39 protein-coding genes, 2 pseudogenes and 2 riboswitches (2 of these 43 running past the window's edge) are annotated in these 57,671 nt (G+C 69.7%); of the genes and pseudogenes, 12 read left to right on the top strand and 29 right to left on the bottom strand.

What is annotated here, in order from left to right:
* Nucleotides 1–601, bottom strand: the 5' portion of a protein-coding gene (cobW, locus tag WS95_RS24715) for a cobalamin biosynthesis protein CobW (RefSeq protein WP_059826641.1). The gene continues 479 nt to the left of window position 1, outside the view; the window shows 601 of its 1,080 coding nt (coding positions 1–601); it begins with the start codon at nucleotides 599–601; the stop codon falls past the left edge of the window.
* Nucleotides 602–930: 329 nt separating this feature from the next.
* Nucleotides 931–1,195, bottom strand: a riboswitch (cobalamin riboswitch).
* Between the two features lie 152 nt (nucleotides 1,196–1,347).
* Here cobW and WS95_RS24710 point away from each other — a divergent pair.
* The 5 genes and pseudogenes from WS95_RS24710 to WS95_RS24690 all read left to right on the top strand — a co-directional run bounded on the left by WS95_RS24710 (nucleotide 1,348) and on the right by WS95_RS24690 (nucleotide 7,031).
* Nucleotides 1,348–3,486, top strand: a pseudogene (locus tag WS95_RS24710) (TonB-dependent receptor).
* 68 nt (nucleotides 3,487–3,554) lie between these two features.
* Nucleotides 3,555–3,793, top strand: a riboswitch (cobalamin riboswitch).
* A 110-nt stretch (nucleotides 3,794–3,903) separates the two neighbouring features.
* On the top strand, nucleotides 3,904–4,713 hold the full coding sequence (gene cobA / locus WS95_RS24705) for a uroporphyrinogen-III C-methyltransferase (protein WP_257139940.1): 810 nt from the start codon (nucleotides 3,904–3,906) through the stop codon (nucleotides 4,711–4,713).
* Entirely contained in the window at nucleotides 4,710–5,087 is a 378-nt protein-coding gene (locus tag WS95_RS24700) for a cobalamin biosynthesis protein (RefSeq protein WP_034207297.1), read from the top strand. The genes cobA and WS95_RS24700 overlap by 4 nt, the downstream gene beginning before the upstream one ends.
* 34 nt (nucleotides 5,088–5,121) lie before the next feature.
* Nucleotides 5,122–5,724 (top strand): cob(I)yrinic acid a,c-diamide adenosyltransferase, encoded by a 603-nt coding sequence (cobO, locus tag WS95_RS24695; protein ID WP_034207296.1) that lies wholly within the window; start codon nucleotides 5,122–5,124, stop codon nucleotides 5,722–5,724.
* A 2-nt stretch (nucleotides 5,725–5,726) separates the two neighbouring features.
* Nucleotides 5,727–7,031, top strand: a complete 1,305-nt coding sequence (locus tag WS95_RS24690) for a cobyrinate a,c-diamide synthase (RefSeq protein ID WP_059826639.1) — start codon at nucleotides 5,727–5,729, stop codon at nucleotides 7,029–7,031.
* Nucleotides 7,032–7,123: 92 nt separating this feature from the next.
* On the opposite strand, the gene WS95_RS24685 is transcribed toward WS95_RS24690, so the two are convergent.
* From WS95_RS24685 to WS95_RS24680, 3 genes and pseudogenes are all read right to left on the bottom strand, one after another.
* Entirely contained in the window at nucleotides 7,124–7,423 is a 300-nt protein-coding gene (locus WS95_RS24685) for a type II toxin-antitoxin system RelE/ParE family toxin (RefSeq protein WP_059826637.1), read from the bottom strand.
* Nucleotides 7,413–7,658 (bottom strand): annotated as a pseudogene (locus WS95_RS34090) (type II toxin-antitoxin system ParD family antitoxin). Before WS95_RS34090 ends, WS95_RS24685 begins: the two are co-directional and overlap by 11 nt.
* A gap of 113 nt (nucleotides 7,659–7,771) precedes the next feature.
* A complete protein-coding gene (locus WS95_RS24680) occupies nucleotides 7,772–8,935 on the bottom strand; it encodes a M20 aminoacylase family protein (RefSeq protein WP_034207294.1) in 1,164 nt (387 codons plus the stop codon).
* A gap of 340 nt (nucleotides 8,936–9,275) precedes the next feature.
* Between WS95_RS24680 and WS95_RS24675 the strand changes: the two genes are divergently transcribed.
* Together WS95_RS24675 and WS95_RS24670 are read left to right on the top strand one after the other, a co-directional pair.
* Nucleotides 9,276–10,349 carry a type IV toxin-antitoxin system AbiEi family antitoxin gene (locus tag WS95_RS24675; protein ID WP_059826635.1) on the top strand — a complete coding sequence of 358 codons (1,074 nt, stop codon included), beginning with the start codon at nucleotides 9,276–9,278 and terminating at the stop codon, nucleotides 10,347–10,349.
* Nucleotides 10,318–11,223, top strand: a complete 906-nt coding sequence (locus WS95_RS24670; RefSeq protein WP_059785708.1) for a nucleotidyl transferase AbiEii/AbiGii toxin family protein — start codon at nucleotides 10,318–10,320, stop codon at nucleotides 11,221–11,223. Before WS95_RS24675 ends, WS95_RS24670 begins: the two co-directional genes overlap by 32 nt.
* Before the next feature lie 42 nt (nucleotides 11,224–11,265).
* Here the strand turns inward: WS95_RS24670 and WS95_RS24665 are convergent, their stop codons facing one another.
* The 9 genes from WS95_RS24665 to WS95_RS24625 form a co-directional block, all read right to left on the bottom strand.
* Nucleotides 11,266–11,688, bottom strand: a complete 423-nt coding sequence (locus WS95_RS24665) for a PIN domain-containing protein (RefSeq protein ID WP_034207291.1) — start codon at nucleotides 11,686–11,688, stop codon at nucleotides 11,266–11,268.
* Nucleotides 11,685–11,948: a type II toxin-antitoxin system VapB family antitoxin gene (gene vapB, locus WS95_RS24660; RefSeq protein WP_052100282.1), complete on the bottom strand. Its 264-nt coding sequence runs from the start codon at nucleotides 11,946–11,948 to the stop codon at nucleotides 11,685–11,687. The genes WS95_RS24665 and vapB overlap by 4 nt, the downstream gene beginning before the upstream one ends.
* 250 nt (nucleotides 11,949–12,198) lie before the next feature.
* The gene (locus tag WS95_RS24655; RefSeq protein WP_059785705.1) at nucleotides 12,199–13,215 is read right to left on the bottom strand and encodes a GNAT family N-acetyltransferase; all 1,017 of its coding nucleotides are present in this window, start codon (nucleotides 13,213–13,215) and stop codon (nucleotides 12,199–12,201) included.
* Nucleotides 13,215–14,054, bottom strand: a complete 840-nt coding sequence (locus WS95_RS24650; RefSeq protein WP_034207289.1) for a N(5)-hydroxyornithine transformylase PvdF — start codon at nucleotides 14,052–14,054, stop codon at nucleotides 13,215–13,217. The genes WS95_RS24655 and WS95_RS24650 overlap by 1 nt, the downstream gene beginning before the upstream one ends.
* Before the next feature lie 88 nt (nucleotides 14,055–14,142).
* Entirely contained in the window at nucleotides 14,143–16,386 is a 2,244-nt protein-coding gene (locus WS95_RS24645; RefSeq protein ID WP_059826777.1) for a TonB-dependent siderophore receptor, read from the bottom strand.
* A 45-nt stretch (nucleotides 16,387–16,431) separates the two neighbouring features.
* Nucleotides 16,432–17,808, bottom strand: coding sequence for a lysine N(6)-hydroxylase/L-ornithine N(5)-oxygenase family protein (locus WS95_RS24640; protein WP_059826634.1), 1,377 nt, complete (start codon nucleotides 17,806–17,808; stop codon nucleotides 16,432–16,434).
* Between the two features lie 32 nt (nucleotides 17,809–17,840).
* Nucleotides 17,841–18,872 carry a GNAT family N-acetyltransferase gene (locus tag WS95_RS24635; protein ID WP_059826633.1) on the bottom strand — a complete coding sequence of 344 codons (1,032 nt, stop codon included), beginning with the start codon at nucleotides 18,870–18,872 and terminating at the stop codon, nucleotides 17,841–17,843.
* Nucleotides 18,862–23,847, bottom strand: a complete 4,986-nt coding sequence (locus WS95_RS24630; RefSeq protein WP_059826631.1) for a non-ribosomal peptide synthetase — start codon at nucleotides 23,845–23,847, stop codon at nucleotides 18,862–18,864. Before WS95_RS24630 ends, WS95_RS24635 begins: the two co-directional genes overlap by 11 nt.
* 9 nt (nucleotides 23,848–23,856) lie before the next feature.
* Complete coding sequence (locus WS95_RS24625) at nucleotides 23,857–33,531, bottom strand: non-ribosomal peptide synthetase (protein ID WP_059826776.1); 9,675 nt, start codon at nucleotides 33,529–33,531, stop codon at nucleotides 23,857–23,859.
* A gap of 270 nt (nucleotides 33,532–33,801) precedes the next feature.
* On the opposite strand from WS95_RS24625, the gene WS95_RS24620 reads away from it, so the two are divergent.
* A complete protein-coding gene (locus WS95_RS24620) occupies nucleotides 33,802–35,547 on the top strand; it encodes a cyclic peptide export ABC transporter (RefSeq protein ID WP_059785696.1) in 1,746 nt (581 codons plus the stop codon).
* Between the two features lie 191 nt (nucleotides 35,548–35,738).
* On the opposite strand, the gene WS95_RS24615 is transcribed toward WS95_RS24620, so the two are convergent.
* The 7 genes from WS95_RS24615 to WS95_RS24585 form a co-directional block, all read right to left on the bottom strand.
* Nucleotides 35,739–36,761, bottom strand: a complete 1,023-nt coding sequence (locus WS95_RS24615; RefSeq protein ID WP_059826627.1) for an ABC transporter substrate-binding protein — start codon at nucleotides 36,759–36,761, stop codon at nucleotides 35,739–35,741.
* Nucleotides 36,758–37,558 carry a siderophore-iron reductase FhuF gene (gene fhuF / locus WS95_RS24610; protein WP_059826625.1) on the bottom strand — a complete coding sequence of 267 codons (801 nt, stop codon included), beginning with the start codon at nucleotides 37,556–37,558 and terminating at the stop codon, nucleotides 36,758–36,760. The genes WS95_RS24615 and fhuF overlap by 4 nt, the downstream gene beginning before the upstream one ends.
* Complete coding sequence (gene fhuB, locus WS95_RS24605) at nucleotides 37,555–39,645, bottom strand: Fe(3+)-hydroxamate ABC transporter permease FhuB (RefSeq protein WP_059826622.1); 2,091 nt, start codon at nucleotides 39,643–39,645, stop codon at nucleotides 37,555–37,557. Before fhuB ends, fhuF begins: the two co-directional genes overlap by 4 nt.
* Nucleotides 39,642–40,490, bottom strand: a complete 849-nt coding sequence (locus WS95_RS24600) for an ABC transporter ATP-binding protein (RefSeq protein ID WP_034207281.1) — start codon at nucleotides 40,488–40,490, stop codon at nucleotides 39,642–39,644. The genes fhuB and WS95_RS24600 overlap by 4 nt, the downstream gene beginning before the upstream one ends.
* Nucleotides 40,487–41,497: a TauD/TfdA family dioxygenase gene (locus WS95_RS24595; protein ID WP_059826619.1), complete on the bottom strand. Its 1,011-nt coding sequence runs from the start codon at nucleotides 41,495–41,497 to the stop codon at nucleotides 40,487–40,489. The genes WS95_RS24600 and WS95_RS24595 overlap by 4 nt, the downstream gene beginning before the upstream one ends.
* Before the next feature lie 46 nt (nucleotides 41,498–41,543).
* Nucleotides 41,544–41,786, bottom strand: a complete 243-nt coding sequence (locus tag WS95_RS24590) for an MbtH family protein (RefSeq protein WP_059826617.1) — start codon at nucleotides 41,784–41,786, stop codon at nucleotides 41,544–41,546.
* 85 nt (nucleotides 41,787–41,871) lie between these two features.
* Nucleotides 41,872–42,540, bottom strand: coding sequence for an RNA polymerase factor sigma-70 (locus tag WS95_RS24585; protein WP_059785676.1), 669 nt, complete (start codon nucleotides 42,538–42,540; stop codon nucleotides 41,872–41,874).
* A gap of 293 nt (nucleotides 42,541–42,833) precedes the next feature.
* On the opposite strand from WS95_RS24585, the gene WS95_RS24580 reads away from it, so the two are divergent.
* Both WS95_RS24580 and WS95_RS35400 read left to right on the top strand, forming a co-directional pair.
* Nucleotides 42,834–43,082 carry a hypothetical protein gene (locus tag WS95_RS24580; RefSeq protein WP_059826616.1) on the top strand — a complete coding sequence of 83 codons (249 nt, stop codon included), beginning with the start codon at nucleotides 42,834–42,836 and terminating at the stop codon, nucleotides 43,080–43,082.
* 43 nt (nucleotides 43,083–43,125) lie between these two features.
* Nucleotides 43,126–43,263, top strand: a complete 138-nt coding sequence (locus WS95_RS35400; RefSeq protein ID WP_014897078.1) for an HHHH-motif protein — start codon at nucleotides 43,126–43,128, stop codon at nucleotides 43,261–43,263.
* Nucleotides 43,264–43,337: 74 nt separating this feature from the next.
* On the opposite strand, the gene WS95_RS24575 is transcribed toward WS95_RS35400, so the two are convergent.
* Nucleotides 43,338–44,717 (bottom strand): ATP-binding protein, encoded by a 1,380-nt coding sequence (locus WS95_RS24575; protein ID WP_059826615.1) that lies wholly within the window; start codon nucleotides 44,715–44,717, stop codon nucleotides 43,338–43,340.
* A complete protein-coding gene (locus WS95_RS24570) occupies nucleotides 44,714–45,379 on the bottom strand; it encodes a response regulator transcription factor (RefSeq protein ID WP_059785671.1) in 666 nt (221 codons plus the stop codon). The genes WS95_RS24575 and WS95_RS24570 overlap by 4 nt, the downstream gene beginning before the upstream one ends.
* Before the next feature lie 212 nt (nucleotides 45,380–45,591).
* Here WS95_RS24570 and WS95_RS24565 point away from each other — a divergent pair, with 212 nt between their 5' ends.
* A complete protein-coding gene (locus WS95_RS24565) occupies nucleotides 45,592–46,218 on the top strand; it encodes a DedA family protein (protein ID WP_257139939.1) in 627 nt (208 codons plus the stop codon).
* A 42-nt stretch (nucleotides 46,219–46,260) separates the two neighbouring features.
* A complete protein-coding gene (locus WS95_RS24560) occupies nucleotides 46,261–46,905 on the top strand; it encodes a class I SAM-dependent methyltransferase (protein ID WP_156444574.1) in 645 nt (214 codons plus the stop codon).
* Between the two features lie 295 nt (nucleotides 46,906–47,200).
* Here the strand turns inward: WS95_RS24560 and WS95_RS24555 are convergent, their stop codons facing one another.
* From WS95_RS24555 to WS95_RS24525, 7 genes are all read right to left on the bottom strand, one after another.
* Complete coding sequence (locus WS95_RS24555; protein ID WP_059826613.1) at nucleotides 47,201–48,550, bottom strand: hypothetical protein; 1,350 nt, start codon at nucleotides 48,548–48,550, stop codon at nucleotides 47,201–47,203.
* An 85-nt stretch (nucleotides 48,551–48,635) separates the two neighbouring features.
* A complete protein-coding gene (locus tag WS95_RS24550) occupies nucleotides 48,636–49,664 on the bottom strand; it encodes a fimbrial protein (protein ID WP_059826612.1) in 1,029 nt (342 codons plus the stop codon).
* Nucleotides 49,661–50,407, bottom strand: coding sequence for a fimbrial biogenesis chaperone (locus WS95_RS24545; RefSeq protein ID WP_059826610.1), 747 nt, complete (start codon nucleotides 50,405–50,407; stop codon nucleotides 49,661–49,663). The genes WS95_RS24550 and WS95_RS24545 overlap by 4 nt, the downstream gene beginning before the upstream one ends.
* A gap of 17 nt (nucleotides 50,408–50,424) precedes the next feature.
* On the bottom strand, nucleotides 50,425–52,875 hold the full coding sequence (locus WS95_RS24540) for a fimbria/pilus outer membrane usher protein (protein WP_059826608.1): 2,451 nt from the start codon (nucleotides 52,873–52,875) through the stop codon (nucleotides 50,425–50,427).
* A gap of 122 nt (nucleotides 52,876–52,997) precedes the next feature.
* A complete protein-coding gene (locus WS95_RS24535) occupies nucleotides 52,998–53,510 on the bottom strand; it encodes a fimbrial protein (protein ID WP_059826606.1) in 513 nt (170 codons plus the stop codon).
* A gap of 849 nt (nucleotides 53,511–54,359) precedes the next feature.
* Complete coding sequence (locus WS95_RS24530) at nucleotides 54,360–55,820, bottom strand: efflux transporter outer membrane subunit (RefSeq protein WP_059826774.1); 1,461 nt, start codon at nucleotides 55,818–55,820, stop codon at nucleotides 54,360–54,362.
* A protein-coding gene (locus WS95_RS24525) for a multidrug efflux RND transporter permease subunit (RefSeq protein WP_059785658.1) crosses the window boundary here: on the bottom strand, nucleotides 55,820–57,671 show its 3' portion. 1,289 nt of this gene lie beyond the right edge of the window; only the last 1,852 of its 3,141 coding nucleotides appear in the window; its start codon lies off the right edge, out of view; the stop codon is at nucleotides 55,820–55,822. Before WS95_RS24525 ends, WS95_RS24530 begins: the two co-directional genes overlap by 1 nt.

Here is a 57,671-nt window from a genome sequence, read left to right as displayed (position 1 = left end):
TCCGCGCGAACTCGGCGTCGCCGACCAGGTCGGCCTTGTTCACGATCACGAGATCGGCGGACGACAGCTGATCGGCGAACAGTTCGTGCAGCGGCGATTCGTGGTCGAGATTCGGATCGGCGCGGCGCTGCGCGTCGACGGCCTGCGGGTTTTCCGCGAACTGGCCGCTCGCGGCGGCCGGCCCGTCGACGACGGTCACGACCGCGTCGACCGTGAAGCTGTTGCGGATCGTCGGCCAGTTGAACGCCTGCACGAGCGGCTTCGGCAGCGCGAGGCCCGACGTCTCGATCAGCACGTGGTCGATGTCCGCGCGGCGCTCGACGAGCGCTTCCATCACCGGATAGAACTCTTCCTGCACGGTGCAGCACAGGCAGCCGTTCGCGAGTTCGTACAACTGGCCCGATGCCTCGCCCCGTGCATCGTCGCAGCCGATGCCGCAGCCCTTGAGGATTTCGCCGTCGATGCCGAGCTCGCCGAATTCGTTGACGATCACCGCGATGCGGCGGCCTTCGGCGTGCTGCAGGATATGGCGCATCAGCGTCGTCTTGCCGCTGCCGAGAAAGCCCGTGACGATCGTGACGGGAAGCTTGCGTAGGGTCATGGTAGGTCCTGTGACGGGAATGGAATCAGGCCGGGGGCGTCGCGTCGGTGGCGGCGCGGCCATTCACGGGACGGGACGCGGGAAGATCGCCGCGCGGTCCGGCCGGACAGCCGCAGGACGGGCGGAACAACGAATCGGGCATGGTGCTTCCTTGCGAACGGTCGACATCGTGAATGCCAACACGGCTGCCGCCGGCCCCGCCCCGCGCCGCCTGCCGTTCGCCGCGGCGGCCGCTCGCGTGCGCGCGGCGGCAGATGGACGAAGGAAGCGTCGAACACCGGGCGTCGGGCCTGCTGCGGCCGTGGACGATGCGCCGCCTCCCCGCGGCGCTGAACCCCAACGTTTAGGCCGGTATCCGGGCTGACGAACACGCCGCTTCGCCTTCCCGGATACGCGCGGCATCCAGTGGCGGTCGTCCGCATGCGCGGGGCATGCGGCGAAGCGGCGCTGCATCGCGCTGCGCGCGACACGTTCGCTTACCGTTGCGGGGGCAGCACAGGTTGGCTCGACTGCGGCGCAGGCAGGCTCCCTGTTTCCCGTTTAACTGCGTGCGCCGGAGCGGCGCGCGCGAGCACCAAAACGCGTGCGAGTGTAGGCGGCGGTGCGGGGAGCGTCAAGGCGAGCGGTCGGCGGCAAACACGAATGATTGTCGTTTTCAACTTCGTAAGATAAACTTCGCCCGATAACGAAGCCAACCATCACGCAACGGCCATGTGAGGCAATCACTCAGTCATCCTTGAATTTCCATGTCGAAACGACAGATATCCGGGCGGCGGTTTCCTGTGCTGGCCCTGTCGCTGTGCTCGATCGCCTGCGTTGCTCCCTGCCCTGCCCCGGCGGCCGAGTTCGACGACGAGCTGCCCGCGCTCGAGGTGCGCAGCCGACGCCATCCAAACGATCCGCGCGCCGAAAGCGTGAGCACGGCGACCCGCACCGCGAGCGATCCGCGCGACGTACCGCAAACCATCGACAGCGTCCCGGTCGAGGAAACGCTGTCCTATGGCGGCCGCACGCTTGCCGACGCGCTGGCCGGCGTGCCGGGTGTTTCCAATACGTCGGATACGCGCTTCGATGCGTTCCGCATCCGCGGCTTTTCCGCCGCGGGCGACCTGCTGCTCGACGGCATGCGAGACGACGCGCAATACGTGCGCAGTCTCGGCAATATCGAACGCGTCGAAGTGCTGAAGGGACCGGCCGCGGCGCTGTACGGGCGCGGCAGCGGCGGCGGCGTCATCAACCGGATCACCAAGCAGCCGTTGCCGGAAAACTTCGGACATGTCTCGGCGGCGACCGGAAGTTACGGACGGCTCGGCGCATCGGTCGATCTCAACCGGATGCTGTCGAGCGCATGGAGCATGCGGCTCAATGCGGGCCGCGAACACGCAGGCAGCTTCCGCGACCACGTCGACGGCACGCGCCAGTACGTCGCGCCGTCGATCAAATGACAGGACGCACGGCGAAGCTGGCTGCTGCAGTTCGAATACGACACGTACCAACGCGTGCCCGATCGCGGCATGCCGGCGTCGGTCGCCGCGATCGACGCGGCCGCCAGGCCGATCGCGTTCTCGCTGCCGTCCGCGCCGCGCGCGACCTTCTTCGGCGCGGCGGACCGCGACACCGTCCGCGACAAGAACATGAACGGGCGCTCGGTCGTCACGTACGTGCTCGACGGCGACTGGACACTGCGCCATACACTGGGCGTGCTGGATTTGCACAGCACCTTCGACAATACCTACGTCACGCAAAGCTACGTCACGAAGCCGCGCGACTACCGGCGCGTGCAACGTGCGCGCTATCTGCAGGACATGACGCATCTCAACGTGCAGACCGGCGTCGAACTGAGCGGCAAAGTCGCGACCGGCCCCGGCTTGCATCACCTGCTGTTCGGCATCGAATACGGCTGGCAGAAACGCAGCCCGACGCTCTGGCAGGCCGATGCGGCGCCGGTCCCGATCACCGGACCGGATCGTCTCGCGCCGGCCGGTGGGGTGCCACGCCCGTATGCAATGAACCGCCATCGCGTCAACGACTACGCGATCTTCGCGCAGGATCGCATCGACCTCGGGCGAGCGTGGAAACTGCTCGGCGGCCTGCGCGCGGAACGCTTCGACGTCGATTCGACCAACGCGCTGAACGGGCTGCATGCGCGGCGCACGACGACGGCATGGAGCCCGCGGCTCGGCGTCGTGTGGTCGCCGGTTGGCGCGCACAGCGTGTATGCGTCGTACAGCAAGAGCTTCGCGCCGGTCGGCGGCGACCTGATCGGCATCACGCCGGACGCGCGCGGCAACGCCAACGATCTCGGCCCGCAATACAACCGCCAGTACGAGATCGGCGTGAAAAGCGACTGGCGCGATGGCGCACTGAGCACGACGCTCGCCCTGTTTCAGCTCGATCTGTACAACCGCCGCGTCGCCGATCCGGTTCGGCCCGGGTTCTTCGACCTCAACGGCCTCGAGCGCAATCGCGGCCTGGAACTGGGCGTCGCCGGCCGGCTCGCGGGCGACTGGTTCGTTCGCGGCGGCATCGGCTGGCAACACGCACGGGTGGTCGACGCCGAGCCGAAGTACGCGGGCAAGCGGTCGGCGGGTGTGTCCGGGTCGAACGGCAGCCTGTTCGTCGGCCATGCGCCGCTGCGCGGATTTTTCGCCGAACTCGGGCTGGTGTACGAAGGGGCGCGTTACGCCGATCGCGACAACCTGCTCGAACTGCCCGCATACGTCCGCTGGGACGGCAAGGCCGGATATCGCACGCGCGACCTCGAGGTGACGCTGGCGGCCGTCAACCTGACCGATCGCGACTATTACGCGAATGCGACGGGCCTCGCGCAGATCATGCCCGGTTCGCCACGCACGTTCACGCTGACGGCGGCGTACAAGTTCTGACCTCGCGGGCCGCGCCGACGCCTCGCGCGACCGGTCCGCCGGGCGGCTCGCGCTTGGCACGCCTGTGCTATCGTATGCGCCGCGTTCGGTGCTCGCATGCGCATTCCGCGCATGCAGTTAAACGGGAAACAGGAGGCGGATGTCCGCCCGGCCTGTGCTGTCCCCGCAACGGTACGCCGCCCGCGCAACGCGCTTTTTTCGCACGTGCGCCCAGGCCGCCCGCGATGCCACTGCCCTTCGACCGGGCGGGAAGGCTGCGGTCTGGCAAGCGGCCAGCCCGGATACCGGCCGACGCAAGGGGCGAGCGCGATGCTCGCCGAACGCCCGGTCCGCGGGGGACGGATGGGGTGCGCATTCCACCCGCGTTCGCGCGGGTTTCGCCCGATCCGTCATGCACTGCCTGCTCGCCGGCCGCCGATGCGCCGCCCGCCTTCCCTGTTCCACTGTGTCGACACGGTGCGCGCCGTGCCGCGCGCGATGAGCCGCGCATGGCTCGTCGGCGCGGGCCCCGGCGACGCCGATCTGCTGACGCTCCGAGCCGTGCGCGCGATCGGCGCGGCCGACGTGCTGCTCGTCGACGATCTCGTGAACCCCGACGTGCTGCGCCATGCGCGCGCCGACGCGCTGATCGAGCACGTCGGCAAGCGTGGCGGCCATGCGTCGACGCCGCAGGCGGCGATCGTCGCCGCGCTGCTCGCGCACCTGCGCGCGGGCCGCAGCGTCGCGCGGCTCAAGGGCGGCGATCCGTTCGTGTTCGGCCGCGGCGGCGAGGAGCTGATCGCGCTCGGCGCGGCGGGCTTTCCGGTGGAAGTCGTCAACGGCGTCACAGCGGGTATCGCCGCGCCGGCCGCGCTCGGCATCCCGGTCACGCACCGTGGCGACGCGCAGGGCGTGATCTTCGTCACCGGCCACGGCGCGGGAGCCGACGAGCCCGACTGGCGCGCGCTCGCGGCCACGCGCATGACGATCGTGATCTACATGGGCATCCGTCGCCTCGACGCAATTGCCACGGCGCTGCGCGACGGCGGCCTGTCCGGCGATACGCCGTGCGCGGCGATCGAGAACGCCACGCGCCCCGAACAACGCCACCTGCTCGCGACGCTCGACACGCTCGTCGAGCGTGTCGGTGCGGCCGGTATCGGTTCGCCGGCGATCGTCGTGATCGGCCGCGTCGCGGCGCTCGCCGACGATCCGGCGGTGCGTGCGGCGCTAGGCGGTTGCGCATGATGCGCGTCGCGCTCGGCATCGGCTTTCGTGCGGGCGTCACGGCCGCGCAACTCGATGCCGCGATCCGCGCCGCACTCGCGCGCTACCCGGCCGCCGAACCGGCGCTCGTCGCGACACTCGCCGACAAGGCACGCGCCCGGGCGCTGCGCACGCTGTGCGCACGCCGTGGCTGGCCGCTCGTCGCATTCGATGCGGCGCAACTCGCGAGCCGTCCGGAACTGGCCGCGAGCGGCCCGTCCGGCGCCGCGCTGGCGCGCTTCGGCATCGCGGGCGTGGCCGAGCCGTGCGCGCAGCTCGCCGCGCCGCACGGCCGGCTGCTCGGCCCCAAATCCATCCGGGACGGCGTGACGGTCGCGCTCGCCGGCCCGCTCTGAACCCGTTGTTTCGCTTTCGACAGGACGATTCCCGATGAAGACCGATTCCGAATCCCATCAGCGGATGGCCGAACGCCGCCGCGCCGGCCACGAGAAGAAGCAGGCCGCCGCCACGCAGGAAAAGGGCCTGCTGATCGTTCACACCGGCAACGGCAAGGGCAAGAGCACGGCCGCGTTCGGGATGGCCGTGCGCGTGCTCGGCCACGGCATGCGGCTCGGCGTCGTGCAGTTCATCAAGGGGGCGCTGCACACGTCCGAGCGCGACTTCCTCGGCGCGGTCGCGCAATGCGATTTCGTGACGATGGGCGACGGCTATACGTGGAACACGCAGAACCGCGACGCCGATATCGCGACCGCGCGCAAGGGCTGGGACGAGGCGCGCCGGATGATCGACAGCGGCGACTACCGGATGGTGATCCTCGACGAGCTGAACACCGTGCTGAAGTACGAATACCTGCCGCTCGACGAAGTGCTCGCGACGCTCGTCGCGCGTCCGGCGTCGGTGCACGTCGTCGTCACCGGGCGGCACGCGCCCGATGCGCTGATCGATGCGGCCGATCTCGTCACCGAAATGCGGCTCGTCAAGCATCCGTACAAGGAGCAAGGCGTGAAGGCGCAGCGCGGCGTGGAGTTCTGAGCATGCCGGCCTGCCCCGCGCTGTTCGTCAGCGCACCCGCGTCGGGCCAGGGCAAGACGTCGGTGACGGCCGGCCTCGCGCGGCTGCACCGCCGGCTCGGCCGCCGCGTGCGCGTGTTCAAGACCGGCCCCGATTTTCTCGATCCGATGCTGCTCGAACGCGCGAGCGGCGCGAGCGTGCATGCGCTCGACCTCGGAATGGTCGGCGAGGCCGGCTGCCGCGCCCTGCTCGCCGAAGCCGCGCGCGACGCGGACCTGATCCTGATCGAAGGCGTGATGGGGCTGTTCGACGGCACGCCGAGCAGTGCCGATCTCGCGGCCGCGTTCGGCGTGCCGGTCGTCGCGGTGATTTCGGCGAAGGCGATGGCGCAGACGTTCGCGGCGATCGCCTTCGGGCTCGCGCGGTTCCGGCCGGGATTGCCGTTTCACGGCGTGCTGGCCAATCGCGTCGGCTCGGCCCGGCACGCGCAATTGCTGCAACAGGCGTTGCCCGACGAGTTGCGCTGGCTCGGACACGTGCCGGCCGATGCGGGCATCGCGCTGCCGGAGCGACATCTCGGCCTGCATCGGCCGGCCGATATCGACGATCTCGACGCGCGGCTCGATCGCGCGGCCGACGTGCTCGCGCAGACGGCGCTGGCCGACTTGCCGCCGGCCGTCGCGTTCGCGGAACCGGACGCGGCCGCGCCGCTGCCGCGTGCGCTGGCCGGCAAGCGGATCGCGGTGGCGCGCGATGCGGCGTTCTCGTTCATCTATCCGGCCAATCTCGCGCTGCTGGATGCGCTCGGTGCGACGCTGCGATTCTTCTCGCCGCTCGCCGACGAACCCGTGCCCGACGATTGCGATGCGCTGTTTTTGCCGGGCGGCTATCCGGAACTGCATGCGGCGACGCTTGCCGGGAATGCCGCGACCGCGCGGACGATTCGCGCGCATGCGGGAGCCGGCCGGCCGATCGTCGCGGAATGCGGGGGAATGGTTTACCTGTGCGAATCGCTGACCGATGCGGATGGCTCGACGACGCCGATGCTCGGCCTGCTGCCGGGGCATGCGACGATGCAGCGCCGGTTCGCGGCGCTCGGCATGCAGCAGCTCGATACGCGCACGGGGCCGATGCGCGGTCATACGTTCCACTATTCGCGGCTCGCGACGCCGCTGGAACCGGTCGCGCGCGCCGCGCGCCCCGACGGCGCGCAGGGCAGCGGCGAAGCCGTCTACCGGAGCGGCGCGATCGTCGCGACGTACATGCACATGTACTGGCCGTCGAATCCGGATGCAGTCGTGGCGTTGTTCAGCGGGGGCACGTTCTAGATGGTGGGATGCGGCGCTCGGATCGAGGCCGCACAGGTCATATCGGGATGGTGGGGCCGCTTTGCGACGATCGCACCGCTCGAAGTGTGCGGCTACAGATGTCGTTCGATATCCATCCGCTGATACAGGACCCGAATCACGTCTATCGTGTCATTCGTTTCACGATAGAACACGACGTGAGCGCCAACGGCATACCGGAAATACCCATCCCGAACAAGGCAGGTCCGACCTGCCTTTTTGCCGCGCGCCAGCGCTTCCATGGTGCCAATCAGATCGCGACAGTCATGCTCCGCCTGCTGAGGAGACCGATGCTCGGCGGTATAGCGCCAAATGTCTTCAAGATCGAGTTCAGCCAACGGGGCCAGCCGAAGTTGTCTGCCTTTAACCGCCATGCGTGGCTCGCATGCGGGCCAGGAAGGTCTCGCTGTCGAAAGGCTTGGGCGTCCCGGACGCTTCACCAGCCTTCAATGCTTCCTGCAACGCACGCATTTGCGTTTCGTGTGATTCGAGGAGCCGTAACCCGGCTCGCACGACGTCACTTGCGGAACCATATCGCCCCGATCACACCTGCGCATCGACAAATTCGGCAAAGTGATCGCCAAGGGAAACGGATGTGTTTCGCGACATGAGTCATCTCCTTGGGATGCGGCCATCATGTACCAATTTTGGATACATTTCGCGTTCGCCGCGCCGAAGCGGGGCCGATGGCCGGGTCGGTGCCGCGTGCCCCGCCTCCTCCGTCACACCAGAAACGCCTCGGTCAGCTTGACCCAGTACGACGCACCGGTCGGCAGCGCCGCGTCGTTGAAGTCGTAGCCGGGGTTGTGCACCATGCAGCCGCCCTCCCCGTCGCCGTTGCCGATGATCAGATAGCAGCCCGGCCGTTTCTCGAGCAGAAACGCGAAATCCTCGCTGCCGGTGAGCGGCACCATCCCGTCGATCAAGTTGGCTTCGCCGACCCATTCGCGAGCGACGCCGCGCGCGAACGCCGTCATCTGCGCATCGTTCACGAGCACCGGGTAGCGGCGCTGGTAGTCGATCGTCGCGGTCGCGCCGAACACGGCCGCCTGCGCATGCACGACCTCGTTGATGCGCGTTTCGAGCAGGTCGCGCACCTCGGGCTTCAGCGCCCGCACCGACAGGCGCATCTGCGCGCGATCGGGAATCACGTTCGGCGCCTCGCCCGCATGGATCGCGCCGACCGTGACGATCGCCATGTCGAGCGGCGACACGTTGCGCGACACGATCGTCTGCAGCGCCAGCACGATCTGCGCGCATACGACGACCGGATCGATCGCCCGGTGCGGCACTGCGCCGTGACCGCCGCGACCCTGCACGTCAATGACGACGGTATCCGACGACGCCATGAACGCCCCCGGCAGGAAACCGAATTTGCCGGTCGGGAAGCCCGGCATGTTGTGCATCGCGAAGATCGCGTCACAGGGGAATTGCTCGAACAGCCCTTCGTCGAGCATCTTCTTCGCGCCGCCGAGCCCTTCCTCGGCCGGCTGAAAAATCAGGTTCAGCGTGCCCGAGAAGCGGCGTTCGCGCGCGAGGTGCTTCGCGGCCGCCAGCAGCATCGCCGTGTGGCCGTCGTGGCCGCATGCGTGCATCTTGCCCGCGATCGTGCTCTGGTACGGCAGGCCCGTCGCTTCGTGGATCGGCAGCGCGTCCATGTCGGCGCGCAGGCCGAGGCGTTGCTTGCCGTTGCCCACTTTCAACTGGGCGACGACGCCGGTGCCGCCGAGCCCGCGATGCACGGTGTAGCCCCACGACTGCAATTGCTCGGCGACGAGATCGCTCGTCGCGAATTCCTCGAAACCCAGTTCGGGATGGGCGTGGATGCGGTGCCGAATTTCGATCATTTCGTCGGCGAGGCCGGCGGGGATCACGCTGTGCGTCACGGTGTCGTCTCCTGATGGGCGATGGGGAACATGCAGGCAACGATAGTCGATTCGACAGCAACCGGGCAGACGGAAAGTCGTCGCGGTAGCAACTGATGGTTGCTATATGATACGGCTCACGACGCACGGTGACCGGCCATCCGGACGACTGCCGCGGCCGATCCGATCGTGCGACACTGCGCGCCCTGTCGCGAATTCTCGTGCAAGAGGGGTGGTCGTGGTCATTTATGCACCTGAAATACTCCCTTTATCTCAAAGGCTTACGAGATTATGTTCACTCTTTGACGCTTGTACATTTTTTGTGTACGCTGATAAAAAAGTGAACAAGCGATCCTCGTTGATGCCCAAGAACGCCACTCTCCCGATGTCGGAACAGCAGGTGCTCGACGAAGCGTGCGCCGCGTTCGGCCGCGTCACCCCGCGCTTCAACGCGCGGCCCGTGCGCGTGCCGGCGGCATACCGCGCGCGCGCCGACGCGATGATTCGCTTCGACGTGGCCGGACAGGTCGTGGAGATGCCGGTCGCCGTGAGCCTTCGTGTCGAATCGCTGGCGGGCGCGCTCGCGGAATTGCGTCGCCGCGGTGGGGCCGCACACGTGTCCGGCGAGCGGCCGCTGATGCTGGTCGCGCCCCACCTTTCCGGCGAACTGGCCGGGGGCCTGATCGACCAGGGCATCCCGTTTCTCGACACCGCCGGCAACGTATGCCTGATCCAGCCGGAAGCGACCGTCATGATCGCGGGCCGGCCCAAACCTGCGCGCACGCCGCGCCGGCAGGCGTCACGCGCGACGACGCCGAAGGGGCTGGCCGTGATGTTCGCGCTTGCGACGCAGCCGGGCCTGGTCGCGCAGCCGTATCGGGGGATCGCCGCCGCGTCGGGCGTCGCGCTCGGCACGGTCAATCTCGCGATGGACGATCTGATCGCGCGCGGCCTCGTCGGGCACCGCCGCAACGGCGAGCGTCTGATTCCCGACTGGCCGCGCTTCGTACAGGAATGGGTCGCACTGTACCCGAGCCGCTTGCGTGCGAAGCTGCCGAGCCGCCGGTTTGCCGGCCTCGCGCCCGACTGGTGGCGCGGCTTCGATTTCGCGGCCTTCGATGCACAACTCGGCGGCGAGCCGGCGGCCGATCTGCTCACGCACGATCTGAAGCCGGCCGCGATCACCGTCTATACGCACGGCGCCGTGCCGAACGGCCTGCTGCTGCAGGGCCGCCTGCGTCCGGACGCGCACGGCGACGTCGAAATCCTCGAAGCGTTCTGGCCGCGCTCGCCGGCACTCGACTGGCGCGAGCAAGAGGTGCCGCTCGTGCCGCCGCTTCTGATCTATGCGGATCTCGTCTCGTCCGGAGACAGCCGCAATCTTGCCGCAGCCGAACACATCCATGACCGATACCTCGCCCACCCGCCCGCTTGAAGTCGATGCGAGCCGCCCGCTCGAGCCGGCAGCGGTGGCGCTGCTGCAGTCGGTTGGCGCGGCCTGCGCGCAGCTCGACGCGGCATTCGTCGTGGCCGGCGCGACCGCACGCGACATCCTGATGTGGCATGTCCACGGCATCCGGCCGGTGCGCGCGACGCGGGACGTCGACGTCGCGGTGTGCGCGGTCAGTTGGCCGTTTCATGCACGGCTCGTCGATACGCTCGTCGCGACCGGACAATTCGCCCGCGCGCCGAAGCATCAGCAAAAACTGCTGTTCGACAGCGGGATGCAGGGTTTTCGCACGGAACTCGACCTGGTGCCGTTCGGGCCGCTCGAAGCGCCGCCCGGCGAAATCGCATGGCCGCCCGGCGGCGACTTCGTGCTGAACGTGCTGGGTTTTCAGGAGGCGGTCGATACCGCGCTGACCGTGTCGATCGGCGCCGGCATCACGGTGCCGGTGGCGAGCCTGCCGGCGCTCGCGCTGCTGAAGCTGCTGGCGTGGAAGGACCGGCGCGCGCGCCAGAACAGCGACGCGTACGACCTGCTGTTCCTGCTCACGCATTTTCACGATGCGGGCAATCGCGAGCGCATCTGGGACGTCGCGCCCGACCTGCTCGAACGACATGGCTTTCAGCCGGAGCTGGCGGCAGCGGCGCTGCTCGCGCGTGACGCGAAACGGGCTGCGTCGCCGCACACGTACGACGCGATCCGCGCGCTGTTGTCCGACGACGCGACTTACGCGACGCTCGCGCAGGATCTGCAGGCCCGCGCGTTCGCGCTGTTGCCGGGTGAATTCAATGACGACGCCGACCGGTATCTCGATGCGTTCCGCGGTGGCTTCCTCGCGGATCCGCCCGTTCGTCGGGCATGACGGGCTGCCGCGCGACCGCAATCCCATCGTGCATTCGCTGCGTCATGCCGAGGCCGCCCAGTCTTCGAGCGGCAACCCCGCGACACGACTGAATTCGCGACCGTTGTTCGTGACGAGCACCGCACCGGCTGCGATCGCGTGGCCGGCGATCGATGCGTCGTTCGCGCCGATCGGCGTGCCACGGGCGGCGAGGTCGGCGCGAATCGCGGCGGTTGCATCGATCGCCGCGGTATCCCACGCCAGCACGCCGTCCAGCCGCGCGACAAAGCTCGTCACGAGGTCGGCATGCTTCGGCGATGCCTTTCTGCCGACTGCACCGAACCGCATTTCGGCATAAGTAACGGCCGATACGACGATCCGGTGCTGCGCGTTGACGCACGACTGCAACCGCGACAGCACCGCGGGCGGCCGCTCGCGCATGATGAACGAACAGATGTTCGTATCGAGCATGTAGAGCGTGGTCACCGGTTCGACTCCGTCGGCACATCGGCGTCGCCGGACAGGTCGAAGCGACCGGTTTCGACGACGGCCGGGCGTTCGGCGAGGAAATCGGCATCGGCCAGCGGTTCGTTCGCGAACGACAGCCACGTGGGGCGTACCGGCCGCAACAGCAGCGTATCGCCCTCGCGGCGGATCTCGAGTTCGGTGACCCCCTCGAACTCCATGTCCTTCGGGATGCGGATTGCCTGGTTACGGGCGTTCTTGAAAATGGAAACGGTGCGCATGAGCCACTCCATGGGAGTACGATGCGCCCATTGTAGACATATGCTGGCATATGTCAATTTGGCGGAATGCGAATCCGCCACTGCGTCCCACGCTGTCGAGGATGTCTGATTCATGCTGCCGGCCTGTCGTCGATGAGAGGAGCGATCCATTCTTCATGACGCAGGCCACGCGGTCCATATACCGGACGGCCAATGCATGCGCATCGCAAGGTCGCGCACACCGTCGCACCGACGCTGTGCGCCGCCCCCGTCATGGCAATCGGAAAGTGTCAAAGAACGTATCGCGCTCGATCACGGTGAGCGCCGCGCGCTTGTGCGGGAAATCGAACTCCTTCAGCGTGTAGAACCCGAGCCGATGCATGTACGCGATATGCCGCACGTGGTCGACGCGCGGCTCGCCGACGAGCCGCTGCGTACGCGGTTCGTCGACGAACATGTAGTGCAGCACCCCGCTCCACCACGCATGCAGCTTGCCGGCGCTCTGGAAACGCGAGTCGCCGATCAGCAGGTGCAGCCCGCGATCGTAGTCGTGCGCATCGTAGAACGGCGCGAGGCGGTCCTCCTTCGCCCAGTAGAACTCGAAATAGCCGAACGGCGTGTCGTCGAAATAGCCGATCGTCGGGTGCATGTGCGGGTCGGCGAGCCGTTCGGCGAGATACGCCGCATGCTCGTCGCGCGTGCCGCGCTGGTCCCAGAAATGCGCGACACGATCGAGGTTCATCCACGTGCTGAACAGGTCCGCGTGCGCGTCGATGTCGACGGTGCGCAGGCTGAACGTCATGCCGACCTGCGGCATGGCGCGGGCATAAATCTCGCCGGCCGGCGACGGCGGCCGCACCGGATGCCGATGGCCGTTCGTGATCGCGTAGCGCAGCGGCATCCCGCCCGACGCGGGCGCCTTCAGCCACGGCCGCGGATTCTGCCAGAACGTCGTGCGCGACACGGTGAGCCGCAGCGTGTCGCCCGCGATCTGCGCGCCGTCGATCACGCCTTCGCGCACCGCACGCGCGACGTACGATGCCACGGCCGCCGCATCGGCGCCGCCGAGCGGCACCGAGATCGTCGCCGCATCGTGCCGCGTGTCGGTGTTGAACAGTGCGACGAAGGTCGCGAGCAGCGCGTCCGGCGCGTCGTCGGGCCGCCATGCGTCGAGCGCCTGCTCGACGACGGCCGCCGCCTGCCCGTGCGCGGCGCCGTCGAGCGCCGCGGCCACTTCACCTTCGACGGCGTCGGCCGCGCCGGCCGGTTTCGTCAGCGTGTCCTGCATCACAATGCTCCCGCGTCGTGGCGATCGGCGAGCACGTGCAGCCCGCGTTCGAGCGCCGGAAACAGGCTGCGTTGGAAGTTGTTCCAGCGCAGTTCGAGAATCGTGTCGTCCGGCGCGATCGGCGTGTCGAGCACGTCGCAGATCACCTCGCCGGAATCGATACCGTTGTCGACGTAGTGGAACGACGCGCCCGTCATCGTCACGGGTTCGACGGATGACGTCGCACCGGTCGCCCAGTCGACCCGTTCGCCGCGTGCGCCGTGCAGCGCGTCGAGCGTCGCCCACGCGCCGCGCCGCTGGTACGGCGAATCGTCGGCCGTGATGCCCGGGTGGATGTTCGCGATGCGACGGTGAAAGCGCGCGCCCGGCCGCACGAGCTCGTCGAGGATCACGAGCAGCCCGTCGAGCACGACGATGTCGGCGTCGAGTTCGAGCAGGCGCTCGAGCAGGCGGCGCTCGAATGCCTGCTTGCCGGCCACGCGCTCGCGCGCGTCGCGCGGCAGCCGCCGGTACGTCGACGCGATCGTGCAGAACAGTTCGTCGACGGGCCGGCCTTGCACCGTCAAGCCTTCCGGCAGGATCCACGGGCGGCCCGGCGTGCGTGCGAACCCGTAATCGGCCACTTTCGCGCGGTCGGACGGCGACCCGTCGTCGTCGTCGACGATCACGCCCTGCAGCGTGTAGCGTTCGCCGAGCGGCGAATCGTTCAGGCGCTCGACGAGGAATTCGAGCGGCGCCTTCATGTAGCGCGTGCCGCCCCGATAAGCGACCGGCTGGCCGGCACGATCGGCCGCGCCGTTGCGCAGCGACTGGATGTAGACGAGATTTTTCTTCGGCATGGAGGCGTCGTGGAAAAAAGCGGACGAAGGCGCCGCGGCCGGCCCGCGCCGGCCACGAAGGCCGGCCGGCGAGCCGCGGCGCGCGACGTCACCAGTTGTATTTCGCGGTCGCGATCACCGTGCGGTCGGTCCCGAAAATGCAGACGTTCGTCGACTGGCAACCGCTGATGTAATGGCGGTTGAACAGGTTCGTCCCGTTCACGGCGAAGCGCCAGTTACGCATGTCGTAATGCAGGCCCGCATCGAACAGCGTGACGCTCGATACCGTCAGCGAGTTGTCGGCCGCACCGGCCGACGCGCTCTGGTAACGAATGCCGCCACCGAGGCCGAAACCCGCGAGCGGCCCCGTGTGCCACGTCCAGTCGGTCCACAGCGACGCCATCTGGCGCGGACGCGGAATATCGACCGGCCAGTTGTTCAGCGAGGCGTCGTTGGCCTGCACGTTCTTCACGTCCTGATAGACGTACGACGCGATCACCGAGAGGTTTCGCGTGAGCTTGCCGGTCGCGCTCAGCTCGATCCCGCGCGAACGCACTTCGCCCGTCTGCACGGACTTCGTGCCGGTGTCGTCCTGGCTCGGCAACGCCGGCGTGAGCACGTTGGTCTGGTTGATCTGGTAGATCGCCGCGTTGAGCATCAGATTCTTGCCGGGCGGCTGCCAGCGCAGGCCGGCCTCGATCTGCTTGCCGCGCGTCGGCTGCGGCAGCCCACCGCCGAGCAGGTTCACGCCGATCAGCGGATTGAACGACGTCGCATAGCTGACGTACGGCGACAGCCCGTAATCGCCCTGGTACGTGAGGCCGACACGGCCGGTGAACGCCGTGACGTCCGCCTTCGTCGACGTGCCGGCCGCGCGGTCGTCCATCCGCATGTTGACCCAGTCCTCGCGGCCGCCGAGCGTCAGCGTCCAGCGGTTCCACTTGATCTGGTCCTGCGCGTACAGGCCGAACGTGTTCATCGTCGTGTACGTATTCGTGCGGAACGTGGCGTTCGGATCCGAGAACACGGCCGTCGTGACGGGCGTATAGACCGGGTTGTACAGGTTCAGCGTCGGCGCGGCGGCAACCCATTCGCTGTCGGTCGCGGTCTGTCGGTTGTACTGGAAACCGAGCAGCAGCGTGTGCTGGAGCGGGCCGGTCGCGAAGCGGCCCTCGAGGTTGTTGTCGATGTCGAAGCGGCTGTAGTTCATCTGGAACACGCCGGCCCACCGGTTGACGGTGGTCAGCGTGTCGTCCGAGAAGCCGTTGCCCCACACCGAACCGTTGTCGAGCGACAGGTGCATCAGGCGCGTGTTCTGACGGAACGTCCAGGCCGGTGTCAGGTTGCGCTCGAACTGGTAACCGACCGACCACTGCTTCTTGCGGTAGTAGTTGAAGTTGCCGTCGCCTTCGTAGATGTCCTTGTCGATCTGGCCGTTCGGGTTCGGCAGCACCGTGCCCTGCGCGGGCAGGAAGTTCGACGAGATGTCGCCCCAGTCCTGCAGGTAGGTCGCGGACAGCGTCAGCGACGTATCCGCGTCCGGACGCCAGCGGAACGACGGCGCGAGCGAGACGCGCTGGTCGTTGTTCGGGCCGGTCAGTGCGTTGCCGTCGCGCGCGACGCCGACGAACCGGTACGCATACTTGCCGTCCGGATCGAGCTTGTCGCCGACGTCGATCATGAACTGCTTGCGCGCGTAGTCGCCGATCTGCACGCCCGCTTCGCGCACGCGCTCGCCGTCGGCGAGCTTGGTGTGCACGTCGACGATCGCGCCCGGATCGCCCGCGCCGTACAGCATCGAGGTCGGTCCGCGCAGCACGCTGATGCTGTCGATCATGTACGGATCGACGCGCCAGCTCGCGAGGTTGATCGTGTTCGGCACCTGCAGCCCGTTCACGTAGGCGGTCGGCGTGAAGCCGCGCAGCGCCGCGTACCAGTCGGAGCGGTTGTCCGACCCGTACGACGAGAAGCCCGGCACGTAGCGCAGCGCCGCGTTCACGTCGGTGGCGCCGGTCATCTCGATCTGCTGCGCGGTGACGACGTTGATCGTCTGCGGGATCTCGTCGAGCGGCGTGTCGGTCTTGGTGCCGGTCGTGCTGCGCTTCGCGACGAGCCCGACCGTGCCGTCTCCCGCCGAGGCCGCGTTGACGGTGATCGCCGGCAGCGTGCCGTTTTGCGCGCCCGTCGACGGATTCGCCGTCGCGCCGTTTTGCGCACTGCTGGCCGACGCCGCGGCGCCCGCGTTCACGGCCGGCGCCGTCTGGGCGTAAGCGTGCCCTGCCGCCGCCGTACCGAACGCCACGCTTGCCGCGGCTGCGATCGCACGCAAACGCGTGCCTGTTGCCCACTCCATCTTCTTCTGCTCCACTTTTTCGTGCGGTCTCCGACCGCGCCTTTGTCAAAGAGCGAAGGCCATCCGGCCCGCGCTCACCCCGTTGTTCGGTCGTTTTTCATGCGTTGCCCGGGCCGCGCCTTCGTCATGCGCGGACGCGATCCCGTCTTCGAGCGACGCGCAGATCTCGTCCGCGCGGCGCGCCAGTACCGACAGCAGCGTGTCGGACAGCCCGTGGCTGTCTTCGCAGCAGCCTTGCAGATAGATGCGCGGCGCGAAGTGCTCGGGCGTCGCGAGCAGGTAGTCGCGCGTCACGTCCCCGCGCGCGAGCGCATCGCCCAGATGCGGCGCGAGGCCTTCGAGCAGCGCCGAATGCGTGTCGCGGCGGTAGCCGGTCGCGAGCACGAGCGCGTCGAAGCGCTCGACGCGCGTGGCGCCGCTCAACCGGTCGCGCAACGTCAATTCGATGCGGCCGTCGGCGCCGCGCACCGCGGCCTCGATCGCGCTGTTCGCGAGCAGCGCATGACGCGGCGTGCCGTCGATGCGCTGCAGGTACAGCATTTCGTAGATCTGCTCGATCAGCGGCCGGTCGACCACCGCGTAGTTCGTGTCGCGATAACGCTCGAGCAGCGCGCGGCGCGCGTCTTGCGGCTGCGCATAGACGACGTCGGTGAATTCGGGGCTGAAGATTTCGTTGACGAACGGGCTGTCGTCGGCCGGCTTCAGCGCGCCCGCACGCATCACGAGGCTCGCGTCGACGTGCGCAAAGCGGCGCGCGAGATCGATGAACACCTCGGCCGCGCTCTGCCCCGCCCCGATCACCGCGACACGGCGGCGCTCGCCGTCGGGCGACGCGACGAGCCGGTCGATGTCGGCCAGGTACGACGACGAATGGATCACGCGGTCGCGGCCGAGCGCGGCGAACGCCTCCGGAATCGCCGGCGTGCCGCCGACGCCGATCGACAGCGCACGCGTGACGCGCTGGCGCTCGTGGCCCGCCGCGTCGCGCGACAGCACGCGCAGTGCGTCGATCTTCGCCCCCTCGCCGCGCACGGGTTCGATCCCGAGCACGGTCTCGCTGTAATGGACGCGATCGTCGAACGCGTCGGCCACCCAGCTCAGGTAGTCGTGGAATTCGACGCGGGTCGGGTAGAAATTCTTCAGGTTGACGAATTCGTTCAGCCGGCCGCGTTCGAACAGGTAGTTGATGAACGTGTAGCGGCTTTTCGGATCGCGCATCGTGACGAGATCCTTCAGAAACGAGATCTGCATCCGGCAGTCGTCGAGCAGCATCCCGCGATGCCAGCCGAATTCCGGCTGGCGCTCGACGAAGCAATGGGCGAGCGTGCGCACGCCGCCGCGCTCCGCGAGGCGCACGGCCAGCGCCAGATTCGACGGCCCGAAGCCCACGCCGATCAGGTCGAATACGGTTTCTCTCTGCATGTCTCAGCTCCCTTGTCGGTGAATCCGGCCCGTCAAACGTGACGGCCGGAGAAGAACGTCTCGCGCAGCGTGCGCATCCACAGCGGCTGCGCGTCGGCCAGCGCGAGACGGCGCTGCCGCGCGAAGCCGTGCCGCGCGAGATGATCGGCAACCCGCGTGTGGCCGGCCGGAACGGCACAGCCGACCGCGTCGGTACGCAGGTCGTCGAGAAACAGGTAATGCACGACGGACGGCAGCCAGCCGGCCACGCGGTGCGGGCCGCGCCAGCGCGGCTCGCCGACCAGCATCCGCAGCCCGCGGTCGTAGTCGCGCGCCGCGACGTGCGGCGCGAGCGCGTCCTCCTTCAGCCAGAACGCCTCGAAATACGCGAACGGCTCGCCGTCGAAGCAGCCGACGAGCGGCGTGACGTGCGGATCGGCTTCCTGCGCGCCTGCCGCGCCGCATGGCGCGGGCCGTGCGCCCGGCCAGCCGTCGCGCACGCGCGGCTCGTCGAACCAGCGCGCGAGCCGTTCGGCGTCCTCCTCCGGCTGCCAGCCGCGCAGCGTGAAGCGCACGCCGAGCGCCGGCAGGTCGCGCGCGTAGACGTCGCCGCGCGGCGCGGGCGGCCGCCGCGGGTGACGCCGGCCGTCGGTCATCGTCGGCAGCATCGCGCACGGCACAAGCGCGCCGACGCGCCACAGATCGGCCTGTTGCGCCCAGCCGTCGCGCACGCAACGGCCGCCGTCGGCGAGCACGCCGCTCGCGCGCAGCGCGTCGAGCGCGACCGCCGGCCAGGCGGCCGGGTCGAGCCGGATCGCCGCGTGGCGCGCGCTGTCCGAGAACGCCGCGGCCAGCGCGGCCAGCAGCGCCCGCCGCTGGTCGGCCGGCGCCGCGCGATGGTTGTAGGCGACGAGGCGCAGCGCGCCGTCGTCGCCGAGCTGCGCGCGCAGCAACTGCGCGCCGATCCCGTCGCCATGCGCGACGCGGATCTCCACGCCGTCGCGCACGGCGAAGAGGCCGTCCGCGAACGCGAGGCGGTAGGTATCGAGCATCGTGAATCCGTCCGGACGCACCTCAGCCAGCATGGCGCGCCTCCTGTTCCGTTTCCGCTCGCGCATCGAGCCGCGCGCCGAGCGCCGCGAGCGTCGGCGCCGCGAACACGTCGGCGATCGTCAGCGCGTGACCGGCACGGCTTGCGGCGTCGACGAAGCGCACGACGTCGAACGACGTCGCGCCGGCTTCGAACAGGTCCGCATCGGGCTCGGGGGCGGCCGTCGCGAACGTGTCCGACCACAGCGCGGCGAGCGCGGCAGCGGCACGCGACGCCATCGCGTGGAGCCGTGTCGCGCCGTCGGCGCGTGGGCCGAACGCGACATGCGTGTCCGCGCGCGCATCGGGCGCGCCGAGCGCGGCTTCCGACGCGCCGGCGAAGCGCGCGACTTCGTCGTGATACAGATCGACGAGCCCGTCGACGAAATCGCGCGCGAGCAGTTCGTCCGCATACGAGAACGCGGCGCTCACGCGGCCGTCCGGATGCTCGACGACGTCGAGCTCCAGCGTAAATACGACGCGATGGCGCACGTCGTCGAATTCGGTCAGCGACAGGCCGGCCCAGTCGCGCGCGGCCGCCCCCGTCGGGCGCAGGTAGTTGAACATCACCTGGAACAGCGGATTGGCCTGCGCGGCGCGCGGCGCACGCAGCGCGGCCACGACGTCGGCGAACGGCACGTCGGCATGCGCATATGCGGCGAGCGCCGTGTCGCGCACCTGCGCGAGCACGTCCGCGCGACGGGCGGCCGGGTCGATCCGCGTACGCACGACGACCGAGTTGATGAACAGGCCGAGCGCCGCGCGGGCCGCGTCGCCCGTGAGCTCGCGCGTCGACGCGAGCACGCCGACCGGCTGGTCGGTCGCGCCCGTCGCGCGGAACAGCGCGGTATTGAGCGCCGCATGCAGCAGCATCGGCAACGTGGCGTGCGCGGCCGACGCGGCGTCGCGCGCGGCGCGAATCAGCGGCGCATCGAATTCGAACGCGATACGGGCCGCGCGCCATTGCGGTACGGCCGGCGCGTCGGCACGCTGCGGCAGCACGCGCGACGGCAGATCGGCGAGCGCATCGCGCCAGTACGCGACACGCGCCGGATCGCACGGCGCGGGCAGCACGAGCGGCAAGGTCGACCGCACGGCTTCGGCGGCCGGCTCGGCGCTGCGCCGCACGCGGGCGACATAGCGGGCGCGCACCGCATCGAGCCATAGCTCGATCGACTCGCCATCCGACACGATGTGGTGAATCGTCACCGACAGCACGTGATCGTCCGCACCGAGCCGCAGCACGCGCGCGCGCCACAGCGGCGCGTCGGCCGCGAGGTCGAACGGGGCGAGCGCATCCGCGTCGGTCAGCGCGGCCGCGCGGGAGCGCGCATCCGCGTGGGACGACAGGTCGATCACCGGCAGATCGACGGCGACGTCCGCGTCGATCCGCTGGCCCGGCAGCGCGCCGTCACGGACGACGAGCCGCGCACGCAGCGCCGGATGCACGGCCGCTGCGTCCGAGAACGCCGCGCGCAGTGCGTCGACATCGAGCGGGCCGCGCACGCGCAGCGCGACCGGAATGTTGTACGCGGCGCTGTCCGGTTGCGCGCGCCACAGGAACCACAGGCCGACCTGCGCGGGCGACAGCGGCCATACGCCGTGCGCGTCCGGTTTGACCACCGCGACGCCCGGCGCCGCGGCGAGCGCATGCCCGGCGCGTGGCGCATCGGCCACCTGCAGCGCGTATTGCGCCAGCACGGGCGCCTCGAACAGCGCACGCACCGGCACGTCGCGGCCGAGCCGTTCGGCCACGCGCGTCGCGACGCGCACGGCCGCGAGCGAATGACCGCCGAGATCGAAGAAGTGATCGCCGCGGCCGACGCGCTCCAGATTCAGCACGTCGCACCAGATCGCCGCGAGCGCGGCTTCGTCGCCGTCGTGCGGCGCCTCGTACGCCCGTTCGACACGCACGGGCGCCGGCAACCTCGCGCGGTCGACCTTGCTGTTCGCGTTGCGCGGCAGCGCGTCGAGCACGATCAGTTGCGCGGGCACCATGTAGTCGGGCAGCGTGCGGCGCAGGTGCGCGTCGAGCGTCGCGGCTTCGACCGGCTGCGCGGCTGCCTGCGCGTCGGCGGTCAGTTCGACGTACGCGACGAGTTGCGCGAGCGCGCCCTGCCCGTGCACGACCGCGCATGCTTCGCGCACCGCGTCGTGCGCGGCGAGCTGCGCTTCGATTTCGCCGAGTTCGATGCGCAGGCCGCGCAGCTTCACCTGGTGATCGACGCGGCCGATGAAATCGAATACGCCGTCCGCGCGGCGCCGTACGAGGTCGCCGGTCCGGTACAACCGCGCGCCCGGCGCGCCGTACGGATCCGGCACGAAACGCTCGGCCGTCAGCGCCGGGCGGTCGAGGTAGCCGCGTGCGACGCCGATCCCCTCGCCGCCCAGATACAGTTCGCCGATCACGCCGACCGGCAGCGGATGCAGCCGCGCGTCGAGCACGTGCGCGGTGCGCGCGCCGACCAGCGTGCCGATCGGCAGATACGCGGCGTCGCCGAGCTTCGCGAGATCGTCGCCGGGACGGAACATCCACAGCGTCGGCGTGATGACCGTTTCGGTCGGGCCGTAGCCGTTGACCACGCGCACGTTCGGCAGCGCACGGCGCAACATCGCGAACGCCTCGCGCGACGTGGCCTCGCCGCCGACGGTCAGCGAGCGCAGCGTCGGCGGCGCGCCGTGCGCGAGCGCCCATTCGGCGAGCTGTGCCGCGCAGCCGGGCGGCACGTAGGTCATCGTCACGCCGTCGCGGATCATCATCGCGCAGGTCTGCGCGGGCGGCCACAGCACGTCGGCCGTCACCGACACGGCGGCGCCCGACATGTATTGCGAAAACCAGCCTTCGTGCGCACCGTCGAAATTGACCGACTGAAACAGCAGGAACACGTCGTTCTCGCCCGCGCCGTAACGCTCGGCGATCGCCGCGCAATGCCGCGCGAACGACGCGTGGTCGACGATCACGCCTTTCGGCTTGCCGGTCGAGCCCGACGTATAGATCGCATAGGCCGCGTGGCCGGGCAGCACGTCCGGCAATGCGACGTGCGCGGCTTCGTCGAGCGCATCGATCGCGTCGGCGCGCCATACGCGCAGCGCCGGCAGTTCGGGCAGCGACGCGGCGCTCGCGGCGTCGGTCAGCACGTGCGCGATGTTCGCGTCGCCGACGATCTGCGCCAGCCGTTCGCGCGGGTGAGCCGGATCGAGCGGCACGAACGCGGCGCCCGACTTCAGCACCGCGATCAGCGCGACGAGCAGGTCGACCGAGCGCTGCAGCGCGACGCCCACGCGCATCTCGGGCCGCACGCCGGCCGCCACCAGATGGCGCGCCAGGCGCGCCGCGCGAGCATCGACTTCGCCGCGGGTCAACGCGCGATCGATATCCGCAACGCCGCGTGCGTCGGGCCGCGCGTGCGCATGCGCGGCGATGCGCGCATGCACCGGCACGAACGGCTCGGCAGCGGTCACGCCGGCCGGCGCGTTCCATGCGAAGAGCTGCGCGCGTTCGTCGGCAGGCAGCCAGTCGAGATCGCCGATCGGTATGTCGGGGCGCGCGAGCGCATCGGTCAGCAGCGTGACGAAGCGCGCGGCCAGTCGGGCGATCGCATCCGCGTCGAACAGGTCGAGCGCGTAGATGAAGGCGGCGTCGAAGGTGCCGTCCGGCGTCGCTTCGACGGACAGCGTCAGGTCGAATTTCGCGGACGGCGTGCCCGACGGCAGCAACGCGGCCGACGCCGCGCCGAATGCCGGCAGCGCGCGGCGTTCGCCGTACGCGGCCATCACCTGGAACAGCGGATGGTGGCTTGCGCTGCGCGGCACGCCGAGCGCGTCGACCACCTGCTCGAACGGCACGTCCTGGTGCATCTGCGCATCGACGAGCGCGCGCTGCGTCCGCGCGACCAGCGACGAGAAATCGCCGTGCGCGGGTACGTCGACGTCGATCGCGAGCGTGTTGACGAAGAAGCCGATCAGGCCGGCGACTTCCGCGCGCTCGCGATTCGCGGCCAGCACGCCGACGCAGATCCGTGCGTCGCCGGTCGCGCGCGCCAGCAGCGCGTCGAGCGCCGCGAGCAGCACCGCGAACGGCGTCGCGCCGGACGCGGCCGCGAACGTGCGCAACCGCGCGCCGAGGCGCGTGTCGAGCGAAAACACATGACGCGCGCCGCGCGCACTGCGTCGCGCCGGCCGCGCGGCCGCGCCGGGCAGCGTCAGCACGCCGCGCTGCGGATCGAGCCGCTCGCGCCAGAACGCGAGCTGACGGTCGCGCTCGCCGGCGTCGAGCCAGCGGCGCTGCCACAGCGCGTAGTCGGCGTACTGGATCGGCAGCGGCGCGAGCGGCACCGGCTCGCCCGACGCATACGCGCGATAGAACGCCGCGAGTTCGTCCAGCATCACGCCCGACGACCAGCCGTCCGACACGATGTGATGCACGGTGAGAGCGAGCCAGTGATGCGTCGCGTCGAAGCGAATCAGATGCGCGCGCACGAGCGGCGCCGTGCCGAGATCGAACGGCTCGGCTTCGTCGGCCGTCGCGAGCGCTTGCGCGCGCGGCACGCGCTGCGCATCCGGCAACGCGTCGAGATCGGTTTCGCGCCACGGGCAGCGCAACGGCGCGCGGATCGTTTGCGCGACGCCGTCCTGCGCTTCGTCGAAGGTCGTGCGCAGCGCCTCGTGGCGCGCAATCAGCGCATCGCAGGCGAGACGCAGCGCATGCACGTCGAGCGGGCCCGTCAGCGCCAGGCGCTCGGTGATGTGGTACGCGTGCGGCGCATCGATCAGCCGCGCGTGCAGCCACAGCCGCGTCTGCGCGAACGACGCCGGCACGCGGTCGCTGCGCGGCGTGCGCGGCGGGATCGGCAGCACGCGGAAGTCGATGCCGGCCGCGCCGAGCTTGTCGATGAAGACCGCGCGCTGCGCATCGGGCAGTTGCGCGAAACGCGTCGCGAGCGCGAGCCAGTCGGGTTGCACCTTCGTCATCCGTCGTCCTTATTGGGTTTCCAGTTCGCCGAGCAGCGCGTCGATCGCGCTTGCCGCATCGGTTGCGCCGCGTGCCGCGCAGGCCGCGTCGATCGCTTGCGCGCAGCGCGCCAGCGTGCGCGTGTCGAACAGCGTGCGCAGCGGCAGCGCGAGCCCCCAATGCAGGTTGGCCTGCGCGTGGGCCTGCGTCGCGAGCAGCGAGTGGCCGCCGAGCAGGAAGAAATCGCCGTCGCGGCCGATCGCGTCCACGTGCAACACGCGCTGCCAGATTGCCGCGAGCGCACGTTCGGTATCGGTCGCGAGTTCGACGGCTTCGGCCACTTCACGCACCGGCGCGGGCAGCGCATGGCGATCACACTTGCCGTTCGGCGTGACGGGCAATGCATCGAGTTCGATCAGCTGCGACGGCACCATGTACGCCGGCAGTTGCGCACGCAGCGCATCGAGCAACGCCGCGCGGTCGAGCGGACCCGCGTCGCCGCGGGCGACGTAGCCGATCAGCTGCTCGTCGCGCACGATCACGACCGCGTCGTTGACGCCCGGCGCCGCGCGCAGCAGCGCCTCGATCTCGCCCGGCTCGATTCGCTGGCCGCGCAGCTTCACCTGCGTATCGACGCGGCCGAGGTAGTCGAGCGCGCCGTCCGCGCGCCGGCGCGCGAGGTCGCCGGTGCGGTACATGCGGCCCCCCGGCACGAACGGGTCGGGCACGAAGCGCTCGGCGGTCAGCGCCGGACGGCCGAGATAGCCGCGTGCGAGGCCCGCGCCCGCGAGATACAGTTCGCCGGTCGCGCCGGCCGGCACCGGCTGCCACGCGGCATCGAGCACGTGCAGTTGCAGGTTCGCGATCGGATGGCCGATCGGCACCGCGACCGCATGCGCGTCGTCGGGGCCGCAGGTCCAGTGCGACACGTCGATCGCGGCTTCGGTCGGCCCGTACAGGTTCACGAGCGTCGCGTTCGGCAAGAGGCGCGCCATCTTCCCGACGAGTTCGGGCGCCAGCGCCTCCCCGCTCGCGACGATCAGGCGCACGCTGTCGCATTGCGCGGCGGCCGAGAAGTCGTCGAGATACGCGGCGAACGCCGCGAGCATCGACGGCACGAAATGCAGCACCGTCACGCCGTGCGCGTGGATCGCGGCGGCCAGACGCGCCGGATCGCGGTGGTCGCCCGGCGCCGCGATCGCGAGCTTCGCGCCGATCGCGAGCGGCCACACGAATTCCCACACCGACACGTCGAAGCCGAACGGCGTCTTGTGCAGCACGACGTCGTCGCGCGTCAGCCGGTACGCGTGCTGCATCCACGCGATCCGGTTCGCGAGCGCGCCGTGCGTGTTGCCGGCGCCCTTCGGCTTGCCGGTCGAGCCGGACGTGTAGATCAGGTACGCGAGCTGCGCGTCGTCGATCGCGGCGGCATCATCGTCGGTATCGCCCGCTTCGTCGGCCAGCAGTTCCGCGACCGTCAGCAGTTGCGTCCCGGCGCCCTCGCCCAGCGCGGCCTCGACCTGTTCGCGCAGATGCGCCTGCGTGATCGCGACGGCCGGCCGCGCGTCGCGCAGCAGGTACGCAATGCGCTCGGCCGGATAGTCGGGATCGACCGGCAGATACGCGGCGCCGGCCTTCAGCACGCCGACGAGCGCCATCACCATGTCGAACGAGCGCTCGACGCACAGCGCGACCGGCGTATCGGGCTGCACGCCCCGCCGGCGCAGCGCGGCGGCGATGCACGACGTCGCGGCGTCGAGTTCGCGATAGGTCGCGCGCTGCACATGGCCGTGAGCGTCCGCGTATTCGAGCGCGGTCGCGTCGGGCGTCGCCCGTGCCGCGTCGCCGAATTGCAGGTGCAGCGGCTGCCGTCGTTCCGTCGGCCAGGTGCGCGCGGTGTCCTGCGCACGCGTCAGCGCATCGCGGGTCGCATCGTCGGCGATCGACAGCGTGCCGAGCCGCGCGTCCGGCGTCCGGGCCAGCGCATCGAGCGCGCAGGCGAAGGCGCGGTGCCAGGTCTCGACCTGACGCGCGTCGATGCGCGCGGTGTCGTAGCCGTAGTCGATCGTCAGTTCGACGCCGGTTTCGATCACGAGCGTCAGCGCGAAATCGGTCGCTTCGATGCTGCGTACGCCGCTCAACGCCAGCCCGCGCGGATCGGCATCGCGCGCGGTGTCGTCCACCGGATAGTTCTCGAATACGACGAGCGTATCGAACAGTGCGCCGCCCGCCCCGCGCGCCCAGCGCTGGATGTCGGCGAGCGGCGTGTGCGCGTGTTCGGCAGCGGCCGCGTTCTCGCGTTGCAGCGTTTGCAGCCAGTCGGCCGCGCGTTGCTGCGGCGCCGGCGCGGTGATCACCGGCAGCGTGTTGATGAAAAGACCGAGCACCGAGTCGACGTCCGCGAGCGCATCGGGACGGCCCGCGACGGTCGCGCCGAACGCGACGGCCGGCTGGTGCGTCATCCGCTGCAGCGCGAGCGCCCATGCGCCCTGCACCAGCGTGTTGACGGTCAGTTTCAACGCGCGGGCGGTCTGCGCGACGCGCATCGTCGTGTCGGCGTCGAGCGTCGCGCGCCACGTGACCATCTCGGCATCCGCGCGGTCGGCCGTGCGTTCCGCGATCAGCGTGGGCGCATCGAGCCGCGCCAGGCGCTCGGTCCAGAAGTGCTCGTCGGCGTTGCGGTCGCGCGTGCCGAGCCACGCGATGAAGTCGCGATAGCGCAGCGCCGGACGGCTCGCGAACGGCGACACGGCGTCGGGGTCGCGGTAGTCGCGCAGCACGTCGGCGAGCAGCCGCGCGGTGCTCCAGCCGTCGAGCAGCACGTGGTGACGCGTCCATACGACGCGCCATGCGTCGTCCGTCACGCGGATCAGCGTGAGCCGCATCAGCGGCGGCTCGCGCCAGTCGAAGCCGCGTGCGCGATCGGCCGCGAGCCACGCGTCGAAATCGGCGTCGAGCGTGTCGCCCCGCGTGCGCCAGTCGAGCTGCTCGACCGGCATGCGCGCGTGACGATGCACGCACTGCAGCGGCGCGGCTTCGTCGGGCATCACGCTCGTGCGCAGGATGTCGTGACGCGCGACGGATGCGTCGAACGCGGCCGCAAGCCGGTCGGCGTCGAGCGCCGTTGCGGTCGCGACGAGCTGGTTCACGTAGCTCGCGTGGCCGGGCGCGAACAGCGCATGGAACAGGATGCCCTGCTGCATCGGCGACAGCGGATACACGTCGTCGATCGCGCGCCAGTCGAGCGGTGCGCGCTCGATCGCGGCCTGCGTGAGACCGGCCGCCTGCGCGAGCGGGAAATCGCCCGGCGTCGCGCCGGCGCCGCGATGCGCGACGCGCGACGCGCAGGCATCGACGAGTTCGCGCAGCGCGAGCGCGAAGCGTTCGGCGAACGCGTCGATCGTCGCGCGTTCGAATTGCGGCGCACCGTAGACCCAGTGAATTTTCAGCGTGCGCGCGCCGTCGCCGTCCGCGTCGAGGTACGCATGGATCGCGAGCGTATTGCCGAGCGGGCCCTGCGGGTCGCGCTCGACGCCGGTGCCGCCGAAACGCGGGACGAGCATTGCATCGCGCGGCGCGTCGAACTGGCCGAGATAGTTGAACGTGACGCGCGGGCGCGGCACGGCGGCCAGCGTCGCGCGCGTCGCCGTATCGCCATGGTGCGCGAGCACGCCGAAGCCGAGCCCCTTGTGCGGCACCGCGCGCAGCGTGTCCTTGACCGCGCACAGCGTGTCGCGGGCCGTCGCTTCGACCGGCAGCGTCACCGGGTAATGACTCGTCAGCCAGCCGATCGTGCGGCTGGCATCCGCGTCGTCGAACAGCGCTTCGCGGCCGTGCCCTTCCAGTTCGACCCGGCACGATGCGGCGCCGCGCGCGCCGGCCAGCGCCAGCGCGAGCGCCGCGCCGAGCAGCTCGATCGTCTGCGTGCGATAGGCCGCGTGCGCGTCGGTCAGCGCGGCGCGGGTCAATGCCGCGTCGATCGTCTGCACGACGACGGCCGCGTCGGCGTTCGTCGCCGCTGCATCGGGGTGATCGGGCACGATGTCGTCGCCCTGCGCCATGCCGGCCCAGTAGGCGGCTTCGGCGGCGAACGGCGACGCCGGTTCCGTTGCGGCGCGGGCGAGCCGGGCGGCCCACACGTCCGCGCGCAGGCCCGGTTGCGACAGGCGGATCGGCGTGCGCTCGCATGCGGCGCGATAAGCGGTGTCCAGGTCGTCGAGCAGAATTCGCCACGACACGCCGTCGACGATCGCATGGTGAATCGCGAGATAGAGCCGCGTCGAACCGTTCGGCAGCCGTGCCGCGCACGCGCACGCGAGCGGCCCGCTGCCGAGGTCGAGACGGCGTTGCAGCGCGTCGAAGCGCGCCAGCGCGTCGGCTTCGTCGCGCGCGGCGACTTCGACGAACGGCAGCGCGTCGTACGGCTTCGCCGCATCGCTCGCGTGCCACGTGCCATCCGCGCCGCGCGCGAAGCGCTGACGGAACGCGTCGTGATGCGTAAGCAGCGCGTCGAATGCGCGAGCGAACGCGTCCGCGTCGAACGCGCCGCGCACATCGAACGACACCGCCTGGTTCCAGTGGCCGCGGTGCGGGATATCGAGCGCGAAGAAGCGTTGCTGCGCGGGCGTCAGGATCGACGTGGCAGCCGGCAGCGCGACGGCAGTCGCGTCCGCGCTTGCTGGCCGGGCGGCGATGGCCGTATCGTCCGTTTTCGCGATGCGTGCGAGTTCGGCGACGGTCGGCCCGTCGAACAGCTGCTTCGGCGTGAAGCGCACGCCGCGCTTGCGCGCACGGGCGATCACCTGCAGCACGAGGATCGAATCGCCGCCGAGTTCGAAGAAATTGTCGTCGCGGCCGACTTTCGGCGCCTTCAGCACGGCCTGCCAGACGTCGGCGAGCACCGTTTCGACCGCGCCCTGCGGCGCATCGCCGGACGCGACCGCGACCGGCACGGCCGCCCGCTCGCGCAATGCCGCGCGATCGATCTTGCCGTTCGCCGTCACGGGCAGGCGCGCCAGCGCGACGAACTGCGCGGGCACCATGTAGTCGGGCAGCGTCGCGGCGAGCGCGGCGCGCATCGCGGCCTCGTCGAATGTCGCGCCGTCGCGCATCACGACGAACGTCGCGAGCCGCAGGCGGCCATCGTGCTCGATCGCGAGCGTTTCGGCCTGCGCGATCGGGCCGGCCGCGCGCACGGCCGCACTCACCTCGCCCGGCTCGACGCGGTAGCCGCGAATCTTCACCTGGTCGTCGATACGGCCGAGGAAGACGAGGCGGCCGTCCGCGCGCAACCGCACGCGATCGCCCGTGCGATACAGCCGCGCGCCGGGCGTGAACGGATCGGGCACGAAGCGCTCGGCGGTTTGCGCGGGGCGCCCGAGGTAGCCGCGTGCGACGCCCGGCCCGCCCAGATACAGCTCGCCCGTCGCGCCGGCCGGCACGCACGCGCCGAACGCGTCGAGCACCAGCGCGCGCGCATTCGGCAGCGGCACGCCGAGCGGTACGCCGCTCGCGGGATCGCGCGCGCCGGCGGCGATCGACGCCGTGTCGCATGCGATCGCGCCGACCGTCGCTTCGGTCGGCCCGTAATGGTTGATCACGCGGCAGGCCGGTGCGAGCGCGGCCAGCCGCGCGACCAGCGCCCACGTGAGCGCTTCGCCGCCCGTGACGAGCGCGTGGCGCGGCAGCACGTCGGCCGGCGCGCGCGCATCGAGCAGCGCCTGCAGATGGCTCGGCACGATCTTCAGCACGCCGACGTCGCGACGGCGCATTTCGTCGGCGAACAGATCCGGATCGAACGCGCACGCGGCCGGCAGCAGGTGCAGCGTGCGGCCCGCGCACAACGCGCCGAACAGCGTCGTGTGGCCGAGATCGGCCGCAACGGTCGACACCATCGCGAACGACGCGTCGGGTGCGAATGCGAATTCGTCGAGCATCCCCTGCACGTAGTCGGCCAGCGCGCCGTGCGAGACGACGACGCCCTTCGGCGCGCCGGTCGAGCCCGACGTATAGATCAGGTACGCGCCCTGTTCCGGGTGCGGCGCGACGCGCACGCCGGCCGCATGGGCGAGCGTCGCGTCCTGCACGAGCGCGTCGACGTCGAGCGGCTGCGCGTCGAGGCCCGCCGGCCACGCAGCCGGCTCCGCGACGAGCGCCCAGCGCGCGCCGCAGTCGGCCGCCGCCGCGGCGAGTCGCGCGGCCGGCTGCGCGGGATCGAGCAGCACGGCCAGCGCGCCGGCTTTCAGCGCGCCGAGCAGACCGACGACGAAACGCGCCGAGCGCTCGATGCAGACGACGACGGCCGCTTCGGCGCCCACGCCGCGTTGCGCCAACGCCCGCGCGATGCGGTTCGATGCGTCGTCGAGCTCGGCGAACGTCAGCGATGCCGACGCGTCGGAAAGCGCGATGCGATGCGGATACGCGGCCGCCTGCCGGGCGAATGCGGCGACGACGTCGGCATGCTCGACTTGCAGCGCACGGCCGTTGCGCGGCTGGCGCGCCGCTGCCGAAGCGTCGCACGGGAGCGTGGCCGTCGGGTGCTGCGGATCACGCGCGGCCGCGCCGACGAGCGCCGCATAGCTGTCGAGCCATGCACGCGCGGTATCGGCGTCGATGCAGTCGGTCGCATAGGCCGCGACCAGTTCGATCCCGTTCGCGTCGTCGGTGAAATCCAGCGCGAAGTCGAAGCGCGCGGCGAGATCGGGCCCCGGCGTCGCGACCGCCGTGGCGCCCGGCAGCACGCTGTCGTGCCGTGCGTCGAACTGCTGCGCGAACTTCACCCGCAGCCATTCGTCGCCGCGCTTGACGGGCGGTTTCACGGCGTCGACGACGCGCTCGAACGGCACGTCCTGGTGCGCGACCGCGTCGAGCGCCGCGGTGCGCGCCGCGTCGACGAGCGCGCGGAACGGCAGCGTCGGCGCCACGCGTACGCGCAGCGCGACCGTATTCAGGAAAAGCCCCAGCAACGCACGCGTTTCGGGGCGCTGGCGATGCGCGACCGGCACCGCGACGACGACGTCCGTTTCGCCGGTCAGGCGCGACAGCCACGCGTCGAGCGCGGCCAGCAGCACCGTGAAGACGGTGGCCCGTGCGTCGCGTGCGAGCTGCCGCACGTCGGCTGCGACCGCGTCGGGCAGGCGCACCGACACGCGCGCGCCGTGCAGCGTGCGTACCGCGCCCGGCTGGCGGTCGACCGGCAGCGCGAGCGGGCCCGGCACGTCGCGCAACGCGCCGCGCCAGTAGTCGAGCTGGCGCGCGCCCTCGCCGCCAGCCAGCATGTCGCGCTGCCAGGCCGCGTAGTCGGAATACTGGATCGGCAATTCGGGCAACGACGGTTCGCGGCCTTCGGCATACGCGCGGTACGCAGCCGACAGTTCGTCGAACGCGCAGCGCGAACTCCAGCCATCGGTGATCGCGTGATGCGCGGTCAGCAGCAGGCGGTGACGATCGTCGGCGAGCGCGATCAGCGTCGCGCGCAGCAGCGGGCCGCGCGCGAGGTCGAACGGCTCGGCCGCGTCGCGCTCGGCGAGTCGGGCGGCTTGCGCGTCGCGGGCGGCCGGCGGCTGGTCGCGCAGGTCGACCGCGGCGATCGGCACCGGCAGATGCGCATGAATCCGCTGCATCACGACACCGTCGTCGTTGTCGACGAGCGTCGTGCGCCAGGCTTCGTGACGGCCGATCACGTGATCGAGCGCGCGCTGCAGCGCGTCGCGGTCGAGCACGCCGTCGATCGTCCAGTGTGCGGCGATGTGATACGCGGCGCTCGCGTCGCGCGTTTGCGCGAGCACCCAGAAACGTTGCTGCGCGAGCGACGCCGCACGGTCGACGTGCGGCGCACCCTGCGCACCCGGCGCCGCCGCATCGGCCGTCGCACGGCGCGCGGCAATCGCGGCCACCGGTTCGCCGGTCTCGCGTTCCGCCCGGTCGAGCGTTGCGGCCAGTTCGGCGAGCGCCGGATCGGCGAACAGCGTATCGAGCCGCAGATTCACGCGCACGGTGGCGCGGATCGCGGCCTGCAACTGCATCGCGGCGAGCGAATCGGCGCCCAGCGCGAAGAAGCGATCGTCGCGCGACGGCGCGACGTCGAGGCCCAGCAGCGTCTGCCAGAGGCCCGCGATCTGCCGTTCGGTCGGCGTGCGCGGCGCCTCGCCCACGGCTTGCGCCGTGTCGCGCGCGGCGGCGATCCGCTCGCGCAGCGCGGCACGGTCGAGCTTGCCGTTCAGCGTGTACGGCAGCGCATCGCAACGCACGAACCGATGCGGCTGCCACGCGGCCGGCAAGTGCGCGGCCACGTGCGCCTTCAATGCGGCATCGTCGGCCGCCGCGCGCAGCGCGACGCACGCGATCAGCCGCGTCGGCCCATTGGCGGTTTCGGCCACCACGGCCGCGTCGGCCACGGCCGGGTGCGCGCGCAGGCATGCGGCGATTTCCGCCGGCTCCACGCGCACGCCGCGCACCTGAACCTGATCGTCGAGGCGCCCGAGATAGTCGAACGCGCCGTCGTCGCGCTGGCGTGCGAGGTCGCCGGTGCGATAGACGCGCGCACCGGGTTCGCCGTGCGCATCGGGAATGAAACGTTCGGCCGTGAGCGCCGCGCGACCGTGATAACCGCGTGCGACGCAGACGCCGCCGAGCAGCAACTCGCCCACGCCATCGGCTGCAGCGCCGTCGATGCGCGCCACGCGCGGGCCGATCGCGCGGCCGATCGGCAGCGACGCATACGCGTCGTCCGCGGCCAGCGCCGGCGTTTCGCCCGGCTCGACCGGCCACAGCATCGGCGAGATCACGGCCTCGGTCGGCCCGTAACCGTTGATCAGGCGGACTGCCGGGAACGTGCGGCGCACGCATTCGAACGCCTGCTGCGGCAGCGCTTCGCCGCCGAACGCGAGGACGCGCAAGGCCGGCGGCACGCCGTCGCGCGCGGCGACGGCCGCGAATTCGCGCAGGTAAGCGGGCGGAAATGCCGCGACGCTGACCGCTTCGCGCACCATCAGCGCATGCGCGGCGTCCGGCGAGAACGGCTGCGGCGGCGCGACGACGATGCCGGCGCCGACCGCGAGCGGTGCGAGCCAGCATTCGTGCGCGGCGTCGAAATTGACCGACGCGAAATGCAGCAGACGGTCGCCCGCCTCGATCGGCAGCGCGGCCGCGAGCGCGTCGCAATGCGCGGCGAGCGGCCCGTGCTCGACGACCACCGCCTTCGGCGTGCCGGTCGAGCCCGACGTATAGATCATGTACGCGGCCGAACGCGGGTGCACGGTCGTCGCGTCGTCGTCGAACGCATCGTCCTGCACGACACCCGATACGTCGGCCGTCGCGTCGAACGCGTGTTCGAACGGCGCGCCGAGCGCCGCGCGGCCGGCGGCGTCGACGATGCCGTGCCGCAGTTGCGCGTCCTGCACGATCCAGTCGAGGCGTGCGGCCGGATGGCGCGGATCGAGCGGCACGAACACGCCGCCTGCCTTGAGCACGGCCAGCAGCGCGACGAACAGTTCGCACGAACGCTCGACGCACACGCCGACCCGCACTTCGGCGCCGACGCCGGCCGCGCGCAGTTGCCGGGCGAGTTGCGATGCACGTGTGTCGAGCGCACCGCGCGACAGGCGCAGGTCGTTCTGGAAAGGCACCGCGATCGCGGGTGCGTCGGGCGCGATGCGCGCCAGTGCGCGGATTCGGTGATGCAGCGCAGTCGGGAAACTCGTCATGTGCGTGAAGTCCTTCGGTCCGGCCGCTTCGGCCAAGTCTCGGGGCCGCTTGGGGCGGCTTCACTGGTGTGACGAACGACGCGGCCGATTTTTTACCGTTTTGCCCGCAAAGTGCGCGCGACCGTTTTTTTGACGATCGGGCTAAATATTTGCGCGGCCCGTTCGTCTATCAGGCAGGAACGCCGCAACGGGGCCGGTCCCGCCCGCTGCGTTCGCGCCGGATTTGCCGTTTTTGCGTTATTGCCTGCCTTCCCTTTACCGACGTTGCCGATGACAGCCGCCCACGAGCCTTCTTCCCCGCCGTCCCTCGACGCTTCCCCCGCCCGCCCCGCGGCGCGCCTGATCCTTGCGCTGCTGCGCGAAAGCCGCGTGTCGCTCGCGCTGGCGCTCACCGCGTGCGTGCTGAACGGCGTCGCGAGCGTGCTGCTCGTCGCGACGCTGAACCGCGCGCTGTCCCAACCGGCGGCAGCCGATGCATCGCTCGCGTGGCGCTTCGCGCTGTGCGCGGTGATCGCGCTCGTCACGCGGATCGTGTCGGGCACGCTGTTTGCCCGCCTGTCGCAGGACACGATGGCGCGGCTGCGCGTGCATCTGGCGCGGCGCGTCGGCGCGGCCGAATTGCGCGACATCGAGCGAATCGGCGCCGCCCCCGTGCAGTCGGTGCTGACCGACGACGCGACCAACGTGTCGATGCTGTTCTTCGCGTTGCCGAACCTGGTCATGCACGGCTCGATCGTGTTCGGCTGCCTCGGCTATCTGGCGTGGCTGTCCTGGCCCGTGTGCGTGCTGGCGCTGGCCGCGATCGTCGCCGGCTCGCTCGGCTATCACACCGGCGACCGCCGCGCGATCGCGTCGCTCGAAGCCGCGGGCCACGCGCAGGACCGCCTGTTCGGCTATCTCGGCTCGCTGTTCTCCGGCGCGAAGGAGCTGAAGCTGCACGATGCGCGCGCCCGCCAGTTCGTCGACGGCCAGCTCGGCGCCGCGATCGGCGAGGTGCGCGACCACCGCCGCCGCGCGTTCAGCGCGTATGCGGTCGGGGTCGGTTGGATCATCTTCCTGTTCTACGTGTTCCTCGGCGTCGCGTCGTTCTGGCCGCAGCTCGGCGTGCATGCCGACCCGGCCGCGGCCGCCGGCTACGTCGTCGTGTTCCTGTTCATGCTCGTGCCGCTCGACGGCCTGCTGAACAACCTGCCGACCGTCAACGCGGCGCGCGTGTCGCTCACGCGGATCGAAGGCGTGATGGCCGAATTCGGCGCGCTGCGCACGATGCCGCCCGCGGCCGACGCACCCGACGTGCCGCCGGCCGGCGCCGTCACGCTGCGTGGCGTCACGCACGCGTATTTCCACGAGCGCGACGAACGGATGTTCAGCATCGGGCCGATCGACCTGACGATCAGGCCGGGCGAGCTCGTGTTCATCGTCGGCGGCAACGGCAGCGGCAAGACGACGCTCGCCAAGGTGCTGACGGGGCTCTACGAGCCCGAGCAAGGCACGATCGAGGTCGACGGCCGCACGATCGGCTGGCGCGAGCGCGCGGCCTACCGGCAGCGCTTCAGCGCGGTGTTCAACGATTTCCATCTGTTCGATGCGCTGCTCGGCATCGTCGACCCCGACGATCCGTCGCGCGCGCAGGCCGACGCGCGGGCGAACGCGCTCGTCGCGAAACTCGCGCTCGACCACAAGGTGAAGGTGGTCGACGGCGCGTTCTCGACGCGCGCGCTGTCGACCGGGCAGCGCAAGCGGCTCGCGCTCGTCGTCGCGTATCTGGAGGATCGTCCGTTCTACCTGTTCGACGAATGGGCGGCCGACCAGGATCCGTCGTTCAAGGCCGTGTTCTACGAGCAATTGCTGCCCGAGCTGCGCGCGCGCGGCAAGGCCGTGATCGTGATCACGCACGACGACCGCTACTTCGATCTCGCCGACCGTCTGCTGAAGCTCGACAACGGGCGCATCGTCAGCGACACGCAACCGGCGCGACTGCGTGCGCAGGATGGCGTCGATGCGCTGAGCGCGTAACGCGACGGTCGATCGAAAAATCGCCGACACGCTGCATTGGCAGTGTGTCGGCGATTGTCGTTTCGGCAGGGAATCGGCTCACGCGTGGAGAAGAGAAAAAGGCGGAAGCCACGCATCGTCAAGCGAACACGGCGACCTGCCAGTTCACGCGGCGGCCCCAGCGACTGCCCCCGGCGGCATCCTCCGCGCGCTCAGCGCACGGGCGGCAGCTTCAGCATCGTGTCGGTCATCACGTCGGCCAGCTTCAGCGCCGACATCGGGCCGCCGAATCCCCAGATGTTGCGCTCGATCAGCGCGATCCGGTGCGCCTTCAGCGCGGGCACGAAACGCCACACCGGCGAATCGAGTTTGGCCGACAACGGCACGTCCATCCCCGACGCGGTCACGAACAGCACGGCGAGATCGTGCTGCCGCAGCAGATCGGCCGACGTCACGTACAGCGTGCCTTCCCGCGTCGGCTTCTTCGGCCACGGATCGAGCCCGAGCGCCCGCGCGAGGCCCGCGGACGTACTGTTGCCCGTATAGGCCCAGTAACGATCGGGCAAGCCGAGATCCTGCAGCAGCGCGACGCGCTCGCCGGTGCGGCCCGCGGCCGCAAGCCGCGCCGCATTGCGCGCGATGCCGGCGTCGAGTTGCGCTTCGACTGCCTGCGCGCGCGCGTCGCGCCCCGTCACCGTGCCGATCGTCCGGAAGATCTGCCGCATCCAGTCAAGCTGCGTGACCGGCACGCCGCCGTCCGACACGTTCGGGCTGAACTGGAACAGGATCGTCGGCGCGATCCGGTCGAGCGCGTCGAAGATCGGCGCATGCCGGAAACCGACGCCGATGACGAGATCCGGCTTGACCGCCGCGATCGCCTCGAGCCCGGGCTCCTGCCGCGAGCCGACGTCGGTCACGCGCGCGAGCTGCTCGCTCCGGTAGCCGAGCCAGCCCGGGTAGAACGCCGTATCGGCCATCCCGACCGGCACGATGTCGAGCGCGATCACGCTTTCCGCGAACATGAAGTCGAGCGCGACCACGCGCTGCGGCCGCACGGGCATCGTCGCGCTGGCCTGCGACACGACGGGATTGCCGGCCAACGACACGGCGCCTTGCGTACCGCTTGCGCCCCCGGCCGCGGAAACGGCGGCCGCCGATGCGGACAACGCGCCGCAGCACGCGGCGCCGAGCGCGGCGAGTGCACCGAGCGCGTGCCGGCGGCCGGGGCGCGTCACCGGATCGCGTCCTGCTCGGCCAGCGCCGCGTCGTCCATCGTCAGTAGCAGGGGGCAGCTTCCACACAGTTGCGTTTCTCCAGGAATTTCGTAGCGCAGGCAGCACACGCGGCGCGCGCGAAACGGCGTCGGCAGCAGCGGCGAGCGCGGCAGCGCGTCGCGCACGGGCATGCGCAACGGATTCGGCTCGCCGTGCACGCAGGTCGAACCGAACAGCCAGCTCGCGTCGCGAACGGGATCCGCCGCGCACGGCAGCGAACGATACGTATCGAGCAGATAGTCGAGCAGATTGCCCGCGTTGCTCCACAGCACGCGCGGCGTGACGCGCCCCATCGCAGCGAGCAGGTCGATCACCGCGCCGAGATGCGCGACGAACCCCGCATAGCGCGGCTCGGGATCGTCGCACGGCGCACCGAGCGCATCGCTCGCGAAATACAGCGCGGCCGGCATCCCGTCGTCGAGCGCGACGAACGTGCGCTCGGGCGTCATGTCGAGCGGCCGGCCGAGCGTGAGCGCGGCGACGACGCCGGCCGGCGCCGCGCGGCCGAAATAGTATTTGCTCCACTGCGACATCAGCGCACGCGCATGCTGCGTCGGATCGCCGCCGTAATGGTCGACCATCGCGCCGAGCACGGCGTCGCGGTGCGCAGGCAACGCGCTGACGGGCACGACGATGCGGCCCGGCGCGTGTGCATCGTCGGGCATGCCGAGCCACACGACGTCGAGGTGTTCGGCGAACGGTTGCGGCGCGAACGCCGAAAAGCGCGTGGCACGCGCGCCGTCGAGCGACGGCGTCATCGCCCCGCGCGCCGGGCGCGGCGCCCCTCGAGAATCAGCAGCCCGAGCAGGTACGGTGCGCCGATCAGCGCAGTGAGCACGCCGGCCGGCACTTCGCGCGGCGCGACGACGATGCGCGCCGCGAGATCCGCGGCGCCGAGGATCAACGCGCCGCACGCCGCCGCGAGCCACAGCCGCGTGCGATGCCGGCGCGCGCCGAGCATCGTCGCGACGTGCGGCGCCATCAGCCCGATGAAGCCGACCGGCCCGACCGCCGCGACCGCCGCGCACGCGGCAAGCGTCGCGATCGTCAGCGCGAGCGGCCGCAGCGCCGCCACCGGCAGGCCGAGCGCAGCGGCCTGGTCGTCGCCGAGCGCGAGCATGTCGAGCGGTTTCGCGAGCCACGCGAACACCGGCACCGCGAGCGCGCACCACGGCAACAGCATCGACACCTCGCCCCAACTGCGGCCATACGTGCCGCCGACGAGCCACACGACGAAGCGCGCGGGCTGCACGCTTTCCTGCGTGATCAGCCATTGCGCGAGCGTGGTCCACAACGCGCCGATCACGATGCCCGTCAGCGCGACCGCGAGCGGCGCGTAGCGATGCCGGTGATTCAGCGCGAGCGTGATCGCGAGCGACAGCCCGCCGCCGATCAGCGCGGCGGCGGCAAGCGTCACGTGGCCCATCAGCGGCCACGTCGACAACGCGAACAGCGTGACGAGCCCCGCGCCCTGCGTGACGCCGAGCACTTCGGGGCCTGCGAGCGGATTGCGCACGACGCTCTGCATCGCGACACCGCTGACGGCAAGTAGCGCGCCGGCGAGCAGTGCGCACAGCAGGCGCGGCAGGCGCAGGTCGATCAGCATGCGTGCGAGCGCATCGTGACCGGACAGCGCGGCCAACCAGCGCGCGGGCGACAGCCACTCCGGCCCGGCCGACACGCCGATCAACACCACCAGCCCGCCCGTCGCGACGAACAGCGCGGTGCGCAGCGGCCAGTCGAGTCGTTCGAGCCAGCCGACGAGCCGCGTCGCGCCGCCGCCCGCCGCGCGTTCGGCATCCGCGTGCAGCACGCCCGACCACGCGGCGCCGCGCCGGATCATCGCGAGCATCAGCGGCGTACCGACCAGTGCGATCGCGACGCCGGTCGACAGCGTCGCGTCGAGGCCCGACGCGAGCACCGCGCTGTCGGTGACGAGCACGAGCGCGCCGCCGGCGAGCGCCGACAGCGGCACCAGCACGCCGAGCCGGGCCGCGCGCGCGCCGCGCACCTGGCGCAGCAGGTTCGGCGCGACGAGGCCGACGTACGACAGCGGGCCGGCGATGCTGACGGCCACGCTCGTGAACGCGACCGCGACGATCGTCGCGGCGAGTCGCGTCGCATCGACGCGCACGCCGGCCGCGGCCGCCGCATCGTCGCCGAGCGTGAGCGGATTCAGCGGCCGGATCACGAACGGCAGCGCGATCAGCGGCACGACGAGCCAGCGCGCGGCGAGCGCGAGGCCCGTCGCGCCCGGCTGGTACAGGCTGCCGTTGGTCCACAGCGCGGCGCCCGCGATGTTCTGCTCGAAGAACGCGAGCACGAGTGTCGACAGTGCGGCGAACAGCAGCATGCACACGCTGCCCGCGAGCACGAGCCGCAACGGCGTCGCGCGCCAGCCGCCCGCCGCGACGATCGCGCACGCGGCCGCGGCGAGCCCGCACACGAACAGCAGCGGCACCGACGCGACGCCCGCCAGCGCCGGCACGAGCATCGCCGCGAGCAGGCCGAGCTGGGCGCCGCCCGTCACGCCGAGCAGGTCGGGCGACGCGAGCGGATTGCGCGTGAGCGACTGGAACAGCGCGCCGGCGATGCCGAGGCAGCCGCCGGCGACGAGCGCGGCCGCGACGCGCGGCAGATTGAGATCGAACAGGAATACGTGCGCGAGCGACGCGGCATCGCTGCCGGGCGCCGCGCCCCACCACACGCGCAGATCGGGGGCAATCCGCAGCGCCGCGAGCAGCGCGATCAGCGCGACGAGGCAGAACGCGATCGCGCCGGCCCGCCCCGTCGTCGCTCCGTGGCCCGTCGCCGCGAGGCGCTTGCGCATCGCGAACGTCGTCATACGGCGAGATCCCGGTCGAAGACGCCGGCCGCCTGCGCCGCGCCGTCGGTCGACGGCCCGTAGGCCGGCACGCACATCGGTGCGCCCGTGCGCGGATGCGCGAGCTTCAGCATCTCGACGCCGAACGCCGCGCGCAGCCGCGCCGGGTCGAGCATCGCGTCGGGCGTGCCCTGCGCGACGAGGCGGCCCGCGCGCATCAGCACGATCTCGTCGCTGTACGCGGCCGCCTGGTTCAGGTCGTGCAGCACCCACACGATCGTCAGCCCGCGCGCGCGGTTCAGCGCACGCAGCGCATCGAGGATGTCGAGCTGGTGATGAATGTCGAGATAGGTCGTCGGTTCGTCGAGCAGCACGATCGGCGCCTGCTGCGCGAGCGCCATCGCGATCCACGCGCGCTGGCGCTCGCCGCCCGACAGCGCGCCGACGTCGCGCTGCGCATCGTCGGCGAGGCCGCTCGTCTCGAGCGCCTCGTCGATTGCCGCATGATCGATCCGCGACAGGCCGCGCAGGAAGCCGCCGTACGCATAGCGCCCGTACGCGACGAGCTCGCGCACCGTGAGGCCCGACGGAATCTGGTTGAACTGCGCGAGCATCGTCAGCTCGCGCGCGAGCGCGCGACGGCGAAACGATGCAAGGGGCTTGCCGTTCACTTCGACATGGCCGGCACGCGCGGGCTGCAGGCCCGCCAGCGTGCGCAGCAGCGTGCTCTTGCCGCAGCCGTTCGGCCCGCACAGCGCGGTGACGCGGCCGGCCGCGATCGACAGGTCGAGCCCGTCGATCACGACATGGTCGCGATATCCCACCGACAGCCCGCGCGCGGCAAGCGCGGCGGTACTACGCGTCATCGATCCTCCGTTCGGTCGCGCGGGACCGTGTAACTCTGCGCCATCGCGACGACGACCTTGCGCGGCCCCTCGAACGGGTCGCGTGCATGCGCGCTCAGCATGTTGTCGAGCATCAGCACGTCGCCGGTGCGCCACGGGAACACGATGCGCTGCTGGTCGAGCACCCCGCGGATCTGCGCGAGCGCGTCGGCCTCGAGCGGTTCGCCGTCGCCGTAGTACACGTTGCGCGGCACGTTCTCGAGCCCGACCGCGTCGACGAGCGCTTCCTGCATGTCTTCGTCGAGCGCCGACAGGTGAAACAGGTTCACCTGGTTGAACCAGACGCGCTCGCCCGTGCGCGGATGGCGCGCGACGGCCTGGCAGCGTTCGCGCGTGCGCAGCAGCAGTTCGCCGTCGTCGTCGCTGCGCCACGCGCACTCGATGCCGCGCGCCGCGCACATCCGCTCGACCTCGGCCGGCTCGTCGGTGCCGAACGACTGCTGCCACGGCAGGTCGAGCCCTTGCCCGAAATTGCGCACGTACAGCAGCTCGCGTTTCTCGAAGCGCGCGACGAGCGCCGGATCGAGCGCACGGTACACGGCGCGGCTGTCCGCGATCGGCGTCGCCCCGCCCTTCGGCGCGGCGAGCGCGCAGTGAAACCAGATGCGCAGCGGCCATTCGCGCGTGTACGACTGTTCGTTGTGCAGCGGAATCGCGCGGTGCGGCGGGTATTCGGTCGACGTGTAGACCGCGCCTTCGACCTGGCTGCGCGGCGTCGACGCGTATTCATAGCCGATCAGCGGATCGCCGAACGACGCCGCGAATTGCTGGAACGCGTCGATCGACGGCACGCGAAAGCCCGTGAACAGCACGCCGCCCGCCCGTTCGAGCGTGTCGGCCGCAATCTCGCGCGCCAGCGGCGCGACGTCGTCGATCGACATCCCGTCGTTGCCGCGCGGCGACACGACGGTGGGCAGCCCCGGCTCGATACGCAGGTCGTCGAGCGTCGGCAACGAAAGCAGGGTCATGCAAACGTCCTCTTCAGGTGAGGCGCCGCACCCGCGGCGCAGCAGATCACGACGCGCGCGTCGCGCGCTCGCCGTCCATCGCGCGGCGCAGGCTCGCCGGGCGCATGTCGGTCCAGACGGTCTCGATGTGCGCGAGACAATCGGCCTTCGGGCCGCTCACGCCCACTTCGCGCCAGCCGGCGGGCACGAGCCGGAACGTCGGCCAGATCGAATACTGTTCTTCGTCGTTGATGACGACCGTATAGACGAGATCGTCGGTGTCGGCGGAAGGCGTCGGGGCTTGCGTCATGATCGGAAATCGCTGGGCGGTTGAAGGAAGCGAAGCGGCGGATTCGGCCGCTCCTGTCTGATAGACGGTTGACCGGCGCGTATTTTTACCGCCGCCGCGCGCGGCCGCCGAGGAACACCGGGCACGCGACGCCGCGATGGCATGCGTCGAGGCATTCCGCGCAATGGCGCTCCGCGTCGCGCACCATGAAATGCACGAGCGTCTGCGACACGTTCAGCGCGCGCGCCGCGGTCTGCAGCGTCTCCTCGCGCAGCCGCACCATCTCGAAGGCCGCACGGCTGCGCGCCGGCAGGTCGTCGAGCGCGGCCCACACGCGCCGCAGCGTATCGCGCGTCATCAGCGCGGCTTCCGGCGTCGGCTCGGGCGACGGCACGTCGAAGCCGTCGTCCTCTTCCGTGTGATAGACGTTTTCCAGGCTCTGCCGGCGGCATGCGTCGATCGACGCATTGCGCACCATTCGCGTCACGTACGCGACCGGCTGGCGCACCGCGTCCTGGTTCGGGAATTCGACGAGCTTCACGAACACGTCGTGCACGACGTCTTCCGCGCGGCTCGCGCAACCGACGAAGCCGCGCGCGACGTTGACGAGCATCGCGCGATGGGCGATCAGCACGTCGAGCAACGCGCCCTGCGCACGGGGCTCGGACGCCCGGCGCGCACGCGGCGCGGCGCGCGGCGGCAAGTCCGGACAACTGCCGAGGAACGGGTTTGCCGCTGTCGCCGCCGGTCGGTCGAGTACTTCCGCCATGGCCATCGATCTGCTCCGTCAAATTCCGAGATAAGGAAATTTAACGTAAACGCAAATCATTCTCAATCCGATTACGTGATGACCCTTTGGACCATCAGGATTTGTCTGAACAATGGGTGGAATCGTCGTCGGCGCGCACGGGTGCGCATCCGCGCTGCGCGGACGGCCCGCACGCCGCGCACGCATGCTTTCACGTTCCTGACGAAACGCCTGCACGTGTCATCGGCGGTAGCAACTTCTTACCACGTGAAATTTTGGGGGCTCGTACGATCCACTTGCCGTTACCAAGGGAGAACGACATGAAATCCATCGTGTTATCCGCAGTCATGGTGGGCACGCTCTCGAGCGTGATGCTCGCCGGGCGCGTCGCCTACCCTGGCCCTGCCGAAGTCACGATCGGCTGGCATGGCGATCGTTACTGGGACGGAAATCGCTACTGGGAGCGCCGCGACTGGGAAGCCCGGCATCCCCCCGGCCCGCGCGACGACCGCGATCGCCGGGATGACCGCCGTGACGACCGTCGCGACGATCAGCGGCCGCAGTGGTGATGCCGCTGCGCACTCTTGATTCATTCAACGACAGGACCTCGACATGAAGACGCTACTGAAAACCCTCACCGCCGCCGCCGTGGCCGCCGCCGTGCTCGTGCCGGCCATCGCCGAAGCGCATCCGCACCGCGTGTGTCACTTCGAGCATCACCATCACAAGGTGTGCCGCTGGGTGCGTTGAGCGTCGCGTAGCCGATGCGAGAAAGCGCCGCTTGCCGGCGCTTTTTTTCGTTTCGACGCCTGACGGCGTCCACGCTAGCGCTGCCACCGCTCCGGCGCGAGCCAGATCGGAAACGACAGGATCACCGCGAGCCCGTGCCCGTCGATACCGGACGTCACGTCGACCGCCCCGCCATGAGACTCGGCGATGCGCGCGACCAGCGACAGGCCGATGCCGCTTCCCGGCTGCGCGGTGCCCGGCACCCGGTAGAAGCGTTCGAAGATTCGCTCGCGTTGATCGATCGGCACGCCCGGCCCGTCGTCCGCGATACGCAACCTGACCCGCCCTGCATCCGCAACGCCATCGCATGCGATCTCGACCCGTCCGCCTTCGCGGCCGTAACGCAGCGCGTTGTCGATCAGGTTGCGCACCGCGATCGCGATTTCGTCCAGGTCGCCCCACACGCATACCGGCTCGACCGCCACCCGCACTGTCTGCCCGCGCGCATGCGCGACCGCATCGAAGTCGCTCGCGATCAACGCAACCAGCCGTGCCAGGTCGACCGGCCCATGCTGCTCCGCACGCGAGCCGGCATCCAGCCGCGCCAGCTCGAGCAATTGCGCCGACAGCCGCGCGCTGCGCTCGACGCCCGTTGCCAGCCGGCGCAGCGCGGCGTCCTTGTCCGTCGGATCGTCCGCCCGCAATGCCACTTCCGCCTGCGCCGACAACGCCGCCAGCGGAATGCGCAATTCGTGCGCCGCATCGCCGATGAAACGGCGCTCGGTATCGACGGCCTGGCTCAGCCGCGCGAGCAGCCGATTGAACGATTCGACGAGCGGCCGGAGTTCGCGTGGCAGCATCGTCAACGGCAACGGCGAAAAATCGAACGCGGCCTTGTGCTGGATCGCCCGCTGAACCTCGCGCACCGGCCCGAACGACCAGCGGATCCCCCACCAGATCGCCACGCCCAGCATCGCGAGCATCACCGCCGTATTGAACAGGCCGAGCTGCACCGCATTGCTGGCCTTCTCCTGCCAGGTCGTGGCCGGCCCGCCGGTTTGCACGTGAATCCGGCCGGCCGGATCCGCGAGCGAGTAAACCCGCCAGGTCTCGTCGTGCGCGAGACCGCGTCCGGCGCTCACGCCGTATCCGTCGCGCATGTCGGCCTTGAGCGCCGGCCCCGGCGCATCCGCGCTGTGCATGACATTGCGGCCGTCGACCCAGATCTGGAACGCGACGTCGTATTTGCCGTACGCCGTTTTCGGCAACACCGCCTGCGTGCGCACTTCGGGCAGACGATCGATCGTATCGGGCAACGACAACAGCAGCAGTTGCGCGGCGCCCTCGAGCAAGCCGTCGCGCCAGCCGCGCTGTTCGCGCCACAGGCCGATGCCGAGAAACGCGCCCCAGCCGGCCCAGAACACGACGACCGTCGCCATCACGGTCGCGAGCAGGCGTACGCGCAGCGACCTCATGCCGTGCCCTCCCCGACGCGATAGCCGAAGCCGTGCACCGTCACGATCAGCTCGTCGCCGAGCTTGCGCCGCAATTGATGGATGTACACCGCGATCGTGTTGCTTTCGATTGCGCCGTCGTTGCCGTACACGCGCTCCTCGAGCTGCGCCCGCGTGACGACTCGCCCTTGCCGCTCCATCAGCGCGAGCAGCGTCCGGTATTCGTGGATGCTCAACGCGACCGGTTCACCGGCGCGCGTGACTTCCCGGCGCGCCGGATCGACATGGACATCGCGGCAGACCAGCCGCTCCGACACGCGCCCCTGGCTGCGGCGCGTCAGCGCCCGAAGCCGCGCATACAGCTCGTCCAGCTGGAACGGCTTCACGAGATAGTCGTCGGCGCCGGCGTCGAGGCCGCGAATACGGTCGCTCAACTGATCGCGCGCGGTCACGATCAGCACCGGCGTCGCATCGTAGTTCGCCCGCATCGCGGCCAGCAGCGTGAAACCGGACGCGCCCGGCAGTTGCAGGTCGAGCAGCACCGCGTCGTAGTCGTGCCCGACGAGCGCGAGCCGCGCCGCCGGCACGTCGGCCGACCAGTCCGCGCGCCAGCCGTTCTGCGCGAGGCCGGCCCGCACGGCGTCGGCCAGCATCGCATCGTCTTCCACCAGCAGGATATGCATCGATATCGCTCCTCGATTGGCGAGGTCGCCAGCCTGACGGACCGCGATTAAAAACTTCTTAAAGCCGAGGGGCCACGATGCGCATCGATCGCCGCATTGCCGGCGCAATGCATCCGGCGCTTTCCAGAGAGGCCCGCCATGACCGTGTTCCGTTCTTCGATTTCGTTGCTGCGATGCAAGACGGCGCGGCGCGCCACCTTCGCGCCGGGCCGGTGCGCGCCATTCTGGCATGGAAGGCCGCACGCGTCGTGTCCGTTGTGTTCGTCGTCTTCGTCGTGCTCGTCGTGCACGGGTCGCACGGGAGCCGCGCGATGAACCAGTTCGCCACGCTCGTCCCGTTCGGCCTCGCGCTGAGCCTTGCCAGCGCCAACAGCATCGTCTGCCTCGCCGGGCTGTCGCTGATCGAACGACTGATTCCCGTGCTGCCGTCGCACGTGCTGCTCGCGATGATCGGCATCGCCGGTGCGCAAGGCGCGTGGACCTTGCCGGAAGCGATCGTCGTCACGGTGCTCGGCAGTTTCGCCGGCTGCCTCTTTCATTACGCGCTCGGCAATCTGTGGCCGGAAGACAGCGTGCTGACCCTGCTGCGCCGCCTCGCGCCGCTGGGCCGGCTGCAGCCCGCCAGAATCGACGCACTGATCGAAAACATCCGCGCGCGGCCCACGCGGCTCGCCCTGTGGTCGCAACTGGTGCCGTTCGTCCGGCTCGTCGCGCCGGCGCTCGCCGGATTGCTGGAAACGAGCTTCACGCGTTTCGCGTCCGGCGCCGCGGCCGGCATTGCGCTATGGAACACGCTGTTCATCACGGCCGGCTATCTCGCCGCGCAAGCGGTCGCCTAGCCGCGCCTGTCATTGACCGATCGACCCTCCAGGAGCCTGTCGATGCGAATTCCCGAATGGATGCTGTTTCTGCGTAGCTGGTGGCGCAATCCGCGCCGGGTCGGCGCACTCGCGCCGTCCGGTCCGGCGCTTGCCGCGTTGATCACCGCACAGGTGCCGTGCGACGGCGCGTCCGTGATCGAACTCGGCGCCGGCACCGGCGTGTTCACGCGCGCGCTGCTCGCACGCGGCGTCGCGAGCGAGCGGCTGGTGTTGGTGGAAGCCGATCCCGCGTTCGCGAACGCGCTGCGGCGCCAATTTCCGGCGTTGCGGGTGATGCAGATGGATGCGGCCGAGCTCGGGACGACCGGCGACTTCTTCGGCGAACAGCGCGCGCACGCGATCGTGAGCGGGTTGCCGCTCGTCGCGATGCCGGTCGAACAAGCCGTCGCGATCGTGCAGTGCGCATTTGCGCGCCATCTGGCTGCCGGTGGCGCGTTCCATCAGTTCACCTATGTGCCGCGCTGCCCGATTCCCGCGCGCCATCTGGAAGCCATGCGCGTTCGCGCGGTGCGGGTCGGGGTCGCGTGGATGAATTTTCCGCCGGCCTTCGTGTACCGGTTCGAACGGCTGGGTGAGGTGGTCGGCCGGCACCGGGCCGGTGCGAAGCCGTCGCTGGATGAGGTTGCTCGAGCAACGGCTTCGTAGGGCCGAGACACGGTCCGGCTGTTCGTGCTGCCGGGCGTTGCCCCGGCGACGGGCCGCGCGCGTTCGCTCGGGTCGCGCCGATCCCGGTCAATGGACCGACAGCGGTATCGCTGAACAGCAACCGTCGTCATGGTGGCTGCCGTGCTCCCGCGGGTCCTCGCCGAAATCCATCCGCACCGGGTGCGTCACTTCGAGCATCCTCATCGCAAGATGTGCCGCTGGGTGCGGTAGACGCAACAAGGCGCCGCAAACCGGCGCCATGTTTCATCGCTTCGCCGGCATGCGACCATGCTCGCTAGCGTGCGGCCGACGACCGCAGCCGGCACGGCGCGAGCCGCGCGGGGATGACGGGCAGACGGCAGACGCTTTGCTGCATCGCTGCGTTCGGCCGCACCGCCAGCGTGCGCGACGCCGCCTTCGCCTTCGGCTGCATCGTCCGCACCCGCAATGCGTCGGCGCCCGGGCTCGCCGGCCGCAACGCGCGCAGTGTTGCCGCATCGATGTGCACTTGCCAGAACTGCGGCCGCCCGTCGGGATCGTCTTCGCGATAGCCCTGCCCCGTGATGGTCTGCCCGTCGGGGCACACGCCGATCACGTTGGTCAGGCTCAGCGTGCCGACCGACAGGCCGGCCGCTTCGAGCAACGCAACGAGGCTGCGCATGCCGCTTTGCGGCGTCCACACGAAGACGCGCTCGACACCGGTCTGGCCGTTGCTCGAGCTACCGACGACGACCTGTCCGTCCGTACTGATCGACAACGCGTAGCTGCTGTCGTCGCCGTCGAGAAAACCGAGCCGCCGGATGCTGTCGCCACCGTTCGTCCACAGCACGGCCTCCGAGTCGACCCGTTGTCCATCCGGCGTGACCACCAGGGTGCCAAGCGAGCCGGCGATCGTCCGTTCGTCTTCGGTCACGCCATGGGCCAGATCCATTCTGGCCGCGCCTGCGTTGATCGTCGGCAACAGTCGTTCGCCGATTCGTTCCGTCCAGAGGAGCGCACGCGAGCCATACACGCCGTCGACATTGCCGGCGAACCCGACTGCCGCATTCCCGGACGAAGTCATCGACAGGAGCTGCACGATATAGTCGCCGCCTGACGGCAACGCGCGGAACCCCCTCGGCTGGTCCCACATGAACCGTGCATTCCGGCCGCCTGTCGTCGTAAAGCTGCCGCTCATCCTCGTGCCGCCGAGGTTCGCGACTTCGACCGATGCGTCCCGGCCCGCCGTATCCGGAACGAGTTTCTGCGTGCGACCGTCGCCGGGCCATCGCACCGCCCAGCGATCGAGGTTGCTGCTTTCCGCCTGGCGCGCGCTGATCGAGCCGCCGATCACCCGCCCATCGGCCGACACCGTCCGTGCCAGCGCGTCATAGGCGTTCGCCGGCGCGGCGAGCCGCTGCCAGCCCGTCGCGGCCGACCACGAGAAGGCCATCGCGTTGCCGGGCTGCGCGTCGCTCCAGTAGGAACCGACGATCGTCTTGCCGTCCGCGCTGACGGCATAGCCGTTGTACCGCACGTCGCGCGGCCCACCCAGGTCGCCGATCACCGTCAGCGAATAACCGCCGGCCGATACCGTCTGCGCGTGAGCCGCGCTCATTGCCGACACGGCCAGCACGGCCGCGACGACACTCCGTCTCGGATGCATCTCCTTCTCCTCCGTCAGTACATTGATGAAAATCCCGCGCAGGCGGCACGTTGCCGCGGCGCACGCCGCTCATGCCGCACAACGCTCAATACAGGAAAATCCGGATCGTTGCGGCCGCATCGAACGGCCCGATCTTCGGTGGTCCGAACGACTTGAGCACCGCATCGAGCAACACGCTCTGATTCGTGACGTTGGCCGGAAACTGCGTGAGCGTGAACTGCTTGTTGAACTCGATCGCCTTGCCCTGGCTGTCCTCGAGGCCGATGCCGAAGTTGCTCTTGCTGTCAGGCACCAGCAAGCCGTTCTGCACGATGCCTTTCGTCGCTTCGAAGTAACCGTCGACGCGCACCGGGATGCTGCATTTCTTCGTCAGCGACAGCGAAAACCGCCGGCGCGGCACGGCCGGCAGGAAGCCGTTGCCGGATGTCTGCACCTGCCCGAAATTGACGATGCCCGGCTCGGGCGTGACCAGCACGTCGACCGTGCACGGCGTCGGCTTGAGCTTTTGCAATCCGCTCAGGTAGTAGCGGAAGCTCCCGTTGCTGTTCAGCCCGCGTTCGCCGTCGAACTGGAACACCGCGTAGACGTCCGACGGCGGCGTCACCCATGTTCCGCGCTTGCGCACGACGATCTGATACGTGATGCTGATCGGCACCTTGGGGCACCGCCCTTGCCCGACCTCCCAATCGCTCAAATGGCACACACCGACGGAGCTGCCCGTATCGATGCGATCGCCCTGCAGGTTGCCGCGCCCGTAATGGTCTTCGCCACCGTAGCGAATGCCGACTTCGAGCCCCCATGCCGCCGGATTCTGCATCGCCGGATTCGCGTAGAAGTAAACCTGCTCGGGGAAGTTCTGCAGCCTGGGAATATCCTTGTAGCAATAGCCGGTCGTCGTGCGCGGCGGAGAAACCCAGATCACGTAGCCGTCCGGCGCGTCGGTCGGATACGACGCGACGTTGCCGATCGATTCGGTCAGCGACATGCCGCTGCCGTTCGCGACGCATTTCAACGCCCACGCCGGCTGCGCAAGCGCGACGAACAGCGCGAGCGCACACCACCGGAGCCACTTGGGCATCCGCGCCGTCACCCCGCTTCGAGCGCCCCCGCTCATTTCTTCACGCTCTTGCACACACCGGCCTCGCACGCATACTCGACCGCCACCTGGCCGCCGTAATCGTCGATATGCGTGACGAACAGCGTCGACGGCGTCGCCGCCTTGAACGGCACGTCGGCCGTGCTCATCGGGCTCACCATCGTCGGCTCGATCGGCACCGGCGTTTTTTGCGCGCCCGCGCTCATGTCGACCACCGTCACGTGGTACGGCGTCGGGTTGTCGAACACCAGCTTGTGCGCGGCCGCATCCACCCGCAGCGTCATCGGCAGCGTCCAGTCCTCGTCGCGCGCGGGCTGCACGGCCTTCGGCCGGTAGAACAGCTTCATCTGCGTATGCAGCGCGATCTGCAGCGTGTTCGGCGTGTCGGTCTTCGGCGGCACTTCGCGGATGTTCAGGTAGAACACCGTTTCGCGATCGGCGGGCAACTGTGCGCCGGGCAGCTTCGCGATCCGCAGCACGTTGCGCTCGTTCGCCTCCACCCGCTGCAGCGGCGGCACGACCATCAGCGGCGACGTGATCTTGTTGCCCTTCGCATCCTCGAGCCACGACTGCACGAGATACGGATACGTCGTGCTCTTGTTGGCGATCGTCACGATCGCGGCCTGCTCGCCTTCGTTGAAGATCACGCGCGTGCGGTCGGGCACGATCGCCGCATGCGCGGCGCCTGCCAGCACCGCACCGACGGCCGCGAACGCGCACAGCGCGCGCCGCGGGAAAGCAAGGGAGAAAACGTTCTTCATCGCTGGATCCATGGAAATCATCGTTCGACCCGTGCGGCCGCCGCATGCGGCTCGCCGGGTGTCCGGCACGTCAGCGGAATCGGCGTGCCTTCGAGTTGGAGTGAATTCGGCAGTGCGTCGATCGTGCAGAGCGTCCGTTCGCCCGCCCGCACCGCCAGCGTGGATTTCGGCTGAACCTGGGTCAGGAACGCCGCGCCGCCTTCGCCCACGATGCCGAGTTCCTTGCCGTTCGCCGCGTCCTGCACCGACGCACCGAACGGCAGCGGCTTGCCGGCCGCGTCGGTCAGCGTCAGGTACAGGTTGCTGCCGCGCGCCGCGGAAAATTTCACGAAGCCGATCGCGCCGTCGGTCAGCACCATGCGCTGGATCGGATTCGTGACCTGCACTTCGAGCGGCAGCTTCTCGACGTTGACGGTCGCGTCGTACACGTTGTACGGCGAGATGCCGTCGAGCACCGCGTAGCCGCGCGAATCGGTATGCGTGAGCGTGCCGGACAACGGCACGCCGGGCACGCCGTCGGTCGACACCAGCAGCCGCGTATCGCCCGCATTGCCGTTCGCGTGCGCGGACACGCCGTACTGCGTCGCGACGAACGAGCCGTCGACTTCGAGCGACGCGGCCGCATACGCGTTGGCGAGCGTCGACGCCTGCGCGGTGAGCTGGTACGCCGACGTGCGCTGGCGGAAGCTCGCGTTCGCCGACGCGCGGCCGTCGGTCGCGCCCGCATTGACCTGGTACGTGCGGCCGGCCGGGTCGTCGTAGATGTAGCCGGCGTTCACGCTGGTGCTGCCGCTGCCCGTCGTCAGGTTCGACGTGACGGTGTGGTTGCCGCCGATCGGCAGCGTCGCGGTGACCGAGAACTGGTTGCCGCTCGCGCCCGCGCTCTGCGTGCGGAATGCCGACACGCTGACGTTCAGGTTGCGCAGCGTGCCGATCGAGAACGCACGCGTGAGCGTCAGGCCGACCCGCTGCTCGGACGCACGCGCCCAGTAGGTCGTCTGGTCGTACGAGAAATAGGTCGACGTATTGCCGAAGCGCTTCGACATCGTCGCCGAATAGCGCTGCTTGCTGTTGGCGAGGCCGTACGACGTCGGATCGCCGGAGAATTGCGCGAAGTTGGTGTACTCGCGCTCGGAGAAGCGGTAGCCGAAGAAGCGCACGTCGGCATCGAGCCCGTCGAAGTGCTTCGAATAGTTGATGCGATACGAGTTGCCGTTGCGTGTCGCGCCGCTCCACCACAGGCGCGCCCGCGCGTGCGTGACGTCGGCCGACACCGCGCCGAAGGCGCCGAAATCGCGGCCGACGCCGAGTGCGACCGACGTGTAGCCCGACGCCGCGATGAAGCCGCCATACGCGGTGATGTCGAAAGGCAGGCCGTACGCGATTTCGCCGAAACCGAAGAACGGCGTGATGCCGGCGCCGCCGAACAGGCGCGGCTTGCCGACCGCGGCCTTGTAGCGCAACTGTCCGGTGCGCGCGAGGAACGGCACGGCGGCGGTCGTCACCTGGAAGCGCTGCACGCTGCCGTCCTCTTCCTCGACCGCGACGTCGAGCGTGCCCTGCACGCTCGTGTTGATGTTCTGCAGCGCGAACGCGCCCGGCGACACGCGCGTCACGTACAGCACACGGCCGGCCTGCGACACGGTCACGGTCGCGTTGGTGCGCGCCACGCCCGAGATCAGAGGCGCATAGCCGCGCAGCGACGGCGGCAGCATGCGGTCGTCGCTGCGGATCGACGCGCCCGTCAGCGCAAACGTGTCGAAAATGTCCGAGCTCAGGTAGTCGTCGCCGAACGTCACCGTCGACTGGATCGACGGCAGCGCGCGAAATGCGTAAAGCCGGCTGAAGCGGAACGTGCGATCCGCGTACGCCGTGTTACCCACGTTCGATTGCGCCTGGTAGTCGCCGCGCAAGCGCCACGCCGCCCAGTTCGCGCCTACCGTCCCGTAGGCCTGGATCGCGTTCGTCTGCCCGCCGGCCGCACCGAAGTTGCGGTTCGTGTTCGCGATCACGCGATAGTCGAGCATCGCGCCGGGAATCCCTTCGGACCAGTGGTCCGGCGGCAGGTAAGTCGAATCGGTGAATTCGAGCGCGGCCTGCGGAATCGTGATCTTGAGCCGCCCGTCGCTTTTCAGGTAACGCACGGTCGCCCCTTCGATCGCAGCCAGGTCGACGCAACCGCCCCGAAAGCGCGGCAGATCCTTGACCAGCGACGGCTTCAGACCGAACCGCGCGACGAGCTCCGGTCGCAGGCACGGCTTGCCCGCGCCCGTCGCATCGACGGTCACGAATTCGATCGGCTGCAGTCCGAGGTACAGGTCGTTGACCTGCACGTCGAGCATGTACTCGCCGGGCAACGTGAAGTCCGGCTGCGAGAACTGCGACAGGTCGACGTTGCTCGTTCCGTCGATGTCGAGGAACGACGAATTGAATTCCGTCGCATGGCTCTGGCTGCCGACGACCAGCACGGAGACGCAAAGGAAGGAATGTCTGATTCGCACGCGGCGCTACCGGGAGTCCAGGGAGAAGGAAAACGGGAGGAAAGACGAAGGAGGAAGGGACGCACGCCTCCCTCCTCCGGTACGGACGCTTACTGGTAGCGGACCGTGAAGTTCGCGACGCCGTCGGCGGTACCCGGCGTCACGCCGGCTGCCGTCGCTTCGTACATCGCCGCGAAGCGCGCGGTGTTCGTGCCGTTCTGCAGCAGCGTCGGCGCCTTCTGCTCGGCGCCGTTGTCGAGGTATTCGCCCGACGCGGACTGCAGGCGGATGCCGACGTTGGTTGCCGAACCGATCGTGGCGAGCAGCTTCGGCTGGCCGGCGCTCGACGTGCCCGTGAACGTGAAGTACGCGTTCTGCGCGATGCTGGTGTCGCAGTCGGTCAGCTTGATGTCGAACGACACCGGGTCCGACTTGTCGCCGGCTTGCTTGAACTTGTTGGTCGGCACCTTGCCGAGCTGCACGGTCTGGTTGACCGAGTTCGCATCGATGCCGCATGCGCCCGCGACGATCTCGCCCGTGAAGTTGATCGTGCCGGTGCCCGCCGCGAGGGCCGAGGTGGACAGGGCCGCGAGTGCGACGGCGGTCAGGAGAGGTTTTTTCATGACGTTTCCCGTAAGGAGTGCAAATGGAATGGACGACGTGGCGGATAAAAACGGCAGCGTGTGGTGGCTCCCGTCCGACACGAGGCGGCATTATCGAGATAACAACGAAAGATTTCTGTAAATCATTGTCAAATGCATCTGACAATGTTCGATTCACTCCTCCAGGAGCTCATTCATTCCTTTTTACTTTCAATTCCGGATCCTTTATCCGCACTCCTTTTTGATTTTCCGGAAGCGCTTGAAGATTAAGGGAATTTTTTGCCGATAATCGCCTCTGCCATATCCCTCCTCGTCGGCACCGGCTTGCGCGCGGCCTCCTGTCAAAGGACAAAACATTGTCCAGTGCCGCCATCGTTGTCCGATCGCAACACGAATATCGAATCATTTTCAACTGACAGGAAATTAACGGCGGAATCTTATCAATATGGATTTATCGCGCAAACGATTGCGAAAAGCATACAAACGTTTTACTGCGACACTTTGCCGCCGCGATTGTTTCCAATGCATTGATTAATTCGATCGTCAATTACCGATCGGGAATCGGCAGCATGCGCGGTCGCCGGAACACGCATGGCATGCCGGATTCGATGAAATGGGAAACGAAGAGACGCGGCACGTGCTTGCGCCGGCGGACGACACGATGGGTCTATGGATGCGGGCGGCAGCAGAAGCCGCCGCTGCGCGCGGCCGGGAGATGAGAACGATGCGCGGGCCGGCAAAAGAAGCGCCGATGGCGCAAGGCGGTACGGTGGGCGGCACGCCCCGTCGAAGTGACGACCGCACATCGAATCGTGCAGCCGCCGTCGTGTTGCCCGGCACGCTGCGGCGCCAGGCAACACATCGCCCATCTCACGCGAAAGCCGCGGCCTCCGCCGATGCCGGCGCCCAGCCGCCGCCGAGCGCGCGATACAGCGCGATCGCGTTCGCGAGCCTGAGCTGCCGGAGCCGGATCAGCTCCTGCCCCGACTCGTACGTGCTGCGCTGTGCGTCGAGCAGTTCGAGATAGGTCGCGACGCCGCCCGCATAACGACGCTCCGCGAGCTTCAGCCGCGCGCCGTCCGCCGCATACACGTCCTGCTGCGCGGCAAGCTGCCGGTCGATCCAGTCGCGCGCGGCGAACGCATCGGCCACTTCGCGAAACGCGGTCTGCACGGCTTTCTCGTATTCGGCGACCGCGATGTCCTTGCGCGCGTTCGCGACGTCGAGGTTTGCGCGATTGCGTCCGCCCGCGAAGATCGGCAGCGTGATGCGCGGCGCGAAGGTCCACACGCTCGTGCCGGCCGCGAACAGGTTCGAGAACGCGTCGCTCACTGAGCCGTAGTCGGTCGTCAGCGCGATGCGCGGGAAGAACGCCGCGCGCGCCGCGCCGATGTTCGCGTTCGCGGCTTTCAGCCGTGCCTCGGCCTGGCGGATGTCCGGCCGCCGTTCGAGCAATTCGCTCGGCGCGCCCGGTGCCACGGGCGCGATCGACAGCGTGTCGAGCGCGGTCGCGTCGGCGGGCACGTTGCGCGCGAAATCGCCCGCCAGCAGTTGCAGCGCCCGCACGGCCTGCGCATGCTCGCGCTGCAGCGCGGCCTGCGACGCGCGCGCGGACGCGACCAGCATCTCGGCCGAGCGCAGCTCGATCGCGTCGCTCGTGCCGGCGGCATAGCGGCGTTGCGTGAGCGCGGCGATCCGCTCGCGCGCATCGAGCGTGCGCTGCGCCAGCGCCCGCTGCTCGTGCAGTGCACGTTCCGATACGTACGCGCCGGCCACTTCGGCGATCACGCCGATGCGCACCGTGCGCTGCGCGTCGGCCGTCGCGAAGTATTCGGCGAGCGCCGCATCGGACAGGTTGCGCACGCGGCCGAACAGGTCGAGCTCGTACGCACTGACGCCGACGCCCGCGCGATACAGTCCGCTGATCGCGCTTTCGCGCACGACCGGATCGTACTGGCGCGCGCGCTCATAGCCGAGCTGCGCATCGACCGACGGCATCCGGTCCGCGCGCTGCACGCCGTACAGCGCACGCGCTTCTTCGAGCCGGCCGGCCGCGATCCGCAGGTCGCGGTTGTTCGCGAGCGCCGCATCGATCCACGCCTGCAGCGCCGGATCGGTGAAATACGCATGCCAGTCGTCGAGCAACGCGGCATCCTGCGCCGCGGCCGGTTCGGCCGCCGGCGCAGTACTGCCGTCGACCGGCGCATAGCTTGCCGGCACCGGCGCCGCCGGACGCTCGTAACGCGGCGCGAGCGAGCAGCCGGCGAGCGCGAGTGCAGCGGCCAGCGCGACCGGAGCCCGTCGCGCGGCGCATACGTTCAGCGCAAACATCATGGTTGCGAACCCTCCATCGTCGCCGGCCGCGACCCGCCGCGCCGGCGCGGGCCGACGTCGAACAGGCGGCCGACGATCACGAAAAACAGCGGGACGAGAAACACCGCGAGCACGGTCGCCGTGATCACGCCGCCGAGCACGCCCGTGCCGATCGCCCTCTGCGCGCCGGACGCGGCGCCCGATGCGAACGCGAGCGGCAATACGCCGACGCCGAACGCGAGCGAGGTCATCACGATCGGCCGCAGCCGCAGGCGCGCGGCTTCGAGCGCCGCGTCGACGAGCGGCATGCGCTGCGCCACGAGATCCTTCGCGACTTCGACGATCAGGATCGCGTTCTTCGCGGACAGCCCGATCGTCGCGATCAGCCCTACCTTGAAATAGATGTCGTTCGGCATCGCCCGCAGCGTCACGCCGAGCACCGCGCCGATCACGCCGAGCGGGACGACCAGCATCACCGCGAACGGAATCGACCAGCTCTCGTAGAGCGCCGCGAGCGCGAGGAACACGACGAGCACCGACAGCGCGAACAGCATCGGCGCCTGCGCGCCCGACAGCCGCTCCTCGAACGATTGCCCCGACCACGCATGGCCGATGCCGGCCGGCAGCGTCGCGGCGATCCGCTCGATCGCGCTCATCGCCTCGCCGCTGCTGTGGCCTGCCGCGGCCGAGCCGTTGATCGTGAACGACGGATAGCCGTTGTAGCGCGTGAGCTGCGGCGGCCCGAGCGTCCAGTGCAGCGTCGCGAACGCCGCGAGCGGCACCATCTCGCCGCGCGCGTTGCGCACGCGCAGCTTCCGCACGTCGTCCGGATCGAGCCGGTGCAGCCCGTCGGCCTGCACCATCACGCGCCGCACCTGCGTGCCGTGCATGAAGTCGCCGATATAGTCGGAGCCGAACATCACCGCGAGCGTCGTGTTGATCTCGTCCATCGACACGCCGAGCGCGGACGCCTTCGCGCGATCGATGTCGAGCTTCAGTTGCGGCGCGTCCTGCGTGCCCGCGAACATCAGGTCGGTGAGCGCCGGATCCTTGTGCCCCGCCGCGAGCAGTTGCTCGCGCGCGGCGCTGAACGCCGCGTAGTCGAGCCCGCCGCGATTCTGCAGCCGGAAGTCGAAGCCGCTCGACGAACCGAGATCGGGCAGCGCCGGCGAGTTCATCGCGAACACCGTCGTGTTCGGCGTGCCCGCGAAGCGCTCGTTGACGCGCGCGACGATCGACTGCACGTGATCGTGTGCGGCCTTGCGCTCCTTCCAGTTCTTCAGCGTGACGAAGATCATCCCGCCGTTCGGCCCTTCGCCGTACAGGTTGAAGCCGCCGAGCGCATACGTATAGGCGGTCGGCTCGTCGCGGCGGATGCTCGACTCGACCTCGCGCACGCTCTGCATCGTTTCCGCGAGCGGCGTGCCTTGCGGGCGAATCACCATCACCATGAAGTTGCCCTGGTCCTCGTCGGGCAGGAACGCGCTCGGCAACTGCGTGAGCATCAGCGCGGCCGCCGCGGTCAGCGCGCCGTACACGACGAGCCAGCGCAGCGGCTTCTTCAGCATCGTGCCGACCCGCGTCGCGTAGCGCTGCGTCGCGCGCGCGACGAAGCGGTTGAACCAGCCGAAGAAGCCGCGCTTCTCGTGGTGGTCGCCGGACACCGGCTTGAGCAGCGTCGCGCACAGCGCGGGCGTCAGCGACAGCGCGAGAAAGGCCGAGAAGCCGATCGATACCGCGAGCGACAGCGCGAACTGCCGGTAGATGTTGCCCACCGCGCCGCCGAAGAACGCCATCGGCACGAACACCGACGTCAGCACCACGGTGATCCCGACGATCGCGCCGCTGATCTGCCGCATCGCCTTGACG

Origin of the sequence: Burkholderia sp. MSMB1826 (genome assembly GCF_001526325.1) — a bacterium.
Lineage (GTDB): Bacteria > Pseudomonadota > Gammaproteobacteria > Burkholderiales > Burkholderiaceae > Burkholderia.
The sequence above is the reverse complement of the archived record's forward strand: the minus strand, read 5'-3'. Positions and strand labels throughout refer to the sequence as shown.

Bases quoted from the DNA above. Each gene is read 5' to 3' on its own strand.
- cobA (WP_257139940.1), top strand. From the start codon at position 3,904: ATGCGCCGCCCGCCTTCCCTGTTCCACTGTGTCGACACGGTGCGCGCC.
- WS95_RS24700 (WP_034207297.1), top strand. From the start codon at position 4,710: ATGATGCGCGTCGCGCTCGGCATCGGCTTTCGTGCGGGCGTCACGGCC.
- cobO (WP_034207296.1), top strand. From the start codon at position 5,122: ATGAAGACCGATTCCGAATCCCATCAGCGGATGGCCGAACGCCGCCGC.
- WS95_RS24690 (WP_059826639.1), top strand. From the start codon at position 5,727: ATGCCGGCCTGCCCCGCGCTGTTCGTCAGCGCACCCGCGTCGGGCCAG.
- WS95_RS24685 (WP_059826637.1), bottom strand. From the start codon at position 7,423: ATGGCGGTTAAAGGCAGACAACTTCGGCTGGCCCCGTTGGCTGAACTC.
- WS95_RS24675 (WP_059826635.1), top strand. From the start codon at position 9,276: ATGCCCAAGAACGCCACTCTCCCGATGTCGGAACAGCAGGTGCTCGAC.
- WS95_RS24670 (WP_059785708.1), top strand. From the start codon at position 10,318: ATGACCGATACCTCGCCCACCCGCCCGCTTGAAGTCGATGCGAGCCGC.
- vapB (WP_052100282.1), bottom strand. From the start codon at position 11,948: ATGCGCACCGTTTCCATTTTCAAGAACGCCCGTAACCAGGCAATCCGC.
- WS95_RS24655 (WP_059785705.1), bottom strand. From the start codon at position 13,215: ATGCAGGACACGCTGACGAAACCGGCCGGCGCGGCCGACGCCGTCGAA.
- WS95_RS24650 (WP_034207289.1), bottom strand. From the start codon at position 14,054: ATGCCGAAGAAAAATCTCGTCTACATCCAGTCGCTGCGCAACGGCGCG.
- WS95_RS24645 (WP_059826777.1), bottom strand. From the start codon at position 16,386: ATGGAGTGGGCAACAGGCACGCGTTTGCGTGCGATCGCAGCCGCGGCA.
- WS95_RS24640 (WP_059826634.1), bottom strand. From the start codon at position 17,808: ATGCAGAGAGAAACCGTATTCGACCTGATCGGCGTGGGCTTCGGGCCG.
- WS95_RS24635 (WP_059826633.1), bottom strand. From the start codon at position 18,872: ATGCTGGCTGAGGTGCGTCCGGACGGATTCACGATGCTCGATACCTAC.
- WS95_RS24630 (WP_059826631.1), bottom strand. From the start codon at position 23,847: ATGACGAAGGTGCAACCCGACTGGCTCGCGCTCGCGACGCGTTTCGCG.
- WS95_RS24625 (WP_059826776.1), bottom strand. From the start codon at position 33,531: ATGACGAGTTTCCCGACTGCGCTGCATCACCGAATCCGCGCACTGGCG.
- WS95_RS24620 (WP_059785696.1), top strand. From the start codon at position 33,802: ATGACAGCCGCCCACGAGCCTTCTTCCCCGCCGTCCCTCGACGCTTCC.
- fhuF (WP_059826625.1), bottom strand. From the start codon at position 37,558: ATGACGCCGTCGCTCGACGGCGCGCGTGCCACGCGCTTTTCGGCGTTC.
- fhuB (WP_059826622.1), bottom strand. From the start codon at position 39,645: ATGACGACGTTCGCGATGCGCAAGCGCCTCGCGGCGACGGGCCACGGA.
- WS95_RS24600 (WP_034207281.1), bottom strand. From the start codon at position 40,490: ATGACGCGTAGTACCGCCGCGCTTGCCGCGCGCGGGCTGTCGGTGGGA.
- WS95_RS24595 (WP_059826619.1), bottom strand. From the start codon at position 41,497: ATGACCCTGCTTTCGTTGCCGACGCTCGACGACCTGCGTATCGAGCCG.
- WS95_RS24590 (WP_059826617.1), bottom strand. From the start codon at position 41,786: ATGACGCAAGCCCCGACGCCTTCCGCCGACACCGACGATCTCGTCTAT.
- WS95_RS24585 (WP_059785676.1), bottom strand. From the start codon at position 42,540: ATGGCCATGGCGGAAGTACTCGACCGACCGGCGGCGACAGCGGCAAAC.
- WS95_RS24580 (WP_059826616.1), top strand. From the start codon at position 42,834: ATGAAATCCATCGTGTTATCCGCAGTCATGGTGGGCACGCTCTCGAGC.
- WS95_RS35400 (WP_014897078.1), top strand. From the start codon at position 43,126: ATGAAGACGCTACTGAAAACCCTCACCGCCGCCGCCGTGGCCGCCGCC.
- WS95_RS24575 (WP_059826615.1), bottom strand. From the start codon at position 44,717: ATGAGGTCGCTGCGCGTACGCCTGCTCGCGACCGTGATGGCGACGGTC.
- WS95_RS24570 (WP_059785671.1), bottom strand. From the start codon at position 45,379: ATGCATATCCTGCTGGTGGAAGACGATGCGATGCTGGCCGACGCCGTG.
- WS95_RS24560 (WP_156444574.1), top strand. From the start codon at position 46,261: ATGCGAATTCCCGAATGGATGCTGTTTCTGCGTAGCTGGTGGCGCAAT.
- WS95_RS24555 (WP_059826613.1), bottom strand. From the start codon at position 48,550: ATGCATCCGAGACGGAGTGTCGTCGCGGCCGTGCTGGCCGTGTCGGCA.
- WS95_RS24550 (WP_059826612.1), bottom strand. From the start codon at position 49,664: ATGAGCGGGGGCGCTCGAAGCGGGGTGACGGCGCGGATGCCCAAGTGG.
- WS95_RS24545 (WP_059826610.1), bottom strand. From the start codon at position 50,407: ATGAAGAACGTTTTCTCCCTTGCTTTCCCGCGGCGCGCGCTGTGCGCG.
- WS95_RS24535 (WP_059826606.1), bottom strand. From the start codon at position 53,510: ATGAAAAAACCTCTCCTGACCGCCGTCGCACTCGCGGCCCTGTCCACC.
- WS95_RS24530 (WP_059826774.1), bottom strand. From the start codon at position 55,820: ATGTTTGCGCTGAACGTATGCGCCGCGCGACGGGCTCCGGTCGCGCTG.